The sequence below is a fragment of the Methylophaga thalassica MP genome (genome assembly GCF_000214595.1).
Lineage (GTDB): Bacteria > Pseudomonadota > Gammaproteobacteria > Nitrosococcales > Methylophagaceae > Methylophaga > Methylophaga thalassica.
This window is the reverse complement of record NZ_AFIG01000001.1, coordinates 2213040-2266798: the sequence shown is the minus strand read 5'-3', so window position 1 is coordinate 2266798 and position 53759 is coordinate 2213040. Positions and strand designations below refer to the sequence as shown.

General features: G+C 44.1%; 58 protein-coding genes, 1 other RNA gene, 1 pseudogene and 1 riboswitch (1 of these 61 only partly in view). Of the genes and pseudogenes, 38 read left to right on the top strand and 22 right to left on the bottom strand.

Annotation, left to right across the window (positions count from 1 at the left end):
* Positions 1–790: 790 nt before the first annotated feature.
* Positions 791–3133: a fatty acid cis/trans isomerase gene (locus MAMP_RS10725; RefSeq protein ID WP_007146066.1), complete on the top strand. Its 2343-nt coding sequence runs from the start codon at positions 791–793 to the stop codon at positions 3131–3133.
* Positions 3134–3141: 8 nt separating this feature from the next.
* Here MAMP_RS10725 and hpnC read toward each other — a convergent pair whose 3' ends face one another.
* The 4 genes from hpnC to MAMP_RS10705 are packed head-to-tail and all read right to left on the bottom strand — an operon-like array spanning position 3142 to position 6712.
* Complete coding sequence (gene hpnC / locus MAMP_RS10720) at positions 3142–4020, bottom strand: squalene synthase HpnC (RefSeq protein WP_007146065.1); 879 nt, start codon at positions 4018–4020, stop codon at positions 3142–3144.
* 10 nt (positions 4021–4030) lie between these two features.
* Positions 4031–4684 carry an HAD family hydrolase gene (locus tag MAMP_RS10715; protein WP_007146064.1) on the bottom strand — a complete coding sequence of 218 codons (654 nt, stop codon included), beginning with the start codon at positions 4682–4684 and terminating at the stop codon, positions 4031–4033.
* 1 nt (position 4685) lies between these two features.
* The gene (ubiG, locus tag MAMP_RS10710) at positions 4686–5393 is read right to left on the bottom strand and encodes a bifunctional 2-polyprenyl-6-hydroxyphenol methylase/3-demethylubiquinol 3-O-methyltransferase UbiG (protein WP_007146063.1); all 708 of its coding nucleotides are present in this window, start codon (positions 5391–5393) and stop codon (positions 4686–4688) included.
* Positions 5390–6712, bottom strand: coding sequence for a TRZ/ATZ family hydrolase (locus MAMP_RS10705; RefSeq protein ID WP_007146062.1), 1323 nt, complete (start codon positions 6710–6712; stop codon positions 5390–5392). Before MAMP_RS10705 ends, ubiG begins: the two co-directional genes overlap by 4 nt.
* A gap of 102 nt (positions 6713–6814) precedes the next feature.
* Here MAMP_RS10705 and mtnA point away from each other — a divergent pair, with 102 nt between their 5' ends.
* From mtnA to MAMP_RS10690, 3 genes are read left to right on the top strand one after another with little or no spacing between them, the layout of a single operon-like run.
* A complete protein-coding gene (mtnA, locus tag MAMP_RS10700; protein WP_007146061.1) occupies positions 6815–7873 on the top strand; it encodes an S-methyl-5-thioribose-1-phosphate isomerase in 1059 nt (352 codons plus the stop codon).
* Positions 7870–8544: an SDR family oxidoreductase gene (locus MAMP_RS10695; RefSeq protein WP_007146060.1), complete on the top strand. Its 675-nt coding sequence runs from the start codon at positions 7870–7872 to the stop codon at positions 8542–8544. The genes mtnA and MAMP_RS10695 overlap by 4 nt, the downstream gene beginning before the upstream one ends.
* 14 nt (positions 8545–8558) lie before the next feature.
* Positions 8559–9446 (top strand): hypothetical protein, encoded by an 888-nt coding sequence (locus tag MAMP_RS10690; protein ID WP_007146059.1) that lies wholly within the window; start codon positions 8559–8561, stop codon positions 9444–9446.
* On the opposite strand, the gene MAMP_RS10685 is transcribed toward MAMP_RS10690, so the two are convergent.
* The 7 genes and pseudogenes from MAMP_RS10685 to cysB form a co-directional block, all read right to left on the bottom strand.
* Positions 9435–10097, bottom strand: coding sequence for an HAD family hydrolase (locus tag MAMP_RS10685; RefSeq protein WP_007146058.1), 663 nt, complete (start codon positions 10095–10097; stop codon positions 9435–9437). The two genes, MAMP_RS10690 and MAMP_RS10685, sit on opposite strands and share 12 nt — an antisense overlap.
* Positions 10098–10709, bottom strand: coding sequence for a nicotinamide riboside transporter PnuC (pnuC, locus tag MAMP_RS10680; RefSeq protein WP_007146057.1), 612 nt, complete (start codon positions 10707–10709; stop codon positions 10098–10100).
* 12 nt (positions 10710–10721) lie between these two features.
* Positions 10722–10979, bottom strand: a complete 258-nt coding sequence (locus tag MAMP_RS10675; RefSeq protein WP_007146056.1) for a YkoF family thiamine/hydroxymethylpyrimidine-binding protein — start codon at positions 10977–10979, stop codon at positions 10722–10724.
* 53 nt (positions 10980–11032) lie between these two features.
* Positions 11033–12199: pseudogene (locus MAMP_RS16435) on the bottom strand (TonB-dependent receptor); the annotation flags it as partial.
* A 51-nt stretch (positions 12200–12250) separates the two neighbouring features.
* Positions 12251–13192: a TonB-dependent receptor gene (locus MAMP_RS16430; protein WP_007146054.1), complete on the bottom strand. Its 942-nt coding sequence runs from the start codon at positions 13190–13192 to the stop codon at positions 12251–12253.
* A 66-nt stretch (positions 13193–13258) separates the two neighbouring features.
* Positions 13259–13363: riboswitch (TPP riboswitch) on the bottom strand.
* An 88-nt stretch (positions 13364–13451) separates the two neighbouring features.
* Positions 13452–13781: a hypothetical protein gene (locus MAMP_RS10665; RefSeq protein ID WP_007146053.1), complete on the bottom strand. Its 330-nt coding sequence runs from the start codon at positions 13779–13781 to the stop codon at positions 13452–13454.
* A gap of 45 nt (positions 13782–13826) precedes the next feature.
* Positions 13827–14747, bottom strand: coding sequence for an HTH-type transcriptional regulator CysB (gene cysB / locus MAMP_RS10660; RefSeq protein ID WP_007146052.1), 921 nt, complete (start codon positions 14745–14747; stop codon positions 13827–13829).
* Between the two features lie 104 nt (positions 14748–14851).
* On the opposite strand from cysB, the gene MAMP_RS10655 reads away from it, so the two are divergent.
* From MAMP_RS10655 to MAMP_RS10630, 6 genes are all read left to right on the top strand, one after another.
* The gene (locus MAMP_RS10655) at positions 14852–15652 is read left to right on the top strand and encodes a sulfite exporter TauE/SafE family protein (protein ID WP_007146051.1); all 801 of its coding nucleotides are present in this window, start codon (positions 14852–14854) and stop codon (positions 15650–15652) included.
* Positions 15640–15870: a sulfurtransferase TusA family protein gene (locus tag MAMP_RS10650; RefSeq protein WP_007146050.1), complete on the top strand. Its 231-nt coding sequence runs from the start codon at positions 15640–15642 to the stop codon at positions 15868–15870. The genes MAMP_RS10655 and MAMP_RS10650 overlap by 13 nt, the downstream gene beginning before the upstream one ends.
* On the top strand, positions 15867–16565 hold the full coding sequence (locus MAMP_RS10645; protein WP_007146049.1) for a phosphoadenylyl-sulfate reductase: 699 nt from the start codon (positions 15867–15869) through the stop codon (positions 16563–16565). The genes MAMP_RS10650 and MAMP_RS10645 overlap by 4 nt, the downstream gene beginning before the upstream one ends.
* An 11-nt stretch (positions 16566–16576) precedes the next feature.
* Entirely contained in the window at positions 16577–17479 is a 903-nt protein-coding gene (gene cysD, locus MAMP_RS10640; RefSeq protein WP_007146048.1) for a sulfate adenylyltransferase subunit CysD, read from the top strand.
* Complete coding sequence (gene cysN, locus MAMP_RS10635; protein WP_007146047.1) at positions 17480–18925, top strand: sulfate adenylyltransferase subunit CysN; 1446 nt, start codon at positions 17480–17482, stop codon at positions 18923–18925. It abuts the gene before it with no gap.
* Positions 18926–19119: 194 nt separating this feature from the next.
* Positions 19120–20568 (top strand): catalase, encoded by a 1449-nt coding sequence (locus tag MAMP_RS10630; protein WP_007146045.1) that lies wholly within the window; start codon positions 19120–19122, stop codon positions 20566–20568.
* A 40-nt stretch (positions 20569–20608) separates the two neighbouring features.
* On the opposite strand, the gene MAMP_RS10625 is transcribed toward MAMP_RS10630, so the two are convergent.
* Positions 20609–21145 carry a DNA-deoxyinosine glycosylase gene (locus tag MAMP_RS10625; protein ID WP_007146044.1) on the bottom strand — a complete coding sequence of 179 codons (537 nt, stop codon included), beginning with the start codon at positions 21143–21145 and terminating at the stop codon, positions 20609–20611.
* A complete protein-coding gene (locus tag MAMP_RS10620) occupies positions 21145–21588 on the bottom strand; it encodes a DUF3465 domain-containing protein (RefSeq protein ID WP_007146042.1) in 444 nt (147 codons plus the stop codon). Before MAMP_RS10620 ends, MAMP_RS10625 begins: the two co-directional genes overlap by 1 nt.
* A gap of 309 nt (positions 21589–21897) precedes the next feature.
* On the opposite strand from MAMP_RS10620, the gene MAMP_RS10615 reads away from it, so the two are divergent.
* The 7 genes from MAMP_RS10615 (at position 21898) to MAMP_RS10590 (ending at position 27076) form a co-directional block, all read left to right on the top strand.
* Positions 21898–23550 carry a nitrite/sulfite reductase gene (locus tag MAMP_RS10615; protein WP_040576285.1) on the top strand — a complete coding sequence of 551 codons (1653 nt, stop codon included), beginning with the start codon at positions 21898–21900 and terminating at the stop codon, positions 23548–23550.
* The gene (locus tag MAMP_RS10610) at positions 23537–24016 is read left to right on the top strand and encodes a DUF934 domain-containing protein (protein WP_007146040.1); all 480 of its coding nucleotides are present in this window, start codon (positions 23537–23539) and stop codon (positions 24014–24016) included. The genes MAMP_RS10615 and MAMP_RS10610 overlap by 14 nt, the downstream gene beginning before the upstream one ends.
* Positions 24017–24034: 18 nt before the next feature.
* The gene (locus MAMP_RS10605) at positions 24035–24907 is read left to right on the top strand and encodes a symmetrical bis(5'-nucleosyl)-tetraphosphatase (RefSeq protein ID WP_007146039.1); all 873 of its coding nucleotides are present in this window, start codon (positions 24035–24037) and stop codon (positions 24905–24907) included.
* Positions 24908–24980: 73 nt separating this feature from the next.
* On the top strand, positions 24981–25127 hold the full coding sequence (locus MAMP_RS16195; RefSeq protein WP_007146038.1) for a hypothetical protein: 147 nt from the start codon (positions 24981–24983) through the stop codon (positions 25125–25127).
* A complete protein-coding gene (gene nusB, locus MAMP_RS10600; protein WP_007146037.1) occupies positions 25128–25580 on the top strand; it encodes a transcription antitermination factor NusB in 453 nt (150 codons plus the stop codon). It abuts the gene before it with no gap.
* Between the two features lie 58 nt (positions 25581–25638).
* On the top strand, positions 25639–26607 hold the full coding sequence (thiL, locus tag MAMP_RS10595) for a thiamine-phosphate kinase (protein WP_007146036.1): 969 nt from the start codon (positions 25639–25641) through the stop codon (positions 26605–26607).
* Complete coding sequence (locus tag MAMP_RS10590) at positions 26591–27076, top strand: phosphatidylglycerophosphatase A family protein (RefSeq protein WP_040576284.1); 486 nt, start codon at positions 26591–26593, stop codon at positions 27074–27076. The genes thiL and MAMP_RS10590 overlap by 17 nt, the downstream gene beginning before the upstream one ends.
* A gap of 28 nt (positions 27077–27104) precedes the next feature.
* On the opposite strand, the gene MAMP_RS10585 is transcribed toward MAMP_RS10590, so the two are convergent.
* From MAMP_RS10585 to moaB, 5 genes are read right to left on the bottom strand one after another with little or no spacing between them, the layout of a single operon-like run.
* Positions 27105–28004 carry a carbohydrate kinase family protein gene (locus MAMP_RS10585; RefSeq protein ID WP_007146034.1) on the bottom strand — a complete coding sequence of 300 codons (900 nt, stop codon included), beginning with the start codon at positions 28002–28004 and terminating at the stop codon, positions 27105–27107.
* A 3-nt stretch (positions 28005–28007) separates the two neighbouring features.
* Positions 28008–29153, bottom strand: coding sequence for a ribonuclease D (gene rnd, locus MAMP_RS10580; protein WP_007146033.1), 1146 nt, complete (start codon positions 29151–29153; stop codon positions 28008–28010).
* Between the two features lie 43 nt (positions 29154–29196).
* Positions 29197–30087 (bottom strand): alpha/beta fold hydrolase, encoded by an 891-nt coding sequence (locus tag MAMP_RS10575; RefSeq protein WP_040576283.1) that lies wholly within the window; start codon positions 30085–30087, stop codon positions 29197–29199.
* Positions 30088–30138: 51 nt separating this feature from the next.
* Entirely contained in the window at positions 30139–30390 is a 252-nt protein-coding gene (locus MAMP_RS10570; RefSeq protein WP_007146031.1) for a glutaredoxin family protein, read from the bottom strand.
* Entirely contained in the window at positions 30390–30905 is a 516-nt protein-coding gene (gene moaB / locus MAMP_RS10565) for a molybdenum cofactor biosynthesis protein B (protein WP_007146030.1), read from the bottom strand. Before moaB ends, MAMP_RS10570 begins: the two co-directional genes overlap by 1 nt.
* Before the next feature lie 93 nt (positions 30906–30998).
* Between moaB and MAMP_RS10560 the strand changes: the two genes are divergently transcribed.
* The 9 genes from MAMP_RS10560 to radA all read left to right on the top strand — a co-directional run bounded on the left by MAMP_RS10560 (position 30999) and on the right by radA (position 38701).
* Positions 30999–31673 carry an OmpA family protein gene (locus MAMP_RS10560; RefSeq protein WP_007146029.1) on the top strand — a complete coding sequence of 225 codons (675 nt, stop codon included), beginning with the start codon at positions 30999–31001 and terminating at the stop codon, positions 31671–31673.
* Positions 31674–31698: 25 nt separating this feature from the next.
* Entirely contained in the window at positions 31699–32439 is a 741-nt protein-coding gene (gene rlmB / locus MAMP_RS10555) for a 23S rRNA (guanosine(2251)-2'-O)-methyltransferase RlmB (protein ID WP_040576518.1), read from the top strand.
* A 117-nt stretch (positions 32440–32556) separates the two neighbouring features.
* Positions 32557–32895, top strand: coding sequence for a 30S ribosomal protein S6 (rpsF, locus tag MAMP_RS10550; RefSeq protein ID WP_007146027.1), 339 nt, complete (start codon positions 32557–32559; stop codon positions 32893–32895).
* A gap of 30 nt (positions 32896–32925) precedes the next feature.
* Complete coding sequence (gene rpsR, locus MAMP_RS10545) at positions 32926–33153, top strand: 30S ribosomal protein S18 (protein ID WP_007146026.1); 228 nt, start codon at positions 32926–32928, stop codon at positions 33151–33153.
* 34 nt (positions 33154–33187) lie between these two features.
* Positions 33188–34114, top strand: a complete 927-nt coding sequence (locus tag MAMP_RS10540) for a YybS family protein (protein ID WP_007146025.1) — start codon at positions 33188–33190, stop codon at positions 34112–34114.
* A 37-nt stretch (positions 34115–34151) separates the two neighbouring features.
* A complete protein-coding gene (rplI, locus tag MAMP_RS10535) occupies positions 34152–34700 on the top strand; it encodes a 50S ribosomal protein L9 (RefSeq protein ID WP_007146024.1) in 549 nt (182 codons plus the stop codon).
* 104 nt (positions 34701–34804) lie between these two features.
* Positions 34805–36226, top strand: a complete 1422-nt coding sequence (gene dnaB, locus MAMP_RS10530; RefSeq protein ID WP_007146023.1) for a replicative DNA helicase — start codon at positions 34805–34807, stop codon at positions 36224–36226.
* A 2-nt stretch (positions 36227–36228) separates the two neighbouring features.
* Positions 36229–37314: an alanine racemase gene (alr, locus tag MAMP_RS10525; RefSeq protein WP_007146022.1), complete on the top strand. Its 1086-nt coding sequence runs from the start codon at positions 36229–36231 to the stop codon at positions 37312–37314.
* The gene (gene radA, locus MAMP_RS10520) at positions 37307–38701 is read left to right on the top strand and encodes a DNA repair protein RadA (RefSeq protein ID WP_007146021.1); all 1395 of its coding nucleotides are present in this window, start codon (positions 37307–37309) and stop codon (positions 38699–38701) included. The genes alr and radA overlap by 8 nt, the downstream gene beginning before the upstream one ends.
* Here the strand turns inward: radA and MAMP_RS10515 are convergent.
* Positions 38698–39081 carry a PilZ domain-containing protein gene (locus tag MAMP_RS10515; RefSeq protein WP_007146020.1) on the bottom strand — a complete coding sequence of 128 codons (384 nt, stop codon included), beginning with the start codon at positions 39079–39081 and terminating at the stop codon, positions 38698–38700. The two genes, radA and MAMP_RS10515, sit on opposite strands and share 4 nt — an antisense overlap.
* A gap of 57 nt (positions 39082–39138) precedes the next feature.
* Here MAMP_RS10515 and hemJ point away from each other — a divergent pair, with 57 nt between their 5' ends.
* Positions 39139–39564, top strand: coding sequence for a protoporphyrinogen oxidase HemJ (gene hemJ, locus MAMP_RS10510; RefSeq protein WP_007146019.1), 426 nt, complete (start codon positions 39139–39141; stop codon positions 39562–39564).
* A gap of 55 nt (positions 39565–39619) precedes the next feature.
* Here hemJ and MAMP_RS10505 read toward each other — a convergent pair whose 3' ends face one another.
* The 3 genes from MAMP_RS10505 to MAMP_RS10495 are packed head-to-tail and all read right to left on the bottom strand — an operon-like array spanning position 39620 to position 42467.
* Complete coding sequence (locus tag MAMP_RS10505; protein WP_007146018.1) at positions 39620–40207, bottom strand: BON domain-containing protein; 588 nt, start codon at positions 40205–40207, stop codon at positions 39620–39622.
* Positions 40208–40251: 44 nt separating this feature from the next.
* Positions 40252–40611 (bottom strand): YraN family protein, encoded by a 360-nt coding sequence (locus tag MAMP_RS10500; RefSeq protein ID WP_007146017.1) that lies wholly within the window; start codon positions 40609–40611, stop codon positions 40252–40254.
* 2 nt (positions 40612–40613) lie between these two features.
* Positions 40614–42467, bottom strand: coding sequence for a penicillin-binding protein activator (locus MAMP_RS10495; protein ID WP_007146016.1), 1854 nt, complete (start codon positions 42465–42467; stop codon positions 40614–40616).
* Positions 42468–42558: 91 nt separating this feature from the next.
* On the opposite strand from MAMP_RS10495, the gene rsmI reads away from it, so the two are divergent.
* From rsmI to ftsW, 11 genes are all read left to right on the top strand, one after another.
* The gene (gene rsmI / locus MAMP_RS10490) at positions 42559–43410 is read left to right on the top strand and encodes a 16S rRNA (cytidine(1402)-2'-O)-methyltransferase (RefSeq protein ID WP_007146015.1); all 852 of its coding nucleotides are present in this window, start codon (positions 42559–42561) and stop codon (positions 43408–43410) included.
* Positions 43411–43431: 21 nt separating this feature from the next.
* Positions 43432–43785, top strand: an RNA gene (rnpB, locus tag MAMP_RS15720) — RNase P RNA component class A.
* 321 nt (positions 43786–44106) lie between these two features.
* Positions 44107–44547 (top strand): division/cell wall cluster transcriptional repressor MraZ, encoded by a 441-nt coding sequence (mraZ, locus tag MAMP_RS10485; protein WP_007146014.1) that lies wholly within the window; start codon positions 44107–44109, stop codon positions 44545–44547.
* Between the two features lie 10 nt (positions 44548–44557).
* Positions 44558–45496, top strand: a complete 939-nt coding sequence (rsmH, locus tag MAMP_RS10480; RefSeq protein WP_007146013.1) for a 16S rRNA (cytosine(1402)-N(4))-methyltransferase RsmH — start codon at positions 44558–44560, stop codon at positions 45494–45496.
* Positions 45493–45786, top strand: coding sequence for a cell division protein FtsL (gene ftsL / locus MAMP_RS10475; RefSeq protein WP_007146012.1), 294 nt, complete (start codon positions 45493–45495; stop codon positions 45784–45786). Before rsmH ends, ftsL begins: the two co-directional genes overlap by 4 nt.
* Positions 45783–47486, top strand: a complete 1704-nt coding sequence (locus MAMP_RS10470) for a peptidoglycan D,D-transpeptidase FtsI family protein (RefSeq protein WP_007146011.1) — start codon at positions 45783–45785, stop codon at positions 47484–47486. Before ftsL ends, MAMP_RS10470 begins: the two co-directional genes overlap by 4 nt.
* Positions 47483–49027 (top strand): UDP-N-acetylmuramoyl-L-alanyl-D-glutamate--2,6-diaminopimelate ligase, encoded by a 1545-nt coding sequence (locus MAMP_RS10465; protein WP_007146010.1) that lies wholly within the window; start codon positions 47483–47485, stop codon positions 49025–49027. The genes MAMP_RS10470 and MAMP_RS10465 overlap by 4 nt, the downstream gene beginning before the upstream one ends.
* A complete protein-coding gene (locus MAMP_RS10460) occupies positions 49027–50379 on the top strand; it encodes a UDP-N-acetylmuramoyl-tripeptide--D-alanyl-D-alanine ligase (RefSeq protein ID WP_007146009.1) in 1353 nt (450 codons plus the stop codon). The genes MAMP_RS10465 and MAMP_RS10460 overlap by 1 nt, the downstream gene beginning before the upstream one ends.
* Positions 50379–51461, top strand: a complete 1083-nt coding sequence (gene mraY, locus MAMP_RS10455) for a phospho-N-acetylmuramoyl-pentapeptide-transferase (protein WP_007146008.1) — start codon at positions 50379–50381, stop codon at positions 51459–51461. The genes MAMP_RS10460 and mraY overlap by 1 nt, the downstream gene beginning before the upstream one ends.
* Positions 51462–51469: 8 nt before the next feature.
* Complete coding sequence (murD, locus tag MAMP_RS10450; RefSeq protein WP_237701208.1) at positions 51470–52813, top strand: UDP-N-acetylmuramoyl-L-alanine--D-glutamate ligase; 1344 nt, start codon at positions 51470–51472, stop codon at positions 52811–52813.
* A protein-coding gene (ftsW, locus tag MAMP_RS10445; RefSeq protein ID WP_007146006.1) for a putative lipid II flippase FtsW crosses the window boundary here: on the top strand, positions 52810–53759 show its 5' portion. Its footprint extends 190 nt past the window's final position; only the first 950 of its 1140 coding nucleotides appear in the window; the start codon lies at positions 52810–52812; the stop codon falls past the right edge of the window. Before murD ends, ftsW begins: the two co-directional genes overlap by 4 nt.

Genomic DNA, 53759 nt, shown 5'->3' with positions numbered 1-53759 from the left:
CTGAAGTTTAGACCATAACCTACTTGAACGCCGTGACAAAAACGTCGGGAGCGTTTTTGAATGAGCGAAGCGAACCCGAAGGGTCGCCTACAAGGATGTAGGCGATAAAGTAGGTCACTGCCAGGCTTTATATACAAGAGAAGCCCATCCCAACGGATGGGCTTTTTTTATGTCTCACTGTTTTATATTAACCTGCCTGTGCTGGGCAACACACCCTGTGACGAGTAATCGTGCCTGTATGGCTGGCTCACATCACTTGCTTGTGACTAACAAAAAGCAGCGATAAGCAATGTGCCAGAGATTGCTTTGCATAGATTCCATCCTTGGCGATAAGCCTTTTGAATAAGTGAAGCAAACCTGAAGGGGCGCCTACAGAGATGCAGGCAATAAAGTAGATCACCGACAGGCTTTTGGATATTAGAAAAGCACATCTTAAATAATGGTGACCTTTTTTATTGTCTGTAATCTAGATATATGACCTACTTTGAACGAAGTGACTGCCAATCGCTCTACATGGACGGCATACAGCATATCCTGGTAAATGTTAATGAAGTTAATACAAAGAGAGTGCTCATCAATAGACAAAGATCTTGATCATTACAAATGTTGGTTCGCTTTAGAATTTCTGCTGGATGTTTATCAACATGGGTATCGTATATAGAAAGTTAGTGAAAATAGTTGTTACTTGGGTATTGTCGATAGCCTGAATTCTTCACTTAGGTTAACCAGCCTGTCACTAATTTGAAGTAAAATATGAGCTTTAAAATATTAGAATTTCGCAAGGCGATTAATGTACAAAACACTTATTTACCTTTTTATCGCCTGCTTAGTGACGGCCTGTTTAGATGACACTCAAGAGCTTGTGCTCAATAATAATCTACCTCTTCCACGTACAATAGATGTTGATTATGCTTCTGAGATAAAACCGATTATTGAAGAAAAATGTGTTGCTTGTCACGGCTGCTTTGATGCGCCATGCCAGTTAAAAATGGAATCTACAGAGGGATTCCTGCGTGGTGCCACCAAATTAAATGCTTATGATGGGACAAGGAAGGAGCCTATTACACCGACACGCTTATTTATAGATGCCCATTCGCAAGAAGAATGGCAAGAAGCTGGGTTTCACTCGATTATTACCGGGCATGATGCACAAGCTAGCTTGTTATATAGAATGTTAGCTCTGGGAAAAACTCATCAATTTAGAGACAACAGTAAGTTACCGGATGATCTTGATATTAGTATTCGCCGAGATAACCAATGTCCAACCCTCGATACGATTGCTGAATATGAAGAGAAACATCCTCTAACAGGGATGCCATTTGCCGTCTCCGGACTTACAGATGATGAATTCTCCACAATCAGTGGTTGGTTATATCAGGGCGCTAAAGTCAATATAAATGAGGTTAAGCTAAGCCAAAAAGAATTATCAGCAATAAAAAAATGGGAAACATACCTTAATCAAACATCTAATCCGCGTAGGTTAGTTTCCAGGTGGCTTTTTGAGCACCTTTTTCTAGCTCATCTGTACTTTGAGAACCAAGGTCAAAATACCCATTTCTTTGAACTTGTTAGATCCTATACACCGACAGGTAAGCCAATTTCAATTGTAAAAACCCGTCTTCCAAATTCTGATCCAGGACAGCCAATTTATTACAGATTAAGATTAGTAAAAGGGATTACTGTTCATAAACGTCACATAACATTTTTGTTTGATGAGAAGCTAAAAAAACATATAGAGCAACTCTTCTTCTCAGAGCCATGGCAAATAAATACTATGCCTGGTTATGATTATGAAGATAGAGCTAATCCCTTTTTAACGTATTCTGCGATACCGGCTGAAGCCAGATATCGGTTCTTGCTGGAACATGCCGAATATTTCACACGAACGTTTATTAGAGGCCCTGTTTGTCGCGGTCAAATCGCAACAGATGTGATCCGTGATCAGTTTTGGGTGATGTATCAGGATCCAGCCAATGATCTTTTCATCACTGATCCTAGCTATAGGAAAAAAGTAGAGCCACTTCTAGGTTTGCCTGGACAGGACGACAACCTGACAGAGGCAAAAGATAATTGGGATAAATATAAAGATAAACGCAATGCTTATTTATCTTTAAGAGATCAACATTATCGAGATGCACCGATAAACTGGACTTCGACTAATGCTATCTGGGACGGCGATGGCAGTAATACTAATGCGTTTCTGACCGTGTTCAGGCACTTCGATAATGCCAGTGTTGTTAAAGGTATGGTGGGACAGGTTCCTCAAACGATTTGGTGGATGGATTTTCCATTATTTGAGCGAACCTATTATGAGTTAGTGGTTAATTTTGATTTATTTGGCAATGTAGCTCATCAACTTCAAACGCGGTTATATTTTGATTTAATCCGTAATGGTGCCGAGCATAATTTTCTTCGATTATTGCCTAAAGACAAACGAAAGTCAGTGTTGGAGGATTGGTACCAAGGTATGGGCGTAGTCAAAACTTACTTCACCTATGCACCGCTTGATGTTGATAGTAGAACTGCTGAAAAATTCTTGTCTGAGGATACCAAAAATGAGCTGGCCAATCGATTATTAAAGCAATTTAGTCAGGTTAACGCTGCTGCAAACGATGCGATTAATCGTTGTCAAAATCAGCAATGTTTCAGGAAGTCACAGACTGACTGGATACAACAAGCTGATTCACGTTTAAGTCGTATAACGGAAGCTACATTTAAGGAAAAGTCAGGGCTACAGTTCCTGCCTGAGTTAACATTTATACGGGTGAAGCATGGAGATGAAAGAACAGTTTACTCCCTAATACGCAATCGTTATCACAGTAATGTGGCTTTTCTGTTTGGTGAGTCACTTCGCTATAAACCTGAAAAAGACAGTTTAACGGTTTATCCGGGAATTGCCGGAAGTTATCCTAACTTTATCTTTGATATTAATGCTGAGGAACTGGAACCATTCGAGAAAGCCTTGATGAAAGCGACATCTGAAGAAGAATTTGATGCCCTAGTACTGAAGTGGGGTGTCCGCAGAACACATCCGCAGTTCTGGCAAATTTTTCATGATTTCACTCAGTGGCAACGTGAACACAATCCGATTGATGCGGGGGTATTCGATGCAAACCGCTATGAGAATCTTTAAACCTGATTTTAGCGGCGTTTTAAGTGCGTTTTTGACAGACTGAACAATAAAATTTTTAACTGTGTTCTGCGCGTTAATCTTGGTCGGCTCAATATGTTCTCATCATCTTGTGCCGATAATTTGTTTAATGTTTCCAGTCCACCCAATGTCATCGCTCTGATTTCCCAGCCTAAGCGTCCCTTAATACCATTACCGAGTTCCAGGCCTTCATTCATCAGAGCCATCGTTTGTTGGAATAAATGACGAAGCAGAGGTGCTAATTTCCGGCTATTTGCCAGGGTAATGTCATCCTCATTCAGTCCAGCCTCTGTAAGCATGTGTTGGGGGATATAAATGCGGTTGTTTTCCTGTTTGTCTTGCAGGATATCCTGATAAAAGTTAATCAATTGTAACGATGTGCAGATGGCGTCAGACTCTACTAACTGTTGTTGTGTTGGCTCACCATTTAAGTGTAGTAATAAACGACCTACAGGATTAGCAGAACGTTGACAGTAATGCAGAACTTCTTCCATTGTCTGATAGCGGTTTTTGACAACGTCCTGCATAAAAGCCGATAACAAATCATCAAATAAATAGATGGGTAACTGAAAGTGTGTGATCACATCATCAAGAGCAATAAAGATCGGATCATCACCTGTGTATGAACCATCACTTATCTCAGTGAGATGCGAACGATAGTTTTGTAGCTTGGTTATTCGTTCTGCTTTGGTGAGCTGACCTTCATCAGCATAATCATCGGCAGTGCGAGCAAAGGCATAGATAACAGCAATCGGTTTTCTTAACCTTTTAGGAAGTAAAACTGAGGCGACAGGAAAGTTTTCGTAGTGCGACTTTGCAAGTTTTAAGCAGAAATCATAAGCAGCAGCCAGATTTTTATTCGTTGTCATAACGCAATAGTTAAATCCAGTTGAGGATTTCTTCAGGCTTATAAATCGTGGCTTTAGCCTGCCACGTTTCAGGTTGGTCAGTACTTTTTAAATAACCGTAATGAGCGATGAGCGTATCCATATTCACAATATTCCCAGCCTCGATATCGCGTTGGGCATCGCCGATGTATAAGCAGTTTTCTGGCTTTACGGCAGAGGCGTTACATGCAAATAACATCGGATCTGGATGAGGTTTGCTATTGGCCGTGGTATCTCCACTCACGATACAACTCGCTCGCTGACTCAGCTTTAATGCCTGCATTAAAGGATCGGTCAGAAATGCAGGTTTGTTAGTAATCACTCCCCATTTCAATCCTGCTTTTTCTATGGTTTGTAGAACATTTTCCATACCGTCAAAGAGCCTGGATTCCCGGTTGATATGGTGACGATAAAGTTCAATAAATCGTGTTTGTATCGACGTATATTCAGGATTTTCAGCTGATATCCCAAAAGCGAGTTTGATTAATCCCGGACTACCATCGCTGGCCACAGGGCGAATTGTTTCGAGAGGCAGTGGCGATTTATTGTATTCAAGCAAAACCTGATTAAGTGCGTAAGCTAAGTCTGGTGCGGTATCAACAAGGGTGCCATCCAGATCAAAAAAAACAGCATCGTATTTTGCCATATCAGATTTTTTTGCAGTGGATGAGGTAGTTTACCTTGACGTCGTTTCCAAGACTAAATTGACGCGTCAAAGGATTGTAATTCATTCCTGTCACATCTTTGACTTTCAGTCCTGCTTGGCGACACCAGGCAGATAACTCAGCTGGACGAATAAAGCGTTTATAGTCATGGGTGCCTTTTGGTAGCATTTTCATAATATATTCAGCGCCAAGCACAGCCAGAAGATAGGCTTTGGGATGACGGTTTAATGTGGAAAAGAACACATCACCACCCGGTTTAACTAAACCTGCACAGGCACTGATGATAGATGCTGGATCCGGCACATGTTCTAACATTTCGAGGCAGTTAACGGCATCATATTGTTCTTTATTTTGCGCTGCCATTTCTTCTGCGGTGATATGTTGATAATGGATCGTCAAACCTTCTTCCAACGCATGAAGCTTGGCAATATTAAGTGGCATCTCGCCCATATCAATACCAGTGACATGGGCCCCGCTTTTTGCCAGCGCTTCTGAAAGAATGCCACCACCACAACCAACATCAATCACGTTGGCATCTTTTAATGATGTTCGCTCTGCGATATAAGCCAAACGAATTGGATTAAGATCATGTAACGGTTTCGATTGACCTTCCAGATCCCACCAACTGGATGCTAAGGCATCAAATTTTGCTACTTCATTTAAGTCGACGTTTGCTTGTTTTTGGCTCATTTACCGAGTGATCCTATTTTTATTGCCCATTGCTGAGCATCTTGGATAATTTTTGATTCGTTTAATGTCTTTAGTTGACGGGAATTGAGTAGCTGTTTACCTGCGACCCAAACATCGGTGACTTTATCCCGACTGGCGGCGTAAACCAACTGAGATACGACATCAAAAACAGGCTGTGTTTCGATATCCGACAACTTCACCGCAACGATATCAGCTTGTTTTCCTACTTCGAGTGATCCTATTTCCTGGTCTAGTCCTAATGATCTTGCCGCATTGATAGTCGCCATTTCTAGCGCATTATGAGCAGGCACCGCGGCAGCATCTTGGGCTACTGCTTTTGCAAGTAAAGCTGTTTGACGCATTTCTGCAAACATATCCAGATCATTATTTGAGGCAGCGCCATCAGTGCCAATCGTGAGATTAACATTATTTTTTTGCAGTTCAGCAACGGGGCAAAAGCCACTGGCCAGTTTTAAATTAGACTCAGGACAATGAGCGATGTGAACACCCGCTTCGGCGCACCATGTGATTTCTTGGTCATTAAGTTGTGTCATATGCACAGCGAGTAGTCGGGGCGAGAGCAGGCCGATTTGTTTCAAACGCTCAAGCGGCCTAACCCCAAACTCTACAACGCTCTGTGATATTTCATCTGCTGTTTCGTGAATATGCATACTGATCGGCATATCCATTTCTTCAGCATTGGTAATGATTTGCTCCAGTGTTTTGTCTGTGACAGTGTATGGGGCATGCGGTGAATAAATCGTATTAATCCGTGGGTGATGACGATAGTGATCGTGTAATTGATGGCCTTTATGTAAATATTCTTCTACTGAGCTAGCCCAGTTTGTCGGAAACTCAATAACAACAATACCTAGACTGGCTCGAAGTCCTGATGTATCAACAACTCTGGCCGTGGCTTCCGGAAAAAAATACATATCGTTGAAATAGGTAGTGCCACCCCGAATCATCTCTGCAATGGCCAGTGCACTGCCCGTTTCCACAAACGGATCGCTAACAAAGGCTTTTTCTGCGGGCCAGATATGATCATTCAGCCAAGTCATTAAAGGTAAGTCATCAGCCAGTCCCCTAAACAGCGACATGGGGGTATGGGCATGGTTATTGATTAAACCAGGTATTAAACAATGCTCATTCAGATCATGTGTAGCATTTGCAGAGTAAAGCTGTTTTGCCTGTTGCTGTGGCAGAAGCGCTAAAATACGTGCATCCTTGATAATGATGGCGTGGTTTTCTAACACGGTCTGGTCTTCAGTGACGGGGACTAACCAGCGTGCGTTAATTATCAGATCGACATTTTCCATAGGGTTTGATTATACCGTTGAGCTGAATGAAAACCTATTCTAATCAATTATCATGACAAACCAATCACAACTAAAATTCATCAAGCATCACAGGAGCTTGTTTTGACCAAACTATTGCAGACTATTGAGCCAATTTTATGGCGTGATGAACGACTTCATTTATTGGACCAACGTGTTTTACCACATAAAGAAAATTGGTTGGAATTTCATGATTCCGATGCCGTCGCTGAAGCCATTAAAACGATGGTGGTCCGTGGTGCCCCAGCTATTGGTGTGACTGCTGCTTACGGTGTGGTGTTGGCAGCAAGAGAAGCTTGGTTTAGTGCTGGAGAAAACTGGCAGGAGGCAATCAATCCACCACTCAAAAGATTAGCTGCATCACGTCCTACCGCAGTGAATCTGTCGTGGGCGATTGATCGTATGAAGACAGCCTCTGCATCATTGTCTAAATATGAGTCACCAGAACCCGCCTTGTTAACATTTGCTCAGCAGATACATCAAGAAGACGTCAAAGCCAATAGAACCATGGGGCAATATGGTGCTGACTTGCTGGATAATGACAGTATTGTGCTGACACATTGTAATGCTGGTGCGCTTGCCACTGCTGGTTTTGGCACGGCCCTGGGCGTTATTCGGCAAGGTTTTATCGATGGAAAAATTGAGCATGTTTACGTGGATGAAACCCGTCCATGGTTGCAAGGTAGCAGACTGACAGCATGGGAGCTTATGCAGGAAGGGATTCCTATGACCTTACAAGCCGATGTCGCCGCAGGTGCGTTGATGGCGAGTGGTCAATTAGACTGGGTCATTGTTGGCGCTGACAGAATTGCCTCAAATGGTGATACAGCCAATAAAATTGGTACCTACTCATTAGCCGTATTAGCGAAATATCATGGGGTGAAACTGATGGTGGTGGCTCCCACCACAACGATTGATTGGTCAATTGATAATGGGAGTCAGATTCCGATTGAACAACGCACGGGTTCAGAAGTCTCAGAAATAGATGGACGTCCGATTGCACCTTCAGAGGTTCATGTATCGAATCCGGCGTTTGATGTCACACCGGCAGAATTAATCGATGCCATTGTGACAGAGTCAGGCGTGGTAAGGTCGCCTTCAAAAGAAAATATGAAGCAACTCAAAAGTGAGGAGGAAAAATGACACAAACAGCATTAGTGACTGGAAGTAACCGGGGAATTGGTTTAGAACTCTGCCGTCAGCTTGCCGCAAAAGGCATGCATGTTATTGCAACCTGCCGTAAAGCCTCATCTGAATTAACGTCCCTGAATGTCGAAATTATTGAAGATGTGGAAGTCAGTGAACCTAAAAGCTTAGCAAAACTGGCTGATTCATTAGGGAACAGAAAAATTGACTGGCTAATCAATAATGCGGGTATTGCCGGTGGCATTAGTCTTGGTCAAATTGATGATAATGCGATCGATGATTTTGTCAGAATGTATCGCGTTAATAGCCTTGGACCATTACTGACCACTCAGGCTTTATTAAATCATCTGGGACAGGGCAGTAAAGTTGGTATTATTACCAGCCGCATGGGCTCGATTGATGATAATGACTCGGGTGGTAGTTATGCGTATCGAATGTCGAAATCAGCGGTGAATGCCGCCGGGAAATCATTATCAATCGATCTCAAACCTAAAGGCATTGCTGTCGCCATCCTGCATCCAGGTTGGGTAAGAACGGATATGACCGGACATGGTGGATTGATTGATCCAGATGAATCAGCAGCAGGTCTCATCCAACGTATGGAAGAGTTAACACTCGAAACCAGTGGCACCTTCTGGCATACCAATGGTGAAAAATTACCGTGGTAGTACAGCAACGTTAGATGTATTCGTATCCTGAATTAACTGTTGAGCAGCAGGCGACATTGCCGGTGTTACGTGCACCGGCATTAGCCTTGGACGCACAATTTCCTGATAGCACGCACCAGCTTTGGCAGTGCGATACCGCTGATGGCATGATGATCTTAAAAGTCTGTCACCAATCGCGAGTGCAAGACTCAACGTTTTGGTTGGGGATGAATCATCTGTTTCAACTCGACTTTCCACAGTCTTTAGCTCGTACCCAAATCATCAGTCAATTTCTACAACGAGAGGGCGGTTTTAGCGTACCCGATGTGGTGGCTGAACAGGCAGGGCAGTATGTATTGGTGCGTTACCTGGAAGGCATAGATCTGACGGCAGAAAAAGTCGATAACACTGTGGTGACACAGCTTGCTCATCACTGGGGCAAACTGCATCAACAAATATCATCTCAATGGGGTGGTCTCGATAACCCCGTATTCAATGCGAATGATTGGCCTGTACGACTGGAGAAGACGATTCAGTTTTTATCTGGCCGCAGTGATATCTCGATCCCTGCTGATACGTTAAAACTCAGCTATGAACAATGTCGAAGACTATCAGCTCAACAGTTTGTGCCGATCATGCCGGATTTTCGCTGGGACCAACTGCGCCAGTGTGAAAATCATCAATTAGCCGTGGTGGATTTGGATGCCTTTGTCAGAGCACCCCGTGAAGTTGAGTGGGTAATACTTGAATATCTGCTGAGCCCTCAGCAAGCGAAACATTTTGTCGAAGCCTATTCACAATATCAGCCCATCCCTGATCTTACGAACTGTCGCTTAAGCTACCGTTTACTTTTGTTTTTGATGAATATTCTTGGTGAAACCGATTTGCGAAACTGGCTTGAGCAGCCCATCTTATTTAAATAAATCACGCAGCTCTTGGATCGCAAGGCCATTTAGACTCTCCAGCTTTAAGGCGGCAACATCATAGTGTGGTAAGTGATAATTGGCTTTTGACGGAACAACAACAGTGCGGATACCGGCACCAATAGCGGCCGTCATACCGGTGACAGAATCTTCAAAAGCGATGGTGTGGTTGGCTTGGGCGTTAATGCGTTCCAGAGCCAGTTGGTAGATAGCAGGATGGGGTTTGCCTTGTTCCACGTGATCATCGGCGACATAACTATCGAATAATGCTGTGATATCTAGTCTTTCCAGTACCACAGGAACAAGACGGGCCGGAGCATTAGTCGCTAGACCAATTTTCAGCTTGTGTTGTTTGAGTTGTTCCAACAGGTAATGAACACCCGGCAGTGGCTGGCCTTGCGTGGCGGTTAATAAGGCAACTTCATCGATGACATCATTTTCGACCTGTTCCATCGCGTCCTGACTGAGTGACAGGCCTGCATGATGCAGCCAGAATTCGGTTGCTTCACGCGTAGTCATGCCCATGGTTTTAGCCGATAGCGCATCGGTGATTTCAATACCAAGTGCAGAAAATACACGTTTTTCAGCTTGTTTCCAGAAAGGTTCTGAGTCAATCAGCAGCCCATCCATATCAAAAATAACAGCTTGCATTTAGTGAGTCCGAGGTATCGGCTGTTTATGGTATAGCTTGATCCAGTTGGCAAAACCTATCATTGCCAGCACGGTGTAGATTGAGAATAACACCACGGTGGCATAGTAACCCGTTTGGAAATACAACACGACGGATGCCGCATCAATAATGATCCAATAAAACCAGTTTTGCAGCACTTTTCTGGCCATCAACCAGGTATTCATTACAGAAAAGATGGTAATGCTGGCATCAAGGTAGGGACGTTGTGAGGCTTCATTCTTGTCCAGATAATAAGCCAGCAGCAAGCTGATGATGGTGCCTGATACAATAAATAGTAAGTTGGCATTAAATGACCAGTTGTGAATTACCAGCTCATCATTATTTTGCTGATGTCGCCGCCACAAAACGAAGCCATATACCGCCATGCCCATATAATAAAAATTTAGCAAAGCTTGCATAGGCAGCTGACCTTCCCAAAATAACACGGTATAGATCAACGTACTGATAAACGCCATGGGCCAACACCATTGCGATTCCCGAGCCGCCAGAATGACATAAGCCATGCCCAGCAAGGCAGCAAATACTTCCCAGCCGGATAACGCCAGCAGGCCATTTATCATGGCATCTATCATGAGTCTTTTCGCCTAATCTTCAATGTGGTAACGATCGTTACCGATCATTTTCAGGACAAATACACTGTGTGGTAGTTGCTCAAAAACGGCTTCAATCTCGGTATCCATGGCATCCATCACATCACGGTATTCACCAAAGATTTGTGTGCTCAGATTATTCCGTGAAATATTCAGCTTTGGATTGTCTTCCAGCTTTTTAATAAATGCCAGAATAGGTTCAACAAATTGTTCGGTGAGTGGGTAGAGACTGATATCAACAGAAACGCGCATATATGATTCCTTAAAAAAATAAAAAGAGGGCTTAGATAAGCCCTCTAGTCTGATTAGTAGTCGTAGCTAAGCGTTAGACCAACAACTCTTGGATCACCATATTGAGTGTAGGTTTCTTCAGCATATGATTTTGATGGGTCGATACCAAAGTAAAAGCCACGAGTGTAGTAGTCTTTATCGAATAAGTTACGTCCCCATAAGGTGACTTTCCATTGATCCTTTTTGTATTCGACACTGGCATTGTATAGAACATAAGAGTGGGATTTTGCATTGTGGCTGTTTGAGTAGTAAAACTCGTCTTTACCTTCCATGTCCGCTTTAAAAGTCCAACCTGGAGCAAAGTAATACTCACCACCCAGATTAAATTGGTAGGCAGGTGCGTGAGCAATTCTTCGACCGCTTAGTTTAGTGCCTTCTTCTAATAACCTGGGATTTTCATAATCTTCAAGTTTTGCATCCAATAGCCCTAGAGAAGCAATCACACGATATTTTTCGTTAATGGACCAGTTTAACTCTGCTTCGAGACCAATGTTTCTAACTCTGTCAGCATTCACAAAATAATCAACAAAGTCGGTACCACTGCCCGATGTCTTTGGTACTCGAATCGAGCTTTTTATTTGGGCATCGCTTCTACGTGTATAGAAGGCTGTAATAGAAGTGATAAGGTCTCCATCAAGCCAAAAAGATTTTAAACCAGCTTCAAGGTTCCATAACGACTCAGTATCAAAAGAACGTAGATCATCGCTGATTCTAGGTTCGACGTTTATACCTCCAGCTTTGTAACCTCGAGATAAAGTCGTGAAGGCCATGTGATCCTCATTAAGATGATATTCAAGACCTAGCTTTCCACCAAACATCCAGTCGTTTGGATCATCTTTAAGTCCTGCAGAATCTTTATAGTCTGCATCCCAATACTCAGCGCGTAACCCGCTAATTAGTTTGAGATCTTCTGTCAGAGCGGTATCCAATTGACCATATACAGCGGTGTTTAGTGTTTTATAGGCATTTTTTGTGACAAATCCTGTTACAGCATCACTATTAATAGCATTTGAATAATAAGTACGATCCAAGTTCTGACGTTGTTCTGAAATATATAGTCCAACTGTCCAATCCGTCGTATCAGCAAAAACACGTCCATTCTCATTTGATAATGCACGGAATTCTAAAGCGGTGTTTTCACGTTTACGCTTATATTGATCGAAACCACTATAAGGACAGGTGAATGCATCGTTAGAGTCATCGGAGTCTACACAGGTGGCATCAACTGGAAATTATGATTTATAAGACCAGTCATCATCGTAACTATATTCAAGATTGGATTTTGAATAACTGAGGCTGGATTGTAATTGAACTTTGTCATTAGCATGGTAATCTGCTTTTAAAGCAAAGGCATTAGTATTTTGAGCATCCTTACCTGGCTGGTCTGAAAAAGTGTTGCGACTGTTATCAAGTGTGAATGCATCGTAACCATTGTCAATATTGAGATGCAATACGTTAAGATCGATAGTCAGGTCATCAGTGGCAAGCCATTTTAGGTGGCCTCTGGCAGTGATTTCATCACGGTTTTGAGTATTATCTCTACCTAAAAAGTCGTTATCCATGTAGCCATCAGACTTATAGCTGTGAACAGAAAAACGACCAAGCAAAGTATTATCAATTAATGGACCACCAACAGCGATACCTTCAGCATGAGTATTATAAGTGGCTAAAGTTGATTCAAACTTCATAGCAAGATCATTTGTCGGTTCAGTACTTTTCAAGTTGATGGTGCCCGCCATTCCGTTTGCACCATAACGTGTGCCTTGAGGACCACGCAAAATCTCGACTGACTCAATATCAAATAGAGTTGCAGCACCACCACTTCGGCTAAAGTCGATGCCATCGATATACATACCTACCGAAGGGTTGAGTGGTGCTTGGAACTCACTTCGTTCACCAATACCGCGAATCTGAAAATACTGGCCTCGTGACGCACCGCTGGAGACATTGACATTAGGAGCGAGGTTAAGAACGTCCTCAATATGTTGAGCGCCACGAGATTCGATGGTGTCTTGATCGATCGTCGTTAAACTAATCGGGGTGTCATGCGCATCGTTAGGACGAAAGTCTGCACTGACGATCATCGATGGTAAGTCAGCTGGGGTGACTTCCGCCAAGGCCACTGGCGATGACATAGCCGTTGAAACAGCTATGGCAAGTGTTTTTACTTTCATGGTTATCCTTTTTTGAATCAAAAAGGACAGGGGAATAAATCGAGAGACACCAACGCGGTGTAGATGAAGATCTATTTCAGCCTGTCCCTACGCCAGTATTAACTGGATCAGGTTCATCGGGTCCGCTCTTTAAACGAGCATCTCAGGCTTTCGCCACCCCGAGGCATCATTCCTTATATTTATGCAGTCACATCCTGTGAATGGTAATTATTCTATTGTAATTACACTCTTTTTTCTAGCGAAAAGCTTGTTACGGTATTTATTTGGCGGGTTTGATACTGGCTATGCACTGAGGGCATACACGTAGACGGCTATTGATACGTTGCGTGGCGATTAAATCTTGTTGTGTTTCATAACAACGGGGGCAATAAAATACTGATTCCTGACCGCGACGATAACACCCCGATGAACCATCTAATTCAGGTTTAGCGAGGTATTCCCCCGATAATAATGTATCGGGTAAAACAGTCACTAATTGCTCAATTTCAGTATTGAGTTCAGACAGTAAATAGTGATGTTCCTCAGAGATAATGTTTTCAAGCTGCTTTATTAGCTGTCTTATTTTGGTATAGGAAGGTGATGTGTTCATTGATGATCCCAGTGAAAGTGAACTAAACAGATTATCTTGGCAGATTTAAAGACTGATGGCTTTTTCAACAGTCTTTTTATCAAGATGAGCCGCAAAAAACTCGATAAAGGCATACATATAACTTCGAAGATAACTGCCTTTACGAATACCCATGTGGGTAACACTGGGTGGAAATAAGTGCCTGGCATCCAGTGCCTGAAGAGGCGCATCTTTGTCAGGATCAAATGCCATGCTGGCGATAATCCCAATCCCCATTTCTAATTCAACGTAGGTTTTGATGACGTCGGCATCAGTCGCCGTAAAAATAACGTTAGGATGCAAGCCTTTTTCAATAAAGGCCTGATCTTGTTTGGCGCGGCCAGTAAAGCCCATCACATAGGTCAGAATTTCATATTGCGCGATATCTTCCAGACATAACTTTTTCACCGACAATAACGGGTGTTCAGGCGGAACAACAACACAACGATTCCATTCATAACAAGGCAGAATAGCCAATGATTCGAATTGAGCAAGCCCCTCTGTTGCAATGGCCAAATCGATTTTGCCTGTCGCTGCCATTTCGCCGACTTCGGTCGGCGTGCCTTGCACCATATTTAAATGAATATTCGGGTAGTGTTCGGAGAATTTTTTAATGGCACTAGGTAAGGCATAACGGGCCTGGGTGTGTGTTGTACCAATTGATAAAGTACCGGATTGTTCGGTTTTACTATCCGCTACTAACTGACGAATATTGTCGACATCCTGCAAGACTCTCTCAGCCATCTCTATGACAGACTGACCAATCGGGGTAATGCCGGTTAATCGTTTACCGTGTCGTTCGAATATCTGTAATCCAAGCTCATCTTCCAGTAACTGCACCTGATTACTGACGCCGGGTTGTGAGGCGTGTAATACATTTGCTGCAGCAGAGATACTCAGATCCCTTCTGGCTATTTCACGGACATATTTTAATTGCTGAAGCTTCATCTATATATGATTTAGTTATAAAGATAGTCAATAATATTCATTGATAGAATATTACGCTTTGGTAAACTTGTCAGCATTTTCGTAATACATAAGGCGTAAAACAAATGGAATGGGGCTTTCTTCTTGCTGGACTATTTGTCGGCATTATGGTCGGCATGACCGGTGTGGGAGGCGGGTCTTTAATGACACCCATACTCATTTTTATTTTTCATGTGCAACCAGCTATTGCTGTTGGTACGGATTTGTTATTCGCAGCGATCACCAAAGCAGGTGGTATCTGGTCTTACTGGCGTCATGGCGTAGTCAAATGGCATATCGTATGGCGTCTGGCTGCGGGCAGTATTCCAGCAACACTGGCAACGTTGTGGTTTATGAATGCAACAGGAATGCATGATGGCAACCACAATGAAATTATTACAAAAGCGCTCGGGGTAGCGTTGATTTTGACCTCTAGCGCATTATTACTCAAAGCGCCTTTAGGCAGATTATTGCGTTCACAGGAAAGTCATCCTGTGGTGAGTGCGCTTTATGATATTCGCGAAAATGAATTAAATAAGGCCATGATTACGGTCATAACTGGGGCACTGCTTGGTGTAATGGTCACGCTCTCATCGGTGGGAGCCGGGGCGCTTGGTGCAGTGATTTTGTTGTTTTTGTATCCACGCCTGAAAGGGGTGGAAATTGTGGCGACGGATATTGCTCATGCAGTGCCACTGACATTTGTAGCAGGTCTCGGGCATTCTGCCGTGGGCACGGTAGACTGGTCCTTATTAGTGTATTTATTAGCTGGATCATTACCAGGCATTTTTATTGGTACGCATCTAGGGGTTCGTATTTCGGATCACATTATGCGTCCATTGCTGGCCGTCATACTTGTATTGGTGGGGATAAAATGTCTGATATAAAGCAAGTCGATTTAACCCTGTTTGGCTGCCCGATGCACTATATCAAAGCCAGAGAAGCCTTGCAGAAACTGGCATTAGAACAGTCAATAGATCTACTGGTGAATACTGGTGATGCCGTGGATGAAGTATTCAACAGCTTAACCCAGGATGGGCAGCAGTGTGAGATCACCTCAACAGAGGGATTAACCACAACAATTCGTGTGAGAAGAAAACAATGAATGAAATAAAACCGGCTCTAGCCGCCAAAATTGATGCTGTCATCGCAGTGCTAAAAGATATTGAACAGAATTATCTCCCCGCCACGCTGGCAACCAGCTTTGGTGCGGAAGATATGGTGCTGATGGATTTAATCTGCAAACATGCACCGGGTATCGACATTTTCACTCTTGATACTGGGCGTTTGCCAAAAGAGACGTATGAGCTGATGCAAACGTTGAATAAACACTACGATAAAAAAGTCGACGTGTTTTTCCCCAACACCGCCGATGTTGAATTATTTGTCACTAATAACGGGCCGAATGCGTTTTACGACAGTGTTGAATTAAGAAAACAATGCTGTGGTATCAGAAAAGTAGTGCCGTTGAATCGCGCTTTATCTGGCAAAAAAGCCTGGATTACCGGCATGCGCCGTTCACAGTCGGTCACTCGTGCTGAGTTACCCGTGTCTGAGTGGGATGATGATCACGGCTTACAGAAATTCAGTCCTTTAACAGACTGGTCAAATGGCAATGTTTGGGCTTATTTAAGAGCGAATGATGTGCCTTATAACAAATTACACGATGAGGGCTACGCCAGTATTGGCTGTGCGCCTTGTACAAGAGCTATCACCATGGGCGAAGACATTCGTGCCGGACGCTGGTGGTGGGAAGATCCAGAAAATAAAGAATGCGGCTTGCATGTCAAATCTAACTAACGAGAAAGATAATGACTGAAAAACAATTAACACACTTAAAGCAGTTGGAAGCAGAAAGCATCCATATCATGCGTGAGGTGGCTGCTGAGTTTGAGAATCCAGTAATGCTGTATTCAATTGGTAAAGACTCAGCCGTCATGTTGCACTTAGCGATGAAAGCTTTCGCGCCGGGTAAACCCCCATTTCCATTGATGCATATCGATACCACATGGAAATTTAAGGAAATGATCAAGTTCCGTGATGACCGGGCAAAAGAGCTGGGTTTGGAACTGTTGGTTCACACCAACGAAGAAGGGCGTGCGGCGGGCATTAATCCATTCGATCATCCTCGTTATACCGACATCATGAAAACTGATGCCTTAAAACAAGCGCTGGATAAATATGGGTTTGATGCGGCATTTGGTGGGGCTCGCCGTGATGAAGAAAAGTCACGTGCTAAAGAGCGTGTTTATTCATTCCGTGATAAGAACCATCGTTGGGATCCCAAAGCGCAACGACCAGAACTCTGGAATATCTATAACAGTAAAGTGAATAAAGGTGAAAGCATTCGTGTTTTCCCTCTGTCAAACTGGACTGAGCTGGATATCTGGCAATACATTTATCTGGAACAAATTCCCATTGTGCCGCTTTATTATGCCGCTGAACGTCCGGTTGTTGACTACAACGGTCTGACCATCATGGTCGATGATGATCGTATGCGTATTCCTGAAGGGCAGGAGCCACGCATGGAGAAAGTGCGTTTCCGTACTTTAGGTTGTTATCCGTTAACGGGCGCGGTGAAATCATCAGCAGACACCTTGCCTGAAATTATTCAGGAAATGTTGCTAACCACGACATCTGAGCGTCAAGGTCGTGCGATTGACCATGACCAAGCGGGTTCTATGGAGAAGAAAAAACAAGAGGGTTATTTCTAGATGACTACTGAATCAAGTTCATATCAATCAGATAGCCTGATTGCCACAGATATTGAAGCGTATCTGAAACAGCATGAAAATAAAGAAATGTTGCGTTTCTTAACATGCGGTAATGTGGATGATGGTAAAAGTACCCTGATTGGCCGTCTTCTACATGACTCGAAGATGATCTATGAAGATCAACTGGAAGCCGTCACACGTGATAGTGCCAAGTCTGGTACTACGGGTGAACAGGTGGATTTAGCTTTATTGGTAGATGGTTTACAGGCGGAGCGTGAGCAAGGCATTACCATTGACGTTGCTTACCGTTATTTTTCTACCACCAAACGTAAATTCATCATCGCCGACACACCGGGGCATGAGCAGTACACGCGTAATATGGCAACAGGGGCATCCAGCTGTCAGTTAGCGGTTATCCTGATTGATGCACGTTATGGGGTTCAAACACAGACGCGCAGACATAGCTTTATTGCCTCATTGCTAGGCATTAAACACGTGGTTGTGGCCATCAATAAAATGGATTTGATGGATTATAGTCAGGAAGTGTTTGATAACATCCGTCACGACTACACTGAGTTCTCACGTGAGTTAGAACTGGAAGATATTCACTTCGTGCCGATGTCTGCGTTGGTGGGTGATAACGTCGTTAACCGCAGTGAAAAGATGGACTGGTATCAAGGACAAACCTTGATGGAGATTCTGGAAACGGTTGATGTTGATAAAGATCCCAACTTCGATGATATGCGTTTCCCTGTGCAGTTTGTGAATCGTCCAAACCTGAACTTCCGTGGTTATTGTGGCACTCTGGCATCGGGTATTTTGAAGCCGGGTGATGAAGTGACAGTGTTGCCGTCAGGTAAAGAAAGTAAAGTAAAAGCGCTTGTCACTTACGATGGCGACTTGGATCATGCCGTGCCGGGTGAAGCCATTACTGTCACATTAGAAAATGAAATTGATGTCAGCCGCGGGGATATGCTTGTTCATAGCAATCATCATCAACCACATGTATCAAGCCAGTTTAAAGCAATGGTTGTGTGGATGACCGAGCAACCATTAGTGTCAAACAAGCAGTACAGCATTAAAGTCGGTGTCAGTGATGCGGGTGGTTCCTTAACTGGGATTGACTATCAAATTGATGTGAATACGCTCGAGCATAATAAAGTCAGCGAACTCAAACTCAATGAAATTGGGTTGTGTGAGTTTTCACTGAATAAACCGGTTGTGTTTGATTCATATAAACGCAATCGTACTACTGGCGCCTTCATCATTATCGATCGTCTGACGAATGTGACCATTGGTGCCGGTATGATTACGGATGCCGTTTCAGGTAGTCATGAAGTCGTGGCCGCAGGTGAGTTTTCTGCTTTTGAATTAGAGCTGAATGCACTGATTCGTAAACATTTCCCTCACTGGGATGCCAAAGATTTGAGTCAACTTCTCAAATAAAAAACGATGTCATTACAGAAAAGCCAGTCAGTGTTTCGCTGACTGGCTTTTTTTATGTCCGTTAAAATATATAAATCGTTTTTGTCGATTAATAGGAACATAATAAACAATTATACAAATCGTTTTAAGCTGGATAGACTTTGTTGTGTGCAATGAATTTGCTCAACATAATTAGCAGCAGCAAGGAATAAATGATGACTAAAAAAGTTTTGACGACATCAGCAGGAGCCCCTGTCTCTGATGATAATAACAGTATCAGTGTCGGACCAAGAGGACCTTTGACTTATGACAACCACTACACCTTCGAAAAATTGGCTCACTTCAACCGTGAGAGAATTCCTGAACGCGTGGTCCATGCACGTGGTACCGGGGCTTACGGAACCTTTACCCTCACCAAAAGTTTAAAAGAATTTACCATTGCTGATTTCTTGCAAAATGAAGGTAAAAGAACGGATGTGTTTATTCGTTTCTCGACAGTAGGTGGTGGTCAGGATTCACATGATTTCGCCCGTGACCCACGTGGCTTTGCCATAAAGTTTTATACCAAGCAAGGTAACTACGATATGGTGGGGAATAATACTCCGGTGTTTTTCTTGCGTGATCCAAGTAAGTTTCCGGACTTTATTCACTCACAGAAAAAGAATCCGCGTACCAACTTGCCAGATCCTCGCATGGCTTATGAGTTCTGGGCTAATTATCCTCAGGCCTTACATCAGGTCACTATTTTGATGTCTGATCGGGGGATTCCGGCTTCATACCGTAATATGAATGGGTACAGCTCTCATACTTATAGCTTCTGGAATGAAAAGGGTGAACGGTTTTGGTTTAAGTGGCACTTTAAAACCAATCAGGGCATCAAAACGCTGCGAGCAGAAGAAGCGGCAGTAGCGGATCCTCATGGGACACAACAGGATTTGGTGGAGGCCATTGACCGTGGAGATTTCCCAAGCTGGACCGCAAAAGTGCAGATCATGACGGAACAGCAAGCGCGTGATGCGGAGGTTAATCCGTTTGATTTAACCAAAGTATGGCCGCATGATGAATTTCCACTGATTGAGGTGGGTCAGCTAGAGTTGAACCGTAATGTGGATAATTATTTTGCTGAAACCGAGCAAGCGGCTTTTGCACCAAGTAACTTTGTGCCGGGTATTAGTTCATCACCTGACAAAATGTTGCAAGGAAGGCTGTTAGCGTATCAGGATGCTCATCGTTATCGGGTGGGGGTGAACTACAATCAGTTACCTGTTAATGCGGCGAAATGTCCGGTCAATCATTATCAGCGTGATGGGGCTATGGCGGGCTTATGCCCGGCGGGTGGACATCATCATCAGACAAGTGGTGCAAACTTTTATCCGAATGATCGTGATGATGGTCCGGCACCGGATCAAGCTGTGGCAGAACCTCCGATGCCTGTTGAAGCGGGAGCCTGGTTGGATCGCTTTGATACTGATGAAGAGGATCATTACACACAAGCGGGCAATTTGTTCCGTATTATGAGTGACGATCAAAAACAGCAATTAGCAAATAATATTGCTGGTGGACTTGGGCAGTGTGATGCCTCTGTTCAACAACGTATGTTAGCTCAGTTTGAAAAGGCTGATGCGGACTATGCTGCCAGAGTAGCGGCTGCACTAAAGGCTTAAAGAGTCTCAAAATAAAGGGGCGTTAAATACGCCCCTTTATTTATTGGATAAGTTGCTTGATGCTGCTTAGTTGTTCACGCCAGATGATTTGTTTTTTCTCTAAAGACAGAGCCGCATTAGCAGGACTGGTGGATGGCAGCCGAGATGTCGTGATGTTCTGCCATGGTTTTTCTAAGCTCGCCTGAACGTATTTCATATAAATTTGTTCTGCTTTAGCACCATTAAAAAACACAGCCTGAATATTGGGATGAGCCTGAAAAAAGGCATTAAAGTCGTTGGCTTCAATAGAGTCAGGCGCAATATTGCTATCCAGACTGCCTGATCTGTCGCAGGCCTTTAACACATCCCACACTGCTACGCGTTGTTGCGTCAGCAGTTCACAACGTTGCTGATATGGCCGGCTTTTTTCAATAGCAAACAGACTTTGCATAATTGACCAGAAAGCATTGCGTGGATGAGCATAATATTGCTGTTGCCGAAGTGATTCTAATCCTGGCATAGAACCTAGAATGAGAATTTCTGCTGAAGGCTTGGCGATCGGTGGAAAGCTGTAACAGCGAGATTCATTAGCTGACATTATTGATATAACTGACCCTTGTAGCGTATCCAGCCATGAGGATGTTTATTGTCAGGATCATGATGAGTCCAATGAATGACACCGCCTTTGTCATTCCACTCATATTCACCAAAAACATGTACTTCATCGCCGACTTTCAGAGCGTCAATACGTGGTGCCAGATCAATATTATGAGCAATCAGGACCGTCAGCTTATCCGGCAGGGTGATAATAAAACGCTGATGACGACTGCCTTTAGTATCGTCTGGGAGAATACGACTAACGACGCCACTGACTTCAACCAGAACATCACTTTTTTGCTGTTGGTAAAGTGACGAAATCGATGTGGTTTCAGGACTGTTAACATTTTTATTGTGTGGCTGATAATGACTGGCTCCCCAAATCAGAAAGCCAAAAGCGATCACTAGCCATAAACGTTGTTTTTGTCGACTTGCTTTAGACATGCAAGATTTCCTGATCAAAAAATGTGTTCAGTATAACCAGTTTTACAGTGAATTAGAGAGAGTAGTGAGAACAGCAAAACAGATTGACTCAGGAGTGATTAAAACTGAGATTCGCCTGTTAAGTGACGCGCACAATTAAAACTGACAGCAATCGCTGGCGGTAAAACGATATTTTGTGGTCGGATTAAACCATAGAGGTGACGCGGTATTAGTTAATTAACTAATATAGATATTGGTATTTATAATTTCCTGTTATATATCGCCAGCGTTATAATAACGAGTCCGGTATTAAGAGTTTAGAGAGCTTAAATGTATCAATACGATAAGTATGATCAAACGATGGTTGAGCAGCGGGTCGCACAGTTCCGTGATCAAACACGTCGTTTCTTGGCGGGTGAGCTGACCGAAGAGCAGTTCCGTCCTTTACGACTGATGAATGGTTTATATATTCAGATACATGCACCTATGTTGCGTGTTGCTATTCCTTATGGACTGATGTCATCCAAACAAGTTCGTAAAATCGCGGAAGTCTCACGCCGTTACGATAAAGGGTTTGTTCACTTCACTACGCGTCAGAATTTCCAAATGAACTGGCCGAAGTTAGAAGATGTGCCAGATATCCTTGCTGAACTGGCTACTGTACAGATGCATGCTATTCAAAGTAGTGGTAACTGTATTCGTAATACAACGTCTGATCAGTTTGCGGGTATCAATGCCAATGAGATTGAAGATCCACGTCCATGGGCAGAAATTATTCGTCAATGGTCAACCTTTCATCCCGAGTTTGCCTATTTACCGCGTAAATTCAAAATTGCGGTCATCGGTTCTGAAGAAGATCGTGCTGCGACAAAACTACATGATATCGGCTTACATTTAGTCAAAAATCATGAAGGTGAAATTGGTTTTGAAGTGTTAGTTGGCGGTGGTTTGGGACGTACTCCAATCATTGGTCAGCAAATCAGACCGTTCCTTGAGAAAAAGGATCTGCTGTCTTATCTGGAAGCTATCTTGCGTGTTTATAACCGACTGGGCCGTCGTGATAATAAATACAAAGCCCGTATCAAGATTACTGTTCGTGAACATGGTATTAATCATATTCGTGAATTGGTTGAAGCTGAGTGGGTGCAAATTCGTGACCAGCTTGAGTTGAATCAGAAAGAAATTGACCGTGTTAAGTCTTATTTCACTGAACCTGAATATGAAGCTGACGCAGCAGCAGATGAAAGCTATGAAAAAGCACTGGCTGAAGATAAGGCGTTTGCACGCTGGGCTAAACAAAATACGTTTGCTCATAAACAGCCTGGTTATCGTGCCGTTTATGTCTCACTGAAAGCGCCCGGTATTGCGCCTGGTGATGTCACATCTGACCAGCTTGAAGTGATTGCCGATCTGGCTGATGAGTTCAGTTTGGGTGAAGTTCGCTCAACTCATACCCAAAATCTGGTTTTTGCTGATGTAAAACAAGCAGATTTGTATGCGTTATGGTTAAGACTCGAAGCAGATAATCTGGCAACACCAAATATTAATACGCTCACTGACATTATTTGCTGCCCAGGCCTGGACTATTGCGGTCTAGCGAATGCTAAATCAATTCCTCTATCGAAACAGATCGCGGAACGGTTTGGAGATCTGGATTATCTATATGATTTAGGTGACATCAAGATCAAGTTCTCAGGCTGCATGAATGGATGTGCTCATCAAAGTGTTGGTCATATCGGTATCCTGGGTGTCGATAAGAAAGGTGAAGAGTGGTATCAATTCACGCTTGGTGGCAGCTCAGAAGCTGATGCATCATTAGGTGAACGTTTAGGTAAGGCTATTCCTAAAGAAGAAGTCGTTGATACTGTGGGTCATTTACTGGATGCTTATGTCGACTTACGTCATGAGGATGAGTCATTCCTGGCCACTGTCCGTCGTTTAGGTATTGATCCATTCAAGGAGCGTGTATATGCAGATAATTAAAGATCGTGAAATCGTCGAAGATAATTGGACACATCTGGATGATGATGCAGATCTGGTTGCTGGCAATATTACCGTCTCCTTAGCTCGTTGGCAGGAACAACATGAAACACTGGTCAAGCATGAAGGTGAACTGGGTTTACGTTTAAGTGGTGATGACCCTCTGGAAGAAGTCGTTCCGGATTTGATTCATTTTTCGTTAATTGTGTTGGTTTTTCCTGCGTTTACGGACGGACGCTGTTATTCCTTCGCTCGCTTACTACGTGAGCGCTATGGCTTTAAAGCTGAAATCCGTGCACAAGGTGATGTATTACATGATCAGCTGTTTTATATGTCACAGTGCGGAATTAATAGTTTTGAACTGGCGAATCCAAATCGCATCGACAAGGCGTTGACTGCTTTTGATGACTTTAGTGAAAGTTATCAAGCCACAGTGTTGCGTCCTGAACCGCTCTATCGTCGTCGTTAGGTTTCAGTTCTCGTCTATATGGCTGTATATGCGATTGGTGATGTTCAGGGCTGTTACGATGAGTTAATCAAAATGCTGGATCGAATTCAGTTCGATCCAGCAGATGATCAGATATGGTTGGCTGGTGATCTTGTCAACCGAGGGCCTAAATCCGCTGAAGTATTGAGATTGGCAAAACAGCTGGGCAATAGTTGTGTTGCCGTTTTAGGAAATCACGACCTGCATTTACTGGCTAATGCGGCTGGTGTGGTTGAGTATCAACACCATCTGGACACGATTGAGCAAATCCTCTCAGCACCTGACAGAGATGAGCTTATCGGTTGGTTAAGACAACAGCCCTTGTTTTATCACGATCCCGCTATTGATTTTAGTATGGTACATGCGGGTATTCCGGCCGAATGGTCAGTAAAGGAATCACTGGCGCGAGCGGCAGAAGTTGAAACAGTTTTAAAGAGTGATAACTGGCGCGATTTTTTTCAGCATATGTATGGTAATAAACCTAAACGTTGGACACCGGAGCTGAGAGGTTGGGACAGATTACGCTTCATTACCAATTGTTTTACCCGGCTGCGTTATTGTCATGAAGATGGCCGAATCGCCTTAAAGTTTAAAGGGGCACCGGAAGATAAACCGCTGCATCAACGTCCCTGGTTTGAAATGCCCAATCGGTTAACAGCCAATGACCGTATTGTGTTTGGGCATTGGTCTACCCTGGGGGTGGGTCGTTATGGCAATGTGTTTTCATTAGACAGTGGCGCTGTGTGGGGAGAAACACTGACGGCAGTCCGGATTGATCAAGAGCCATATGAATGGATAACGGTTGAAGCTGATGCGGCTAGTTTACCTTTCCCTAAAAAAAAGTCGGATAAAAAGCGGAGACGTTGGCTGTAGGTATTGGTTCGCCACTGCTCTGTGAAAATGAGTACAATATATTTCATATTGATTAATTTCTGGATTAAAAATAATGAGTGATGTCACGAGCTATTCCGCTGACGTATTTGCGAAAGGCGAGGAGATGGGGACTGACACTCACCTTTTCAGCGTTGCTAAGGCAGCCACTGGAGTGATTGAAATGGTTAATGGTTTAAAACAAATTGAGGCTGGCAAATAAATGGCCACGGGATTACCCAGAACAAAAGCACGCCGAGCGGCTGTACAAGCGCTCTATCAGGCTCAAGTCAATGGTGAAGCACCACAAAAAGATACACTTGAGTTTGTTACCGCCGAATATGCTGACAAGATTGATAAGAAATATTTTGTGACATTAATCGATGGTACGCTCAAGTATCAGGGCGAAATTGACGCTGAGCTCACCAAAGTGATTGATCGTGACCTGGACAAAATTGACCCTGTTGAAGTGTCGGTTTTACGTTTAGCCGTGTTTGAATTTATGCATTTGCCGGAAATACCTTACCGCGTTGTGCTCAATGAAGCTGTTGAATTAGCCAAATCATTTGGTGGTGAACAAGGCCATAAATACGTCAACGGTGTATTAGATAAAATGGGCGCGCGTCTGCGCACGCATGAACATCAGGCAGCAAAAGCTGCACGTCAAAAGAAATAATTAAGCTCAGGGGCTGAATCCAGCTGGATTCAGGCCCTGATTACTATAAGGTTTCTGTGTGGCTTTAAACGAGTTCTCTCTGATAAAACAGTATTTTGCTGATGCTACGCAAAAGCGCCAGGATGTTATTGTCGATATTGGCGATGATTGTGCTGTGCTGTGCTGTCCTGAAGACAGCGATATTGCTATTTCCATTGATACCTTAGTTTCAGGCATTCATTTTTTTGCTGATGTGGATCCGTTTACACTGGGTCATAAATCCCTTGCTGTGGGGTTAAGTGATTTGGCAGCGATGGGAGCAACACCAGCCTGGTTTACACTCGCGTTAACATTACCCGAACTGGATGAAAACTGGTTATCGGCTTTTGCTGAAGGTATGACAGCATTAGCTAGCCAGCATAATATTCAACTTGTGGGCGGTGACACGACGAAAGGACCTCTGACCATCAGTATTCAGGTTCATGGGCTGGTGAAAAAAGGCACGCAGCTACGACGCAGTCAAGCAAAATTATCCGATAAGATTTATGTCAGCGGAACACTGGGTGATGCCGGGGCAGCTTTACAAAAACGTCTATCTTCATGGCAACCCTCAGAACTGACAGAACAAGATTGGCTATTCCTCAATAAACGGCTTGAGCAACCAAGCCCAAGACTGGCGATTTCACAAAAAATCTTACCTTTTACTCACGCAGCAATTGATATTTCTGACGGTTTATTAGCTGATCTTGGTCATATTCTGGAGACGAGTGGTAAGGGAGCCAGAATTAATCTCGATGCTATTCCCTTATCTTCCAGCCTACAAAAAATCGATAGACAACAAGCGCTAAAGTTTGCACTGAGTTCAGGTGATGATTATGAACTCTGCTTTACTGTGGCGGCAGATCAGGTGGCTGCCGTTGAAGCATTAAATCTGGATATTCAACAAATTGGCGAAATTATCGATGAACAGACCATTGTTCTGCTCGATGAAGATGGAAAACCCTCCATATTAGATATCACTAGCAAAGGATATGATCATTTTGCCTAAAGTGACCTTTAAACAATTATTAGAAAGACCAACGGCATTTTTAGCTTATGGGTTTGGTTCAGGTCTTGCACCTAAGGCGCCCGGGACATTTGGCACTTTGGCGGCTATCCCTGTTTTCTATTTGATGCAGTCCTTACCTATGGCGAGTTATCTCTTGCTGACGGTTGTATTTTTTTTCCTAGGCATCTGGTTTTGTCAGAAAACAGTCGACTGGTTACAACAGGATGATCCTTCCGCTATTGTCTGGGATGAAATTGTTGGGTTTCTCATCACTATGATTGCAGCCCCGAGTGGCTGGTTATGGATTTTGTTGGGATTCGTTCTATTCCGGGTATTCGATATTTTGAAACCCTGGCCAGTCAGTCTGGCTGATAAAAGACTGCATGGCGGTTTTGGTGTGATGTTAGATGATGTTATCGCCGGATTATACGCTTTGCTGATACTTCAGCTTATTGCGTATTTTGTCTAATCCGACGATAACCAATATTTATCTTTCTCTACAGGATAGAAGCGGCATCAATCGAGTGATTTTGTGTACCGTGATGGGCAATTTTTAAAGCCCCAAGGGTAGAAGCAATTCTGCCGGTTTCTTGCCAATCTTTACCATGCAAAATACCGTGTAACAAGCCAGCACGATAAGCATCACCACAACCTGTTGGGTCAACAACCTGAGCCGCTTTCTGACACGCAATATCAATGCGCTTACCTTCAGTATAGATGTAAGAGCCTTCGGCGCCACGAGTAATAATCAATGCCTCAACATGACGAGCGATTTCTTCTTCAGGGAGTCCGGTACGGTCCATGAATAATTGTGCTTCATAATCATTTAAGGCGATATAACTGGCTTGTTCAGCAAAGGCCATCAATTCATCACCATTAAACATCGGTAAGCCCTGACCCGGGTCGAAAATAAAAGGAATACCGGCTGATTTTAATTGTTCAGCATGTTGAATCATGCCATCACGACCATCTGGAGCAATGATAGCCAGTTTAATATCTTTGGCTTCACTGATAGGTGTTTCATGTGCCAGGTTCATGGCTCCGGGGTGGAAAGCCGTAATCTGATTATCATCCTTATCGGTGGTGATAAAGGCCTGAGCCGTGTAATGCCCTTGTTTGACATGCACATGCTCACGATTTATATTTTTAGCATCCATCCATTCGGCATAGGGTGTGAAGTCGGTGCCGACTGTTCCCATCGGTACAGGATTATCACCAAGAAGCTTCAGGTTGTAGGCGATATTGCCAGCGCAGCCACCAAATTCGCGACGTAACTCTGGCACCAGAAAGGCAACATTTAGCATATGCACCTTATCCGGCAGGATATGGTTTTTAAATTTATCAGGGAAAACCATAATATTATCAAAAGCGAAGGAGCCACATATGAGCACTGACATAGCTTAACTTTCCTTTATTTCTAAATGAGTAGGTTGGGCCTGGATACTGATTTTTCCTTGCATAAATGCTTGCAAAGTCTGCCCAATAATTTTGTAGCGCCAGCCGTGTAATAAAGCACAGTCCTGGCCTCTAACCAATGATTCAATATCTTTACGTGTAGCAACTGCAGAAGGTGTAATGGACTGTTCGTCACAACTTTTTCTCAATAATGCCATCAGGGCATCAATCAAGGCCTCTTGTTGGTTACTTAAAGCGGTAGGCCGTTTCAATACAGGCCATTGTTCTTTCGGTATTTCTTTTGCCGCTGTAATGACGTTAATTAATATCTTGCCGTAACGATCAATATCACGTGGTTCTAAACCACGAATTTTTTTCATAGCATCAACAGTTGTTGGAGAAAAGCGTGCTAAATCCAGCATAACATCGTCTTTCAATATCCAGCGACGTGGCAAATCAACCTCAATGGCTCGTTTCTCACGCCAGGCACCGAGTTCTTGCAAGATCACTAATTGCTGACTTTTTAAGCGTCCTGCGCCTTTCACTCTCAGCCAACTTTGTTGTGGATCTTCTTGATAAGTTTCTTTTGCAGTTAATGCCGCAAAGTCATCACTCAGCCACTCCACCCGACCTGTTCGGTTAAGTTCATCTACAAGTTGAAGATAGAGTTGTCGAAGATATCTGACATCATCAGCGGCATAGTCGACCTGTGCTTCTGATAGAGGTCGTTGGCGCCAGTCTGTTCTTGCCTGACCTTTATCAAGCTCAACACCGAGACATTGTTTAACCAAATTGCCATAACCTATTTGATCGCCGTAGCCTAGGACTGTTGCGGCCAATTGTGTATCAAAGACTTTGGGCGGGAGTGCATTTTTCATTAAGAAAAATAATTCTAAATCTTGTCTGGCAGCATGAAACACAATGGTGATGTTTTCAGAGTAGAACAACGCCATCAAGGGGGATAAGTCACTAATAGCCAATGGATCAACACAAGCGATGACATCATTGCTGGCAACCTGAATTAAACATAACTGCGGGAAATAGGTCTTTTCGCGATGGAATTCGGTATCCACTGCCAGCCATTCACTGTCTGCTAGCTGTTGGCAGAGTGTATTGAGACCGGCTTCTGTATTTACAAACTGAATAGTCATGCTGTGTCTTTAAAAAAGGAACACAGTATAGCCAGTTTCTTGTTCAATGCATAACCTGACCCTGATGTGTTGACACCATATCTAAAACAGCATTTACAATAATGTCAGGTTGATGAAGATGGATATCATGACCACTGTGAAAAGCAAACAAATGCTGGCTATGGGAGGTGAGTTTCCATAAGTCTTGTTGGAGATGAACCCAGATTTTTTCACGATTTTCAGCATCTTTTTGGCCTTGCCATTCACTCTGGCCACGGCTGATAACAATTAATGGCACATTTGGCAGATGTCTGAGATGTTTAACTTGTAAAGCACTTTGATAAAGTGATGATATTTCAGTTCGAGCAGCGTTAATTGCCCGTTCTTTGAGCATAGATTGTTCGGCGTTCAGTGGTGTACCCGAAGGTTTGGGAAGAATGATGATATTTCGTTTACGATCGTAATTTTGCGGTAGCTTAATATTTAACTTTTCATACTGATTTTCATGTGAAGCGTCTACTAACACAATACCAGTCACTTCTTCAGGGTGACTAGCCGCGAATACTCGCATGTTATAGCCACCAAACGAATGTCCAACCAAAATGAATGGACCATCTAGCTTTGCTTTATGGATCAGGGTTTCTAATTCATTTGCAATACGGACACTGGTACGAGGTTGAGGTCCTGCATCACTCCAGCCATAACCCGCTCTGTCATACACACAGGTACGTGTGTGTTTGGCAATGTTATTTTGAATATCAAACCAGGCTGTGGAGTCATCACCAAGACCAGTATCGATAATAACGACGGGCTGTCCGTGACCTTTGCATAGCATATGAAGTTTGTATCCACCTACATCATAACGGACGCCAGGTGCCTTAGGATATTCGCTGGCATAGGCAGAACTAAGAAATAGGCACAAAAAAATAACAGTGGATATGGAATTTACAGACATCACATGCTCCAAGATGAATCTTACCGGAGCATAGTTTTAGCGATGTGAAGTTTACGTGTAAGAAACTGTTTGCTCTTGGATTTTTTGATTGAGTTGTGTCAAATCAAATGGCCAGAAAAGTTGTTGTTTGTCTGGAAATTCGACAACCGGAATATGTACTCCGAATTCTTCAACAAGCTTATCATCATCACCGATTTCGATAAGCTTGATATCGATTGCATATGCCTGTGACGACGCGTGTAAGAGCTCTTGAGCTTGCTCACATAAGTGACAACCAGCCGTGGTATAAAGATGAATGACCATTATTTTTCTAATAAACGTGGAATCAGGTCAATAAAGTTGCAGGGCTTGTGCGTGGCATTTAACTGGTCATGGAGTATTTCATCCCAGCCAGTAATACAGGCACCTTTAGAACCGGGCAGGCAAAAAATAAATTTACCATTCGCTAGGCCTGCGATAGCTCGACTTTGAACTGTCGATGTTTTGATAACATCATAAGAACGAGCACGAAATAACTCGCCGAAGCCTTCAATTTCTTTATCGAATAATACTTTTACGGCTTCTGGAGTACCATCCCGACCGGTCAGGCCTGTTCCACCTGTAGTAATGATGACATCAATATCGTCATTGATTAACCATTGTGAAATAACCGCCCTTATCCGGTAGGTATCATCAGCCACAATGTCACGATGACTCACGCTATGACCATCCGCTGTAGCTTTATCTTGCAGCACGTCGCCTGAGGCATCGTTGTCTTTAGTGCGTGTATCGGATATTGTCAAAATAGCAATGTTGACAGGAATAAATTCTGAGCCCATCTGGTACCTGCTTTAAAATGATATTTGCGGAACCAGTATAATGAGCAACCAGTCTACGGTCTAGAATCGATTAAAACCCTAGGAGAAAATTAGATGAAGAAAATTGTCTTGGTTTCACTGATTGCAGCGGCCTTGAGTGGCTGTGCTGCTGACGATCCTAACCAGAAAACGAAAACAGGTGCGGCGATAGGCGCTGCGGCTGGCGCTCTACTGGGTTATGCAGTCGATGACGGAGCTGGTGGCGTTCTCGCTGGCGCCGCTGTGGGTGCGCTGGCTGGTGGTGGTGTCGGACACTACATGGATAAACAGCAGCAAGAAATGGAAGCGGCTTTAGCTGATGAGCGTGCACGCAATGAATTAAAAATTCAGCAATTAGAAAATGAAACACTCAAAATTGATATTGCCAGTGAAGTGTCATTTGATTTTGACAGTGCTTCATTAAAATCGGCTTTTACACCGACACTGAATAAAGTCTCTGATATCTTACAACGTTATCCTAATACCATTATTCATGTAGTTGGTTATACAGACAGCGTAGGTTCAGAAAGCTACAATATGAAGCTATCAGAGCGAAGAGCGCAATCTGTTGTTGATTATTTATCCTCCAGAGGCGTGTCTTCCAGTCGTTTATACGCTATTGGCAAAGGTGAAAGTGATCCGCGTGCAACTAACGATACTGAAGCTGGCCGACAATTAAATCGTCGTGTCGAACTGTTTGTTAAACCTGTTATTGAAGGACAAGAGTCTGAAGCCTATCAAACGCCGTAAAACGAAAACGGCCCATCACGCACCGATTGATCCCGATGTCATTTTTGGCCTGCATGCTGTACAGGCCGCTCTGGAAGTACCTGTTAGTCGTGTGAAAGAAATATGGCTGGCAGCGGAAAGACAGGATAACCGTGTTGACAATCTCCTTGCTGCGGCAAATGAGCAAGGTGTGGTTATTCACTTTTCTGAACGTGAAACCCTCGATAAGATTGCTCCTGATGTTCAGCACCAAGGCTGTGTCGCTAAATGTCGGCCTCTGGAAAGTCTGGATGAGAAAGGGTTATTCGATCTTTTAGACAATCTGAATGAGCCGCCTTTATTGTTGATTCTGGACGGTGTTCAAGACCCTCACAATCTAGGCGCATGTTTACGTACAGCTGAAGCTTCAGGAGCTCATGCTGTTATTGCTCCCAAGGATCGTGCTTCTGGCTTAACTGCAACGGCGATTAAGATATCCAGTGGCTCAGCAGAGCGCTTACCTTTTGCCCAAGTAACGAATATTGCGCGTTTGATGCGAGAGTTGCAGCAAAGAGGTGTTTGGTTAATTGGTACCTCGGGTGATAGCGAAACCAGTCTGTATCAAACCAAACTGACTGGGCCAATGGCAATCGTGCTGGGTGCTGAAGGTAAAGGTATCCGCCACTTGACTCGTGAAAATTGTGATGAAGTGGTGTTTATACCTATGCAAGGCGAAGCCGAAAGTTTGAATGTTTCAGTAGCGGCAGGCGTGTGCCTGTTTGAAGCATTTCGTCAACGCAGCTTGTGATAAGTACCTGAATTCAAGTAAAATGTCAGATTGCTTTAAATTCTGATTCGTCAGTTAAGCAAAACTCCTTGCTTTATGGCTAAGACCATAAAGCTGTTTAAACCGTGAGGAGCTCAAATGAGACATTACGAAATCGTGTTTCTGGTCCACCCTGATCAGAGTGAACAAGTGCCTGGCATGATCGAGCGTTATACCCAAACACTGACAAGCGAAGGTGGTCAAGTCCATCGTTTGGAAGATTGGGGCCGCCGTCAACTTGCATACCCAATCAATAAAGTACACAAAGCACATTATGTTCTTATGAACGTTGAATGTGGTGTTGAACAGTTGAATGAAGTAACTACTGCATTCCGTTTCAACGATGCTGTTATTCGTCATCTGGTTGTTAACATGGAAGAAGCGGTTACTGAAGCTTCACCTATGATGCAAAAAGAAGACGAGAAAAAATCAGCTTAATACTGCTGCAGACTTTTAGGAGAATTCATAATGGCACGTTTTTTTAGACGTAGAAAATTTTGTCGCTTTACTGCCGAAGGCATTAAACAAATCGATTATAAAGATGTAAATTTGTTAAAAAACTACATCACTGAAACAGGAAAAATCGTACCAAGCCGTATCACAGGTACTAAAGCGCGCTACCAGCGTCAGCTTTCAACTTGTGTGAAGCGTGCGCGTTTCCTGGCATTGTTGCCATACTGCGACATGCATAAATAATTTGTCTTGATCTAAGCACTTAAACGTATCAGTTATGCTGTTTAAAGTTATTGCCTCTTACGCTATGCAAGGTCGCTGGAAAGCGGCAGCAACAACAGCGGTGTTGTCAGCTCTGGCGATAATCTTTCCGCCACTAAACTATTTGTCTAGTGGTGTGATTTCGTTGACGACTTTGAGAATGGGCCCACGTGAAGGCGTGAGCGTTATTCTGGCAACGTTAGTTGTGTTTGCTTTGCTTGCTGGTTTCTTAGTCGGGCAGTTGTGGATTGCGGGTTTGGTTTTGCTAACCAGTTGGTTGCCGGTTTACCTGGTAACTCTGGCGCTTGGTTATACTCGTTCATTTGCATTGTCTTTATTAACGGCGAGTGGTTTAGGCATTCTGGTTGTACTGATGCTGCATCTGTTTATTCCAGATACAGCATCTTGGTGGCAACAGATGTTAAAACCATTCATCGATAATCTGAGTGAACAGCCTAGTTGGCAATTAAACGCAACACAGACCGAACAGGTGGCGATGAGATTATCTGGTTTAATGACCGGTCTGGTTGCCGCTGGTGTTTGTCTTAATGCGATTTTAGGCATCATTATTGGACGTGCCTGGCAGTCTGAACTCTATAATCCAGGAGCATTTGGTGCAGAGTTTAAACAGTTACGCTTGGGTAAAGCGCCTGCCGTTTTTACCGGGCTACTTATCATTTTGGCACTTACCTCTATTGGTAGCAATGTGCCATGGTTGATGGATTGTTTACCAGTGATGCTGGTAGTGTTTGGTGTTCAAGGTTTGGCTATCGTGCATGCGATGGTGGCGATAAAGCAAAAAAGTAAAGCATGGTTAGTGACTGTCTATGTTTTACTCGTCATTATGCTGCCACAAATGGTAATGATACTAGCCAGCCTGGGTGTATTAGATCAGTGGTTTAATTTACGTGATCGCTCTAAAAAGAGTGGTACGGGTATTTGAATAAGCAATCGATTTGATTGCGAATGAGGGTAGAACGATGCAAGTTATATTGCTAGAAAAAGTTCAAAAGCTTGGTAATCTGGGCGATGAAGTCAATGTTAAGTCTGGTTTTGGACGTAACTTCTTAGTACCTAAAGGTAAAGCGTTACCTGCAACTAAGCAAAACAGAGAAAAGTTTGAAGCACGTCGTGCGGATCTGGAAGCGGCAGCAGCGAAGTTATTAGCTGAAGCTGAAGCACGTAAAGCGAAACTGGTTGCAGCTGGTTCTCTTAATATTATGGCTAATGCTGGTGTTGAGGGTAAACTATTCGGCTCAATCACTGCTGCTGACATCGCTGATGCATTAAATGCAGCAGGTGCTGATATTGACCGCAATGAAGTTCGCTTACCGACAGGTCCATTACGTCATACAGGCGAATACAACATTGATATTCAATTACATGCTGATGTTATTGAAGTCGTCAAAGTCAATGTAAGCTCAGAAGCTGAACTGCAAGCAAAAGCGGAAGCTGAAGAAGCGAAAAAAGCAAGAGAAGCAGCTTTAGAAGAAGCTGAAGCGATTGCAAAAGCACAAGAAGAAGCTTAATGAAAGTATGGAGGCTGGACTCTATAGGTCTGGCCTCCATTTTTTATTCTCATCATCTCAATTTATGAGAATTGTGTCTTAGTTATATAGAGGCTATAAACACTGTGGAAGACTTAAATTATTTCGATTCATTTAAGGATTCTGCCACTGAAGCACTGAAGGTGCCGCCTCATTCCATCGAAGCTGAGCAGTCTGTGCTTGGCGGATTAATGCTCGACAATTCTGCCTGGGAACAAGTGGCCGATCTCTTGGTTGAGCAAGATTTCTATCGTCATGACCATCAATTAATTTATCGTGCGATTGCTCAGTTAATGGAGCATTCACAGCCTGTTGACGTGATTACACTGGCTGAATGGCATGATAAGCGTGGTGAGTTAGACCAAGTTGGCGAACTGGCTTATCTGGGGATGTTGGCACGCAATACACCAAGTGCTGCGAATATTACCGCGTATGCTGAAATCGTGCGCGAACGGGCTATTCTTCGTCAATTAATCAAAGTCGGCAATAGCATTGCCAATATGGCGTTTAAGCCTGAAGGCATGAGCAAAGAAGATATGCTCGATATTGCTGAGCGTCATGTTTTTGAGATTGCTGAAAAAGGCGCAAAACGTGGTGGTGGCTTTATTCAGGTAAAAGATGTACTGAGTAAAGTGGTTGACAGAATTGACAGCCTGTTTGAGCAAGACAGTGCTATTACCGGCTTACCGACTGGATTCATTGACTTTGATGAACAAACCTCAGGTTTGCAACCGGCCGATTTGGTGATTGTTGCTGGTCGCCCATCAATGGGTAAAACCACATTCGCAATGAATATTGCCGAAAATGGTGCCATACACAGTAAACAACCTGTAGCGGTGTTCAGTATGGAGATGCCTGCAGATGCATTGGCCATGCGTATGCTGTCTTCATTAGGCCGAATTGATCAACATCGCTTACGTACGGGTAAATTAAATGATGATGATTGGCCTCGGTTAACATCAGCGATAGCTTTACTTAACGAAGCGCCGTTATTTATCGATGACACACCTGCATTAAGTCCAACAGAATTACGTGCCCGTGCTAGACGTCTTAAACGTGAGCATGGTCTAAGTTTAATCGTGATTGACTATCTGCAATTAATGCAGGGAAACGCCGGTAAAGCCAATGAAAACCGAGCTACTGAGATTTCTGAAATATCGCGTTCATTGAAAGCACTTGGTAAAGAACTGGAAGTACCAGTGATTGCCTTATCCCAGTTAAACCGAAGTCTGGAACAACGTCCAAATAAACGTCCGGTAATGTCTGATTTGCGTGAGTCGGGTGCGATTGAGCAGGATGCGGATCTCATCGTCTTTATTTATCGGGATGAAGTCTATAATTCAGATTCACCTGATAAAGGTAAAGCCGAAATTATCATTGGTAAACAGCGTAATGGTCCTATTGGTACCGTGGCGTTAACATTCCAGGGCAAGTACACACGATTTGAGAATTTTGCCCCAAGTTATTACGAAGATCAGGATAATTATCCGAGCTACGGCGAGGAGTAACATTGACTTTCCCCACTGCGACTATTTCTATTAGTGCCTTACAGCATAACTTTGCACGGGTAAAACACTATGCACCCAAGAGCAAGGTTATGTCGGTTATTAAAGCCGATGCCTATGGCCATGGTGTGATAGCCGTAGCAGAAGCCTTAAAGCAAAGTGATGCTTTTGCTGTGGCACGATTGTCAGAGGCGGTCTCGCTTCGACATCATGGTGTGACACTCCCGATCGTTATTCTTGAAGGGGTTAATACGGCTGATGATTTTCAGCTTGCAGCAGAGTTAGAACTATCGCCAGTGATACATCTCAGTTCTCAAGTCGATTTATTGAGTTCAATCACCTTGGTTCAGCCTTTGCGTTTTAACTGGATCATGGTTGATAGTGGCATGCACCGGCTTGGTATTCGACCAGAGGATATTGAAACAGCCCTTAGCCGTTTAACAGCATCAGGCAATATGAACGATGAGTTCGGCTTGATGAGTCATTTTGCAAACTCTGATCTCGTAGGTGATATCCGTAATCAACATCAACTTGAGCATATGCAAAGCCTCAAACACAAAACCGGTTTGCCAGTCTGTTTGTCTAATTCCGCTGCTGTGCTGGCGTATCCCGAATCGCATTTGGATTGGGTGCGTCCCGGTTTGATGCTGTATGGTATTTCACCATTTGCAAATACGAATGCTGCCGAGCATGAGTTACAGCCAGCCATGCAATTAACGACACAATTGATTTCGGTCTATGACATCAATATTGGTGAACAGGTTGGTTATGGTGGTGACTGGTCAGCTAAACAAGCTTCACGTATTGGTGTCGCCAGTATCGGTTACGGTGATGGATATAGCCGGCATTTATCTAACCGTTCTGAAGTGGTGATTCGGGGCCAACGTTGCCCGGTGATAGGTCGTATTTCCATGGATACGATTTGTATCAATCTGACCGATTGCTCAAAGGCGAGTGTCGGCGATGAGGTGCTGTTATGGGGCCGTTCAGAATTAATGGTAGAAGAGGTGGCTGAATATGCGGGCACCATCCCTTATGAGCTTGTCACTGTGTTGAGTAAACGTGTTAACAGGGACGTTATAGATGGCTAAAGTTAAAAAGGTTTATGTCTGTAAAGAGTGTGGTGCTCAAACACCACAATGGGCGGGACGTTGTTCCGATTGCGGGGCATGGAATAGCCTTGAAGAAGAGATCTATTCCAGTGCTTCATCTACCGCACAAGCTACAATCAGTAAGCATTCTGGTTATGCTGGAGAACAAAAAAGCGAAGTTCAGGCACTGGGACAAGTCACTTCTGAGCAAGCCGTACGTTGGACTACGGGCTTGCCAGAACTCGACAGAGTACTCGGTGGTGGTTTAGTCACAGGCTCGGTTGTCTTGATAGGTGGCGATCCTGGGATTGGCAAGTCCACCTTATTACTACAAGCCATGGCAACAATGGCTGACAGTAGTGGGATTAGTCCACTTTATATCAGTGGTGAAGAGTCTCTACAGCAAATTCGCTTGCGTGCAGAACGGCTTCAATTGGAACAGGCACCGGTTGATCTATTAGCCGAAACCCATGCTGAGCAGATGATTCAGGTCGCAAAAAATCGTAAACCACAAGTGATGGTGATTGACTCAATACAAACGGTATTCACTGAGTTATTACAATCAGCACCAGGAACAGTGGCACAGGTACGTGAAAGTGCTGCGCAGCTGGTTCGTTTTGCTAAATCCAGTGGCACGACAATGATTCTGGTAGGTCATGTCACTAAGCAAGGAGCATTAGCTGGGCCTCGTGTGCTTGAACATATGGTTGATACCGTGCTTTATTTTGAAGGTGATACTTCTACACGATTCAGAATTCTGCGTGCCGTTAAAAACCGTTTTGGTGCTGTGAATGAGCTCGGTGTGTTTGGCATGACGGAATTAGGACTTAAAGAAGTCAGTAATCCATCTGCCATTTTCCTGTCTCGGGGAGATGAGTCTGTGCCAGGCAGCATTGTCACAGTGATACGAGAAGGCAGCCGACCGATGTTAGTTGAGGTGCAAGCCTTGGTTGATAGTAGTCCTCTCGGAAACCCAAGACGGGTGACGGTGGGGCTTGAGCAAAATCGCTTAGCCATGTTGCTGGCTATTTTGCATCGACATGGTGGAATTACCTGTCATGATCAGGATGTATTTATTAACGTTGTCGGTGGTGTAAAACTGAGTGAGACCGGGGCTGACTTGGCGGTATTAGCTGCGATTATTTCCAGCCTGCGTAATAAACCATTACCCAGAGACTGGGTATTATTTGGTGAGGTCGGACTGACGGGGGAAATTCGACCTGTGCAGGCCGGCGAAGAACGCATTAAAGATGCAAATAAACATGGTTTTACTCATGCGATTGTGCCAGCAGCAAATGCGCCACGAAAAGACTTGAAGGGTATGAAGGTGCATGCGGTAAAACAGTTGTCAGAAGTGATTAATATACTTCGGGATATCACTGCTTAATGCTGATCAATCAGAGCTGATAATTCCCTGTGGAGAATGGCTTCATCACCCAGATTCAGCTCAATCAGGCGTTTTAAGTGTGTGATGCTATCCAAACCGATATGTTCGCAGTCAAAACCGATCTGTTCATCATCGATATGAGCTATAACGGTTTCCATCTCGATAATGACTTGGGCATTATCCAGTAATAAGTCAAGACGACATTTATCGCCAATCTCAGATTGCCACTGTCCTGGTTTATGAACTAATAGACCTTTTAATGAAATATCAATGATTTGGCAATTGAGAAATAAATCACCATTTTCAGTGTTGATGTGGGCAACAGCATCAAAAGGTATGCGGCTGAAACGGCGTCTATCCTGAGCGGTTGAATCGGTCATAAATACCCCCTTGAATATAAACTGATACTATCATTGTTTTTGTATGAGGAATACACCATGCTTTGGGTGAAGGCATTTCATATCATTTTTGTAGTGACATGGTTTTCAGCCATGTTCTATTTGCCGCGTTTGTTTGTTTACCATGCGATGACTGAGGATCAAGCGGGTAAAGAGCGCTTTAAAATTATGGAGCGCAAACTCTACCGTGGCATTATGACGCCAAGTGCACTTTTGACTCTCATATTTGGTGTCTGGTTAGTGTGTTATTATCCGCTAGAACAAATAGCATCAATGGGTTGGTTGCATGCAAAACTGACGTTGGTATTACTGCTTTTTGCTTATCATGGTATGTGCGGATCTATGGTAAGGAAATTTGCTGCAGATCAAAATGAGCGTAGCCATACATTTTACCGTTGGTTTAATGAGCTGCCAGTACTGGCTTTGATCGCGATTGTTATTCTGGTTGTTGTAAAACCGTTTTAATAAAAAAAGGGCTCATAAAGAGCCCTTTTTTTGAAGATTGTTGAAACGGCTTAACTTAATCAGTGTATTCAAAAATTTTCACTACACGCTGAACACCGGCAGAATTCCTAACTATATTGACGGCTTGATCCGCTTCAGCATGACTCACCATGCCCATCAGGTAAACTACACCACGTTCTGTTACCACTTTTACATGGAATGGATCCGTATTTTCATCTGTGGTCATTTTCGCTTTGATTTTAGATGTAATCCAGGCATCACTACTACGAGAAGGCAAAGCGCTCGGAGCTGCAATCGCTAACTCATTATGAATACGTCTGACTTTAGGAATCGCTTTTACTTCTGCCGTTACTTTTTGTTTTAGTGACTCGCTCGGAGTTTCACCCGTAAGTAATACAACGCCGTTATAACTGGTGACGTTAATATGGCTCTGGTTATAGATTTCTTTGTTGTTGTAGATGGCGTATGACGCTTTAAATTCGATCCCTTGATCATCAATCACACTACCAGTAGTACGACGATCATAGGCAACTGATGCGCCTGTCGCTGCACCTGTTGCCACAACAGGCACACATGCTTGAAGAAACAATGTGGCGGCAGGAATAACTAAGCCTAACCAAGCTGCTTTTTTGATGTTGAGCATAATGATTTTCCTTGTAATAACGCTATGTACTGACATTTTTTTAGCTAACTAAGCTGGAAAGCGTTTTTTATCCATTCAATCTGTATGGATGAGTCAGCAGGTGTTACCGCCACAACATCAAATCGATAGTGCTGATATGGTGATGATGTTGTTTGAATGTAGTGCTGCGCTGTATGAATAATTTTAGTCTGTTTTTGACTATTTACGCTTTCCAGTGCTGAACCAAATCGTGCATTCTTCCGAAACCGTACCTCGACAAATACCAAGGTATCTTTTTCTTTCATAATTAAATCGATTTCACCTCCACGGCAATGATAGTTCTGTTGTATCAGACGCATACCATGCTTTTGTAGATAGCAGGAAACCTGTTTTTCTATTTGCTGGCCTTTTTCCCTGGCAAACATAATTATTTAATGAGCTTTAGCTCTCCTTGTTCAAATTTTGCCCACAGCATTTTACGAATGACATGTCCCTGCGAGTTGATAGATAACGTACCAGTAGCGCCTGCCATTGAGCTGGTGGGATCTCGACTTAGTTTATTAAGTTGTGGAATCAACTTATAAGCATCTACACCTAGAGCATAGAGTCGGATTGCACTGGCAAAGTTCTCCGGAGACTGATTTTTCAGTGCCTGATACACCGGATCTTCTGCGGCTAATTCTTCAAATACCCATGGAATATCACAAATAATCAAGTCATTCAGATCAATATTTTGTTGCGGATCGGACTGCCCGCTATAAACATGTGACGTTGCCAGTAACGGTAACTGACCTGAACGATGATATTTCAGCTGTGGTACGAGCTGACGTGCTTTGAGTGGGCGAGCGACTAAAAATAAAAAATCAACGCCTTCACGACGACGAGGTTCGAAGTCGAGTGAGCGGCCTAATGTGCCTTGCAAGGACTTATAACGTTGCTCACTTTCATTTAATCCCATTAATGGAATGAGTGTTTCCCGAAAGTCATTTTCAGCTTCATTATAATTTGAGACTAATAACGTGGTGCCACCATCCTTCCGCCATTGATTGGTAAAGGCTGAAGCGATGCGTTGTCCCCAGTCATTATAGGGCGCGAGCACAATGCTGCGTTTGTAGCCCAATTGCTTAGCATAATTGGCAGCAGCGGCAGCTTCGTCTTCTGGCGCAAGTCCAAACTGATAGAGGTTTTTATAAGCCTCAGGCCCATCAGTGCGGTTCAAAGCCAGTACCGGTACACTCAAGTTTGGGTGTGTTGCTAATGTTTCCACTGATGATTTTTGCAATGGACCGATAACCACGCCGGCGCCATCAGCAACGGCAGCATCGTATTGAGATAACACATTACTTTGCCCGCTGATCGCATCGGTTTGTATATCGTAAAAGTGCAGTTGGGCCGTTGAACCATTTACATATTGTGCGGCAATAATGGCGTCTTTAATCGCTTTAGCCGCTTCTACAAATGGCCCTGAGTTAGGCAGTAAGACGGCAATATTTTCAATATCTTTTGGGATATGCGTTCCGGCTGCCAAGGTTTTTTGATACAGCGCTGGATCAGCAGGATGATTGGGGTAGCTTCGTTTCCAGTCTTCAAGTGCAACAGCCAGTACTTCAGGATTATCCTGATACGCTTTAATGTTGTAGGCAAGGGCAAACCAACCACTATCTTCGGCGGGTGGATAGCCTGGGTTAAACAGATCCAATGCTTGTGGCGTCATTTGCATTAATGCCTGCCAAAGCGCTTCACGGTTGTTTTTCAATGATTCAGGATCTGTCAGAATTTTTTCAAGCTTCAAATGGGTGTTGGCTTTTTCCAGCCAATTTCCAGTCAATGTATAAGCATCTGTCTTAAGCTTTAGAACATTCTTTAGATTCTGAGCGGACAAGTCTTTTTCCTGCACAGCACTGAGAGCTTCTAATGCACGCTCACCTTCACTGTTAAACAATGCGATATTGGCGCCCAGGATCGCGGCATCATAGCGTCGGCTTTTATCCAGTAAGCTGAGTTTGATTTGATCTAGTTGACTTTGGCTTAATTCAACTTGGCCTGACTGCCAATACATTTGAGCTGCTTTCAGTTGATATGCCGCTTGTTCAGCACCGTCATTTGTCGTTGCCAGTTGGGCATATTCATCCGCTGCCTGTTGGTATTGTCCGGATAACTCTGAGGCGACCGTTTCAATTTGAGCAGGCTTTGTCATGCTGACCGGTGATTGCACAGGCTGACAAGCCGTCAAGCTCAGGAGGATAATGGCGGATAACCAGAAGCTGCGTTTCAGGAACATAAGGTCATTCTATTATTAGTCATAGGAGGCATCATCTTACCTGTTCGCGTATATTACGACCACACTGTATTCAAGATTTTAAGGAAAGACTGTGAACGAAAGCCAAGCAGGTCAATTATTCATTGTCGCTACGCCCATTGGTAATTTAGCTGATTTTTCAGCCAGAGCGATTGAGGTATTAAAAAGCGTTGATGTGATTGCTGCTGAAGATACCCGGCACAGCAAGTACCTATTGCAGCATTATGCTATCCAGACGTCGACAATTTCTCTGCATGAGCATAATGAACAACAGCGAAGCGACGCCCTTTGCCAACGTTTGCTTGCGGGAGAGTCGGTAGCATTAATCAGTGATGCTGGTACACCACTGATTAGTGATCCGGGTTATCGGTTGGTCACAACAGTGAGGGATGCAGGCATTCGTGTTACGCCTGTTCCCGGATGTTGTGCATTAATTACGGCATTATCTGCTTCCGGCCTTGCTTCTGATAGATTTAGTTTTGAAGGGTTTTTACCGGCTAAGTCATCAGCTCGCAAACAAGTCATGGAGTCGCTGAAGTCAGATGCCAGAACATTGATTTTCTATGAAAGTCCACGGCGTTTACTGGCGGCATTGGAAGATGCGGTTTTGATCTTCGGTGAACAACGACAAGCCTGTCTGGCACGTGAATTAACCAAGCTCCACGAAACCATCGAAACGCGAGCTTTAGTCGACTTAATTGACTGGGTTAAAGCAGATGATAATCAACAGCGGGGTGAGTGTGTACTGTTGATAGAAGGTAGTCAAAATGAAGCAACGGCGGATGAGCAAGAGGTAAGTCGGCTATTAAAAATTCTGCTTACTGAGCTTCCCGTGAAAAAGGCGGCAGCGATGGTAGCTAACATTACGGGTGGCAGTAAAAACGAAGCCTATCAGTTAGCGTTGAAATTACAGCAGAAAAACTAGCATTTAGGTAGAATAGCGCACTGAGACGACTTGGCAATCGCACTGATAGTAATATCGGTGAGGAAAGTCCGGGCTCCATAGGGTAAGGTGCCAGGTAACACCTGGGGGGCGCGAGCCCACGGCCAGTGCAACAGAGAGTATACCGCCGAAGCGATTCGGTAAGGGTGAAAGGGTGCGGTAAGAGCGCACCGCGCTTCTGGTAACAGAAGTGGCATGGTAAACCCCACCTGGAGCAAGACCAAATAGAGGAACGTCTGCTTGCAGACATGTGCGACCCGTACTGTTCCTGGGTAGGTTGCTTGAGGCTGATGGTGACATCAGTCCCAGATGAATGATTGTCCACGACAGAACCCGGCTTATCGGTCGTCTCAACCTTATATGTAACAAGCAAAATAACTGCTATAGACAGCATCATTTTTCCTGTCTTGGCAGTTATTTTTTTGTCTTTTAGATGAGTATTCTAGAATTTACTTTAACTTCACATGCCAGTTTTTTGATAAGAAAGACCTCCTTCAGAAACACCTCCAAGCTTTTTCTCCCACTTTTGTGAAAATGCCCTAAGTCATTGTCATAAAAAGAGGATTTTGTTTATTTACAGGCTTGACTTCGGCCATTTGCCCTCCTATAGTGTCGACAAGTGGGGGAAAGTGGATCTTAGTGGATCGTATTTTTTGGGGATGAGCAGTGTTTCGAGGCGTGGCAACTTTCAATCTGGATGCAAAAGGGCGGATGGCTGTTCCAGCCAAGTTCCGCAAGCATCTTGACGTCTGTTGTGAAGGCCGATTAGTCATCACCATCGATCATTCTGATCATTGTTTACAGTTGTACCCATTGCCAGAATGGGAAATTGTTGAAGAAAAACTTTCCGCATTACCCAGTTTGAATCCTCAAGTACGTCGTTTAAAAAGAATGCTTCTCGGTTATGCCACTGAATGTGAAATGGATGGCAATGGCCGTATTTTATTACCCGCTAAATTACGTGAGTTTGCAGGCCTTGATAAAAGCATGGTGATGATTGGTCAAGGTAACAAGTTTGAATTATGGAATGAGCAAACTTGGAATGAGCTCATGGATGAATGTCTAGAAGAAGATTTTGGCGAGATTTTACCGGCTGAATTAGAAAGCCTGTCGATATAAAGGCGGAATTATGACTGAGAACTACTCGGAACATCTGCCAGTCTTGTTAAGCGAGACCATACAGGGCTTGTCAGTAAAGGCAGATGGTAAATATCTTGACGCGACATTTGGTCGTGGTGGTCATAGCCGTGCCATTCTGGCATTGCTGTCTGATAACGGTCGTCTACTTGGACTGGATCGTGATCCTCAAGCAATTAAAACCGGTTTGGCTCTGGCAGCCGAAGATCCTCGTTTCTCTATCGAGCAAGCTAATTTTTCAGAACTCAGCACGGCCGTGCATTCTCGTCTCTGGCAGGGAAGTGTTGACGGTATTCTGATGGATATCGGCGTTTCTTCACCCCAGTTGGATGATGCGGAGCGTGGTTTCAGCTTTATGAAAGATGGTCCACTGGATATGCGCATGAATCCAGACGCAGGCATCAGTGCAGCTGAGTGGCTGGCAACCGCTGAGATGGATGAGATTGCGGATGTCATCAAAACCTTGGGTGAAGAACGTTATGGCAAGCGTATCGCCAGAGCGATTGTGGAAACCCGGGACGAAAACCCTATTACCACGACTAAACAGTTAGCAGATTTAGTCGACAAAGCGAGTCCTTCCCGCGATAAATTCAAGCATCCGGCGACCAGAACATTTCAGGCCATTCGTATCTTTATCAATAATGAGCTGGAAGAACTCACAACCGCATTAGAGCAAGCTTTGGATGTGCTCGCGGTGGGCGGTCGTTTAGCTGTCATCAGCTTCCATTCTCTTGAAGATCGAATTGTGAAGCGTTTCTTCCGTGATGAAGCCCGGGGGGATGATTTGCCGTCTCACTTTCCCATTACCGTGGATCAATTAAATCCACGTTTGAAAGTGATTGGTAAAGCGATTAAAGCCTCAGAAGATGAGACTCGCTTAAATCCTCGTGCGCGTAGTGCTGTACTTCGTATTGCGGAGAAGTTGGCATGAATATAAAAGCACTGCTCGAAACCATTAAAATTGATACGCCATTGTTTGTGATGGTTTTTGTCGTTTTGGTGTCGGCGGTAGCGGTGATTTATACCAAGCATTTGAGCCGGAACGAATTTGTGCAACTTCAACGGTTAGAAAAAGAACGTGATGCGCTGAATGAAGAGTGGGGACGCCTGCTACTGGAAGAGAGTACCTGGGCGAGTCCAAGCCGGATTGAACAGGAAGCGAAAAGCCGTTTAGGTATGGTGGTACCTAAATCAGATATGACTGTGGTGATTAAACCATGAAGTATCGTGGTCAAAAAGTTCATCCAGTGGGTGCGTGGCGCCTTAATCTTGTTCGCATCATGTTTGTGTTGATGGTCGCTGGTTTATGCTGGCGTTTGGCAGATATTCAGGTCGTTAATCCAGAGTTTCTTCGTCATCAGGGTGATGCACGTCATCTTCGTCAAGTGCCAGTTGTTGCTCACCGCGGAATGATTTTGGATCGCCATGGCGAGCCTTTAGCAATTAGTACACCTGTGCATTCTGTTTGGTTGAATCCTCAGGATGTGCTTGCTACTGATCCTCGTTTACCTAAACTGGCGCAGTTACTTGGTTTATCGACACAAACTATCAGAGAAAAGATTGAACAGAATCAATCGCGTGAATTCGTTTATTTGAAACGTCGTATTACACCTGAGCTGTCAGCCAAGGTCAAAGAGATAGGTATTCAGGGCGTAGCACTTCAACGTGAATACAAACGTTATTATCCAGCTGGTGAAGTTGCTTCTCATATTGTCGGATTTACCAATGTTGATGATATCGGTCAGGAAGGTCTTGAGCTGACTTATGATGCGGTTTTAACTGGTCGTCCAGGCCTGAAACGTATGGTGCGTGACAGCCGTGGTAACTATGTAGAAGGTGGGGAGCTGATTCATCCTGCAAAATCAGGTGAAAACGTTCAGTTAAGCATCGATCTGAGATTACAGTATTTAACCTATCAGGCACTGAAAAAAGCGGTTACCGAACACCATGCCAAATCGGGTACGGCAGTTATTTTGGATACGCATACCGGTGAAGTATTGGCAATGGCAAATCAGCCATCTTATAACCCCAATAATCGAGCGGGGTTAAAACCGAGTGATTTAAGAAACCGTGCCGTCACCGATTTATTCGAACCTGGGTCGACTGTCAAACCCTTCACGGTTACCAGTGGTATCAAGTCCGGTCAGTTTGATACCACAACGATTATTAATACACATCCCGGTTATTACCGAGTCAGTGGTCATCCCATCAGGGATTTTCGTGATTATGGCGAAATTGATTTAGCGACGCTTATCCAGAAGTCGAGCAATGTTGGCGCCAGTAAAATAGCCCTGGCACTCGATCCGGATAAGTTATGGCATGACTTTGCCAGTTTTGGTTTAGGTGAAGCGACGGGTGCTTACTTCCCGGGCGAAGCAATGGGGACCATGCCTGATCCACAATCATGGCGCACGCTGGATATCGCCACTATGGGGTATGGCTACGGCCTATCAACCAGCGCTATGCAGCTCGCTAGAGCCTATACCGTGTTAGCTGATGGCGGCATTCTCAAGCCAGTGACGTTTATCAAAACAGATAAAGTACCACAAGGCCGTCGAGAATTTTCAGCAGATATCATGCATGAAGTGGTGCAGATGATGGTGAAAGTCATTGAGCCAGGTGGTACAGCGACGCGGGCAGCGGTAGCCAATTATCATGTGGCTGGTAAAACCGGTACAGCGAAAAAAGCGATTAGCGGTGGTTACGCCGATAAACGTTATCAATCTGTCTTTGCGGGCATTATTCCTGCCTCGGCGCCTCGACTGGCGATGGTGGTGATGATTGATGAGCCTCAAGGCGAATATTACGGTGGCGCAGTTGCTGCGCCTGTGTTTGCAGAAGTGATGACTGGGGCAATGCGTTTGCTAAATATTCCCCCTGATGATTTACCGATGACCCAGATGCAGGTGGCTCACAAATGATGACTTCAATCGTAAAACCTCAATCATTGATGGCATTACTTAGTGATGTTGTCGTCGACAAATCGGCCCTACAAGAATGTTCTTTGACGGACATCAGTATGGACAGCCGAAGAGTTGCTGCGGGTGGTTTATTTTTAGCCCTGGCTAAAAATACGGTCGACAGAGAAAAGCATCTTCGACAGGCTCTGGAAAAAGATATTTTTGCGGTATTGATTGATGAGCTGCAACCTCTCACTGAGACTGAGCTGGAGATGCTCAATGCAGCCGTGGTGATTGCTTACTCTGTCGACAATCTAGCTGAAAAAGCTGGGTTCATTGCAGCCCGTTTTTATGGTCATCCGTCGGCAGATATGACAGTGATTGCCGTAACCGGCACCAATGGTAAAACATCCGTAAGTCAGTTTATTGCTCAGGCACTCGAATCGATGAATAAACCTTGCGGTGTTATCGGCACTATGGGAGCGGGGCGTCTATGTGATCTGGAAATGACTGGTATGACTACGCCTGATCCGGTCACCATGCAAAAACTACTGGCAAGATTCCAACGTGAAGGCTGTGACTATGTAGCATTGGAAGCCTCATCACATGCGCTTGCACAAGGCCGTTTAAACAGTGTCGAAATTGATATTGCTGTACTGACCAACCTCAGTCGTGATCATCTTGATTACCATAAGACTATGGCTAATTATGCCGCGGCAAAAAAACGCTTATTCGACATGGATAGTGTGCAATATGCTGTTATTAATGCGGATGATGCTTTTGGTACCGATGTCATCTCAAAACTCAGAAAAAACGTTACGTTGTTAACTTACGGTGATGCTGAAAGCCAGGTCAATATTCGTGCTGAACACATTTCATACAAACGTGACGGTGTGGCGTTTGATGCCCGGGTCAATGACAAGTCTGTAGCGGTCAAGTTACCCGTTTTAGGTGAGTTTAATGTCGATAATATTCTGGCGGCAATCGGGGTATTAACTGCACTGGGACTGAATACAGAACAATGTCGTGATGCGATTAATCAGTGTCAGGCGGTAAGTGGTCGTATGCAAACCTATACTCAGGCAGGTCAGCCCACCGTTGTCATTGACTATGCCCACACGCCAGATGCTTTACATCAGGCATTAAGAACATTGCAGGTACATTTGCCTGATGCGGGTCAGCTTTGGTGTGTGTTTGGCTGTGGTGGTGACCGCGATAGAGGTAAGCGCCCACTTATGGGTAAAGTCGCTGAACGTGAGGCTGATCAGGTCATCGTCACAGATGATAATCCCCGTACAGAAGATCATTTGCTCATTATCGAAGACATTCTGGCTGGCTGTGATGAGCCTCAAAAAATTCGTGTCGAACTTGATCGTAAATTAGCGATTACTTATGCGATAAATCATGCCGAGGCAAAAGATATTGTCTTAGTGGCGGGTAAAGGCCATGAGTCCTATCAGGAAATCAATCATGTGCGTTATCCATTCAGTGACGCGGCGGTAGTGACAGCTGTATTTGACGCTCAGGCAAATGGCATTAAAAACGTGGTGGGAGGACATTAATGGGACTGCAACTGCCACTTAAACAGATTGCTGAAATCGTCTCAGCCGATATGCCTATCGTTGATGTTACCGTCACCGGTGCGGTGATTGATTCTCGCAAGGTAACGCCGGGTGATTTGTTTATTGCCTTTAAAGGTGAACATGTTGATGGTCACGAATATATTGCTAAAGCCAGAGAAAGTGGCGCTGTTGCAGCATTAGTCAGTGAATATCAGGATGATGAATTACCACAGATCAAGGTCGATGATGTGCGTGTCGCATTTGGGCAGATAGCACGAGCATGGCTAGCTGAATGCAAAGCAAAAGTGGTTGCTATCACAGGCAGTAATGGCAAAACCAGTTTGAAAGAAATGGTTAAAGCTATTTTGGCAGATGTGGGCACGGTATCGGCAACACAGGGTAATTTGAATAATGATCTGGGTGTACCGTTAACCGTTTGTCGAATCGACAAAAATGATGATTATGCTGTGATCGAGATGGGCACCAATCATCCTGGTGAAATAGCTTATCTGATGAGCATCGTGTCACCTGATGTGTCAGTTATCAATAATATTGCTGCAGCACATTTGGAAGGATTAGGCAGTGAAGAAGGTATTGCCAGAGAAAAAGGCAGTATCTATGAAGGCTTGAAGCAAAGCGGTGTAGCAGTAGTGAATGCTGATATGCCTTATGACTCCATCTGGCAACCTCTAATTGCTGATAGAAAAACTATTCGATTTGCTTTGCAAAATAATGCTGATATTTATGCTGAATATATTCAGCCAGAACCCGCTTCTAGTCATTTTTTGGTGCATATCGACGGTGTTAACCATCACATGACTTTACCTCTGCCGGGATTGCATAACGTCAGCAATGCATTGGCAGCCATCGCTGTGAGCGTTGCCCTTGATATTCCGGTTGATGCCATGGTGCGTGGACTGAACAAAATACAAGCAGTGCCCCATCGACTACAAATGCGCAAAGGCCTGTCAGAGAGCCGTTTAATTGATGATACCTACAATGCTAATCCCGGCTCATATCTCCGGGCCTTAGAAACCTTAGCTGGATTTCAAGAGCCGCGTTGGCTGGTACTCGGTGATTTTGGTGAGTTGGGTGATGAGGCTGATGCCATCCATCAAACCATGGGATTACAAGCGAAATCTGCTGGTGTGACGACATTATTTACGGTCGGAGAAAAAAGCCAACTGTCGGCAGCCGCGTTTGGTGATAACGCTATTCATTTTGAGGATGTACAAACATTGCAACAGCTTTTGCAAAACACACTAACTGCAGATGTGACTTGTTTGATTAAAGGATCACGCTTTATGCAACTCGACAAACTGGCCGATGCGCTGGTAGCGGAGGCACAGTAATGCTGTTGTTATTAAGTGATTACCTAAGCCAGTTCTACAGTGGGTTTAGTGTTTTCCAATACCTGACCTTAAGAGCCATTCTCGGGGTGATGACAGCGCTTGGGATTGCCTTGATTATTGGCCCAACCATGATTCGCCACTTGAGTTTCAGACAGATTGGTCAGGTGGTTAGACAAGATGGTCCTGAATCACACTTCAGCAAGAAGGGTACACCTACGATGGGTGGTGCACTGATTCTGGTCGCTATTGCTGTGAGTACCTTACTGTGGGCTGATTTATCCAATCGCTACATCTGGGTTGTACTGGTTATTACTCTGGCTTTTGGATTGATTGGTTTTGTTGACGATTACATCAAATTAGTCCGTCAGGATCCACGTGGTTTAATCAGTCGCTACAAATACTTCTGGCAGTCTGTGTTTGGTGGCGGTGCTGCCGTATTTTTATATATGACGACCACCGTGCCGGCTGAAACGCAACTCATCGTACCGTTTGTGAAAGAGATTGTTATTCCACTGGGTGGCTGGTACATGCTGCTGACTTATTTAGTGATCGTTGGCAGTAGTAATGCGGTGAATTTAACTGATGGTTTAGATGGTCTAGCGATTATGCCGACAGTGATGGTAGCAGCTGCGCTGGGTCTGTTTAGTTATGTCGGGGGCCATTTTGAGTTTGCCACCTACCTGCAAATTCCTTTTATCCCAAGTGCGGGCGAACTTGTTGTCTTTTGTGCGGCAATGGTGGGCGCCGGGCTTGGTTTTCTCTGGTTTAACACTTATCCAGCACAAGTTTTTATGGGCGATGTCGGTGCTTTAGCACTTGGCGCGGCATTAGGCACGGTTGCTGTATTGGTCAGACAAGAGTTGGTTTTACTCATCATGGGCGGTGTGTTTGTTATTGAAACACTGTCAGTAATGATTCAAGTGGGCTCATACAAATTACGTGGTAAACGCGTTTTTCTTATGGCACCGATTCATCATCACTATGAACTGAAAGGCTGGCCGGAACCTCGCATTATTGTGCGGTTTTGGATTGTCACTGTGTTCCTGGTGTTGATTGGTTTAGCGACGTTGAAAATACGATGACATACGGCATGAATAGTCTTTCACATAAAAACTGCCTGATTATCGGTCTGGGTCAGACGGGACTTTCGTGCGCGCGATTTTTAGCCAACAGAGCTTTGGGTATTGCCATCATGGATACGCGTGAGAATCCACCGTCTGTGCAGGAGGTGAAAAATGAGTATCCACAAGTATTAATTAAAACGGGTGGGCTGGATCAGGATTGGTTATTAAAAGCGGATCTTATTGTTCTGAGCCCAGGGATTGATCCACGTTTACCTGAAATTGAAATCGCACGTCAGGCGGGGATTGAGATTGTCGGTGATATAGAGCTGTTTGCCCGTTATGCTGATGCGCCTGTTGTAGCCATAACGGGTTCCAATGGTAAAAGCACCGTCACCACCTTACTTGCTTTGATGGCTCAGGTGTCGGGAAAAATAGTACGTGCCGGTGGTAATTTAGGTACGCCAGCATTAGATCTGCTGGAAGAGTCTGCACCTGATTTTTATATTCTGGAGCTATCAAGTTTCCAATTAGAAACGGTACGTTCCTTAAATGCGTTTGCGGCTGTGGTACTTAATGTCAGTCCTGATCATATGGATCGTTATGATTCGCTGGAAGCATATCAGCGGGCGAAACAAACCATCTTTAATGGTGATGGCGTCATGGTCATTAATCAGGATGACCCCATTGTTAATGACATGCGTCAATCTGGCCGAAATACTATCGGATTCAGTTTGAAACAATCCCATGGGGTGGATTTCGGTTTAATGGAAGCTGACGGGCAAACCTGGTTAGCGGAAGGTGAATATCCGTTACTGCCGGTTGAGCAAATGAAAATTGTCGGTTCACATAATATCGCTAATGCGTTGGCTGCCTTAGCACTTGGCTCAGCCATGGCCTTACCCATGTCGTCCATGTTATCGGCTTTACGTGAATATAAAGGCCTGCCACACCGTTGCCGATTAGTCAGACAGCTCAATGGTATTCGTTGGTTTAATGATTCTAAAGCAACCAATGTGGGTGCCTGTGTGGCAGCCATTAATGGGCTTGCCGGATCAGGCAATATTATTCTTATTGCTGGTGGTGTAGGTAAAGATCAGGACTTTTCAGAGCTGACGTCAGCCTTAAAACAGTCGGTTAAAGCCGTGGTGTTGATGGGGGTTGATGCCGATAAGATTGCAAAAGTGATTCCGCCTGGTGTTGAGCAAATTCAAGCAAGCGACATGGCTGATGCAGTAAAAATCGCACAGTCGATCGCCAGTGAGGGTGACAATGTTCTGCTTTCACCGGCTTGTGCCAGCTTTGATATGTTCAGCAGTTATGCCGACCGTGGCAATTCATTTGAACAAGCCGTCAGGGAGATTGCAGCATGAGTGATTCATCACTGCAATTCGATAAAAGCTTACTGTTTGCCACAGGCGCTTTGCTGTTTATCGGTCTGGTGATGGTCTGTTCAGCCTCTATCACGGTTGCAGATAGTCGCCTCGAACAACCGCTTTACTTTTTTATTCGTCAGTTTGCATTTGCGATGGTGGGACTGGCTGTGGCCTGGGCGTTTATTTCTGTGCGTTTAGCCGTGTGGCAGCGTATTGCACCACAACTGTTGATGGCCGGGGTAGCGATGCTGATCATGGTATTAATCCCTGGCATTGGTCGTGAAGTGAATGGTAGCTCTCGTTGGTTACCGTTGGGACCTGTGAATTTACAGGTAGCAGAATTGATTAAATTGTTTGCGATTATCTATATCGCTGACTATTTACAGCGTCACCATGGTCAGTTGCATGTGTCATTCTTAAAAGTCTTAGCGCCACTTACACTTTTGGGCGTTGCTGCATTGTTACTTTTATTACAGCCAGATATGGGCTCAATGGTGGTCATTATGTCTACCGTTTTGGCTATGTTGTTTTTGGGTGGTGCACGACTGGATGTATTCGCCACCTTGATTGGTGTGATGGGCATGCTGTTTGCGATGCTGGTGTGGATTGCACCTTATCGGCTTGAACGTTTACAGAGTTTTATGGACCCATGGGCTGATCCCTTCGGCAGCGGTTTTCAGTTAACACAGGCGTTGATCGCATTCGGCCGTGGCGATTGGTTCGGCGTTGGTCTTGGCAGCAGTATGCAGAAATTATTTTATTTACCAGAAGCGCATACCGACTTTCTCTATTCGATCATTGCTGAAGAATTGGGCTTAGTAGGGGCATTAACAGTGATCGTGCTGTTTTTTGTCTTTATCTGGCGAGCTTTAGCGATTGGTCGTGCAGCAGAGCAGGCTGGACAAGTTTTTGGTGCACAGATCGCTTATGGAATCGGTATTTG

What these genes read in the sequence shown, in the direction of transcription:
- MAMP_RS10695 (WP_007146060.1), top strand. Translation starts at nt 7,870, where the DNA reads ATGACACAAACAGCATTAGTGACTGGAAGTAACCGGGGAATTGGTTTA.
- MAMP_RS10620 (WP_007146042.1), bottom strand. Translation starts at nt 21,588, where the DNA reads ATGTCTAAAGCAAGTCGACAAAAACAACGTTTATGGCTAGTGATCGCT.
- MAMP_RS10725 (WP_007146066.1), top strand. Translation starts at nt 791, where the DNA reads ATGTACAAAACACTTATTTACCTTTTTATCGCCTGCTTAGTGACGGCC.
- rpsR (WP_007146026.1), top strand. Translation starts at nt 32,926, where the DNA reads ATGGCACGTTTTTTTAGACGTAGAAAATTTTGTCGCTTTACTGCCGAA.
- MAMP_RS10605 (WP_007146039.1), top strand. Translation starts at nt 24,035, where the DNA reads ATGGCTGTATATGCGATTGGTGATGTTCAGGGCTGTTACGATGAGTTA.
- pnuC (WP_007146057.1), bottom strand. Translation starts at nt 10,709, where the DNA reads ATGATAGATGCCATGATAAATGGCCTGCTGGCGTTATCCGGCTGGGAA.
- rnd (WP_007146033.1), bottom strand. Translation starts at nt 29,153, where the DNA reads ATGACTATTCAGTTTGTAAATACAGAAGCCGGTCTCAATACACTCTGC.
- cysB (WP_007146052.1), bottom strand. Translation starts at nt 14,747, where the DNA reads ATGAAGCTTCAGCAATTAAAATATGTCCGTGAAATAGCCAGAAGGGAT.
- MAMP_RS10655 (WP_007146051.1), top strand. Translation starts at nt 14,852, where the DNA reads ATGGAATGGGGCTTTCTTCTTGCTGGACTATTTGTCGGCATTATGGTC.
- MAMP_RS10540 (WP_007146025.1), top strand. Translation starts at nt 33,188, where the DNA reads ATGCTGTTTAAAGTTATTGCCTCTTACGCTATGCAAGGTCGCTGGAAA.
- MAMP_RS10690 (WP_007146059.1), top strand. Translation starts at nt 8,559, where the DNA reads ATGTATTCGTATCCTGAATTAACTGTTGAGCAGCAGGCGACATTGCCG.
- MAMP_RS10560 (WP_007146029.1), top strand. Translation starts at nt 30,999, where the DNA reads ATGAAGAAAATTGTCTTGGTTTCACTGATTGCAGCGGCCTTGAGTGGC.
- MAMP_RS10610 (WP_007146040.1), top strand. Translation starts at nt 23,537, where the DNA reads ATGCAGATAATTAAAGATCGTGAAATCGTCGAAGATAATTGGACACAT.
- MAMP_RS10590 (WP_040576284.1), top strand. Translation starts at nt 26,591, where the DNA reads ATGATCATTTTGCCTAAAGTGACCTTTAAACAATTATTAGAAAGACCA.
- MAMP_RS10630 (WP_007146045.1), top strand. Translation starts at nt 19,120, where the DNA reads ATGACTAAAAAAGTTTTGACGACATCAGCAGGAGCCCCTGTCTCTGAT.
- MAMP_RS10575 (WP_040576283.1), bottom strand. Translation starts at nt 30,087, where the DNA reads ATGTCTGTAAATTCCATATCCACTGTTATTTTTTTGTGCCTATTTCTT.
- hemJ (WP_007146019.1), top strand. Translation starts at nt 39,139, where the DNA reads ATGCTTTGGGTGAAGGCATTTCATATCATTTTTGTAGTGACATGGTTT.
- cysN (WP_007146047.1), top strand. Translation starts at nt 17,480, where the DNA reads ATGACTACTGAATCAAGTTCATATCAATCAGATAGCCTGATTGCCACA.
- MAMP_RS10465 (WP_007146010.1), top strand. Translation starts at nt 47,483, where the DNA reads ATGATGACTTCAATCGTAAAACCTCAATCATTGATGGCATTACTTAGT.
- mraY (WP_007146008.1), top strand. Translation starts at nt 50,379, where the DNA reads ATGCTGTTGTTATTAAGTGATTACCTAAGCCAGTTCTACAGTGGGTTT.
- MAMP_RS10515 (WP_007146020.1), bottom strand. Translation starts at nt 39,081, where the DNA reads ATGACCGATTCAACCGCTCAGGATAGACGCCGTTTCAGCCGCATACCT.
- MAMP_RS10705 (WP_007146062.1), bottom strand. Translation starts at nt 6,712, where the DNA reads ATGGAAAATGTCGATCTGATAATTAACGCACGCTGGTTAGTCCCCGTC.
- rplI (WP_007146024.1), top strand. Translation starts at nt 34,152, where the DNA reads ATGCAAGTTATATTGCTAGAAAAAGTTCAAAAGCTTGGTAATCTGGGC.
- nusB (WP_007146037.1), top strand. Translation starts at nt 25,128, where the DNA reads ATGGCCACGGGATTACCCAGAACAAAAGCACGCCGAGCGGCTGTACAA.
- MAMP_RS10570 (WP_007146031.1), bottom strand. Translation starts at nt 30,390, where the DNA reads ATGGTCATTCATCTTTATACCACGGCTGGTTGTCACTTATGTGAGCAA.
- cysD (WP_007146048.1), top strand. Translation starts at nt 16,577, where the DNA reads ATGACTGAAAAACAATTAACACACTTAAAGCAGTTGGAAGCAGAAAGC.
- moaB (WP_007146030.1), bottom strand. Translation starts at nt 30,905, where the DNA reads ATGGGCTCAGAATTTATTCCTGTCAACATTGCTATTTTGACAATATCC.
- MAMP_RS10650 (WP_007146050.1), top strand. Translation starts at nt 15,640, where the DNA reads ATGTCTGATATAAAGCAAGTCGATTTAACCCTGTTTGGCTGCCCGATG.
- MAMP_RS10495 (WP_007146016.1), bottom strand. Translation starts at nt 42,467, where the DNA reads ATGTTCCTGAAACGCAGCTTCTGGTTATCCGCCATTATCCTCCTGAGC.
- hpnC (WP_007146065.1), bottom strand. Translation starts at nt 4,020, where the DNA reads ATGACAACGAATAAAAATCTGGCTGCTGCTTATGATTTCTGCTTAAAA.
- MAMP_RS10685 (WP_007146058.1), bottom strand. Translation starts at nt 10,097, where the DNA reads ATGCAAGCTGTTATTTTTGATATGGATGGGCTGCTGATTGACTCAGAA.
- murD (WP_237701208.1), top strand. Translation starts at nt 51,470, where the DNA reads ATGAATAGTCTTTCACATAAAAACTGCCTGATTATCGGTCTGGGTCAG.
- MAMP_RS10505 (WP_007146018.1), bottom strand. Translation starts at nt 40,207, where the DNA reads ATGCTCAACATCAAAAAAGCAGCTTGGTTAGGCTTAGTTATTCCTGCC.
- MAMP_RS10615 (WP_040576285.1), top strand. Translation starts at nt 21,898, where the DNA reads ATGTATCAATACGATAAGTATGATCAAACGATGGTTGAGCAGCGGGTC.
- MAMP_RS16195 (WP_007146038.1), top strand. Translation starts at nt 24,981, where the DNA reads ATGAGTGATGTCACGAGCTATTCCGCTGACGTATTTGCGAAAGGCGAG.
- rsmH (WP_007146013.1), top strand. Translation starts at nt 44,558, where the DNA reads ATGACTGAGAACTACTCGGAACATCTGCCAGTCTTGTTAAGCGAGACC.
- MAMP_RS10675 (WP_007146056.1), bottom strand. Translation starts at nt 10,979, where the DNA reads ATGCGCGTTTCTGTTGATATCAGTCTCTACCCACTCACCGAACAATTT.
- ubiG (WP_007146063.1), bottom strand. Translation starts at nt 5,393, where the DNA reads ATGAGCCAAAAACAAGCAAACGTCGACTTAAATGAAGTAGCAAAATTT.
- MAMP_RS10585 (WP_007146034.1), bottom strand. Translation starts at nt 28,004, where the DNA reads ATGTCAGTGCTCATATGTGGCTCCTTCGCTTTTGATAATATTATGGTT.
- radA (WP_007146021.1), top strand. Translation starts at nt 37,307, where the DNA reads ATGGCTAAAGTTAAAAAGGTTTATGTCTGTAAAGAGTGTGGTGCTCAA.
- MAMP_RS10715 (WP_007146064.1), bottom strand. Translation starts at nt 4,684, where the DNA reads ATGGCAAAATACGATGCTGTTTTTTTTGATCTGGATGGCACCCTTGTT.
- MAMP_RS10500 (WP_007146017.1), bottom strand. Translation starts at nt 40,611, where the DNA reads ATGTTTGCCAGGGAAAAAGGCCAGCAAATAGAAAAACAGGTTTCCTGC.
- MAMP_RS16430 (WP_007146054.1), bottom strand. Translation starts at nt 13,192, where the DNA reads ATGAAAGTAAAAACACTTGCCATAGCTGTTTCAACGGCTATGTCATCG.
- MAMP_RS10460 (WP_007146009.1), top strand. Translation starts at nt 49,027, where the DNA reads ATGGGACTGCAACTGCCACTTAAACAGATTGCTGAAATCGTCTCAGCC.
- MAMP_RS10625 (WP_007146044.1), bottom strand. Translation starts at nt 21,145, where the DNA reads ATGTCAGCTAATGAATCTCGCTGTTACAGCTTTCCACCGATCGCCAAG.
- rpsF (WP_007146027.1), top strand. Translation starts at nt 32,557, where the DNA reads ATGAGACATTACGAAATCGTGTTTCTGGTCCACCCTGATCAGAGTGAA.
- MAMP_RS10665 (WP_007146053.1), bottom strand. Translation starts at nt 13,781, where the DNA reads ATGAACACATCACCTTCCTATACCAAAATAAGACAGCTAATAAAGCAG.
- MAMP_RS10470 (WP_007146011.1), top strand. Translation starts at nt 45,783, where the DNA reads ATGAAGTATCGTGGTCAAAAAGTTCATCCAGTGGGTGCGTGGCGCCTT.
- MAMP_RS10645 (WP_007146049.1), top strand. Translation starts at nt 15,867, where the DNA reads ATGAATGAAATAAAACCGGCTCTAGCCGCCAAAATTGATGCTGTCATC.
- ftsL (WP_007146012.1), top strand. Translation starts at nt 45,493, where the DNA reads ATGAATATAAAAGCACTGCTCGAAACCATTAAAATTGATACGCCATTG.